At 62.7% G+C, this 54,924-nt stretch carries 60 protein-coding genes and 1 tRNA gene (1 of these 61 only partly in view); 37 read left to right on the top strand and 24 right to left on the bottom strand.

The window, feature by feature from the left end; translation table 11 throughout:
- The 4 genes in view from aroQ to aat are tightly spaced (at most 26 nt apart) and all read left to right on the top strand, a layout consistent with a single transcriptional unit that may run on beyond the window.
- Positions 1 to 405: the 3' portion of a type II 3-dehydroquinate dehydratase gene (aroQ, locus tag NKH50_RS26960; protein ID WP_031211260.1), read on the top strand. Its footprint begins 30 nt before the window's first position; only the last 405 of its 435 coding nucleotides appear in the window; its start codon lies beyond the left edge, outside the window; its stop codon occupies positions 403 to 405.
- 26 nt (positions 406 to 431) lie between these two features.
- Complete coding sequence (gene accB / locus NKH50_RS26955) at positions 432 to 890, top strand: acetyl-CoA carboxylase biotin carboxyl carrier protein (RefSeq protein ID WP_254817095.1); 459 nt, start codon at positions 432 to 434, stop codon at positions 888 to 890.
- Between the two features lie 19 nt (positions 891 to 909).
- A complete protein-coding gene (gene accC / locus NKH50_RS26950; protein ID WP_352882129.1) occupies positions 910 to 2,253 on the top strand; it encodes an acetyl-CoA carboxylase biotin carboxylase subunit in 1,344 nt (447 codons plus the stop codon).
- 15 nt (positions 2,254 to 2,268) lie between these two features.
- On the top strand, positions 2,269 to 2,886 hold the full coding sequence (gene aat, locus NKH50_RS26945) for a leucyl/phenylalanyl-tRNA--protein transferase (protein ID WP_352882126.1): 618 nt from the start codon (positions 2,269 to 2,271) through the stop codon (positions 2,884 to 2,886).
- Between the two features lie 84 nt (positions 2,887 to 2,970).
- Here aat and NKH50_RS26940 read toward each other — a convergent pair whose 3' ends face one another.
- The 3 genes from NKH50_RS26940 to NKH50_RS26930 all read right to left on the bottom strand — a co-directional run bounded on the left by NKH50_RS26940 (position 2,971) and on the right by NKH50_RS26930 (position 4,465).
- On the bottom strand, positions 2,971 to 3,339 hold the full coding sequence (locus tag NKH50_RS26940) for a hypothetical protein (RefSeq protein ID WP_352477513.1): 369 nt from the start codon (positions 3,337 to 3,339) through the stop codon (positions 2,971 to 2,973).
- 89 nt (positions 3,340 to 3,428) lie between these two features.
- Positions 3,429 to 3,911, bottom strand: coding sequence for a DUF2155 domain-containing protein (locus NKH50_RS26935; RefSeq protein ID WP_254817093.1), 483 nt, complete (start codon positions 3,909 to 3,911; stop codon positions 3,429 to 3,431).
- 155 nt (positions 3,912 to 4,066) lie between these two features.
- Positions 4,067 to 4,465 carry an NADH:ubiquinone oxidoreductase subunit NDUFA12 gene (locus NKH50_RS26930; RefSeq protein WP_254817092.1) on the bottom strand — a complete coding sequence of 133 codons (399 nt, stop codon included), beginning with the start codon at positions 4,463 to 4,465 and terminating at the stop codon, positions 4,067 to 4,069.
- Positions 4,466 to 4,718: 253 nt separating this feature from the next.
- Here NKH50_RS26930 and NKH50_RS26925 point away from each other — a divergent pair, with 253 nt between their 5' ends.
- The 5 genes from NKH50_RS26925 to NKH50_RS26905 all read left to right on the top strand — a co-directional run bounded on the left by NKH50_RS26925 (position 4,719) and on the right by NKH50_RS26905 (position 9,721).
- On the top strand, positions 4,719 to 5,879 hold the full coding sequence (locus NKH50_RS26925; RefSeq protein ID WP_352882124.1) for a helix-turn-helix transcriptional regulator: 1,161 nt from the start codon (positions 4,719 to 4,721) through the stop codon (positions 5,877 to 5,879).
- Between the two features lie 205 nt (positions 5,880 to 6,084).
- Entirely contained in the window at positions 6,085 to 7,485 is a 1,401-nt protein-coding gene (locus NKH50_RS26920) for an ArnT family glycosyltransferase (RefSeq protein ID WP_352882122.1), read from the top strand.
- Positions 7,486 to 7,579: 94 nt separating this feature from the next.
- Positions 7,580 to 7,879 (top strand): hypothetical protein, encoded by a 300-nt coding sequence (locus NKH50_RS26915; protein WP_352646745.1) that lies wholly within the window; start codon positions 7,580 to 7,582, stop codon positions 7,877 to 7,879.
- Between the two features lie 146 nt (positions 7,880 to 8,025).
- Entirely contained in the window at positions 8,026 to 9,237 is a 1,212-nt protein-coding gene (locus NKH50_RS26910) for a hypothetical protein (RefSeq protein ID WP_352649225.1), read from the top strand.
- A 142-nt stretch (positions 9,238 to 9,379) separates the two neighbouring features.
- The gene (locus NKH50_RS26905; RefSeq protein ID WP_352649224.1) at positions 9,380 to 9,721 is read left to right on the top strand and encodes a hypothetical protein; all 342 of its coding nucleotides are present in this window, start codon (positions 9,380 to 9,382) and stop codon (positions 9,719 to 9,721) included.
- Between the two features lie 16 nt (positions 9,722 to 9,737).
- Here NKH50_RS26905 and NKH50_RS26900 read toward each other — a convergent pair whose 3' ends face one another.
- The 4 genes from NKH50_RS26900 to NKH50_RS26885 form a co-directional block, all read right to left on the bottom strand.
- Entirely contained in the window at positions 9,738 to 10,226 is a 489-nt protein-coding gene (locus tag NKH50_RS26900; protein WP_352649223.1) for a GNAT family N-acetyltransferase, read from the bottom strand.
- A gap of 1 nt (position 10,227) precedes the next feature.
- Positions 10,228 to 11,727, bottom strand: a complete 1,500-nt coding sequence (gatB, locus tag NKH50_RS26895; RefSeq protein WP_352649222.1) for an Asp-tRNA(Asn)/Glu-tRNA(Gln) amidotransferase subunit GatB — start codon at positions 11,725 to 11,727, stop codon at positions 10,228 to 10,230.
- A 190-nt stretch (positions 11,728 to 11,917) separates the two neighbouring features.
- Positions 11,918 to 12,349 (bottom strand): CBS domain-containing protein, encoded by a 432-nt coding sequence (locus tag NKH50_RS26890; RefSeq protein WP_023717464.1) that lies wholly within the window; start codon positions 12,347 to 12,349, stop codon positions 11,918 to 11,920.
- Positions 12,350 to 12,449: 100 nt separating this feature from the next.
- Positions 12,450 to 13,220: a rhomboid family intramembrane serine protease gene (locus NKH50_RS26885; RefSeq protein ID WP_352508576.1), complete on the bottom strand. Its 771-nt coding sequence runs from the start codon at positions 13,218 to 13,220 to the stop codon at positions 12,450 to 12,452.
- Between the two features lie 392 nt (positions 13,221 to 13,612).
- Between NKH50_RS26885 and NKH50_RS26880 the strand changes: the two genes are divergently transcribed.
- From NKH50_RS26880 to NKH50_RS26865, 4 genes are all read left to right on the top strand, one after another.
- Entirely contained in the window at positions 13,613 to 14,251 is a 639-nt protein-coding gene (locus NKH50_RS26880; protein ID WP_352649221.1) for a PAS domain-containing protein, read from the top strand.
- 117 nt (positions 14,252 to 14,368) lie between these two features.
- Positions 14,369 to 14,986, top strand: a complete 618-nt coding sequence (locus tag NKH50_RS26875) for a PilZ domain-containing protein (protein ID WP_254817716.1) — start codon at positions 14,369 to 14,371, stop codon at positions 14,984 to 14,986.
- Positions 14,987 to 15,245: 259 nt separating this feature from the next.
- Positions 15,246 to 15,845: a transglutaminase-like cysteine peptidase gene (locus NKH50_RS26870; RefSeq protein ID WP_352649241.1), complete on the top strand. Its 600-nt coding sequence runs from the start codon at positions 15,246 to 15,248 to the stop codon at positions 15,843 to 15,845.
- Positions 15,846 to 16,058: 213 nt separating this feature from the next.
- Entirely contained in the window at positions 16,059 to 16,979 is a 921-nt protein-coding gene (locus tag NKH50_RS26865) for an HNH endonuclease (RefSeq protein WP_352882118.1), read from the top strand.
- Between the two features lie 89 nt (positions 16,980 to 17,068).
- On the opposite strand, the gene NKH50_RS26860 is transcribed toward NKH50_RS26865, so the two are convergent.
- A complete protein-coding gene (locus NKH50_RS26860) occupies positions 17,069 to 17,965 on the bottom strand; it encodes a LysR family transcriptional regulator (RefSeq protein WP_352882116.1) in 897 nt (298 codons plus the stop codon).
- 96 nt (positions 17,966 to 18,061) lie between these two features.
- On the opposite strand from NKH50_RS26860, the gene NKH50_RS26855 reads away from it, so the two are divergent.
- Complete coding sequence (locus NKH50_RS26855) at positions 18,062 to 19,270, top strand: MFS transporter (protein ID WP_352649219.1); 1,209 nt, start codon at positions 18,062 to 18,064, stop codon at positions 19,268 to 19,270.
- Positions 19,271 to 19,279: 9 nt separating this feature from the next.
- Positions 19,280 to 20,026, top strand: coding sequence for an SDR family oxidoreductase (locus NKH50_RS26850; RefSeq protein ID WP_352882114.1), 747 nt, complete (start codon positions 19,280 to 19,282; stop codon positions 20,024 to 20,026).
- A gap of 57 nt (positions 20,027 to 20,083) precedes the next feature.
- Here the strand turns inward: NKH50_RS26850 and NKH50_RS26845 are convergent, their stop codons facing one another.
- Together NKH50_RS26845 and NKH50_RS26840 are read right to left on the bottom strand one after the other, a co-directional pair.
- Positions 20,084 to 20,611 carry a gamma carbonic anhydrase family protein gene (locus tag NKH50_RS26845; protein WP_352649217.1) on the bottom strand — a complete coding sequence of 176 codons (528 nt, stop codon included), beginning with the start codon at positions 20,609 to 20,611 and terminating at the stop codon, positions 20,084 to 20,086.
- An 18-nt stretch (positions 20,612 to 20,629) separates the two neighbouring features.
- Positions 20,630 to 20,974 (bottom strand): DUF6949 family protein, encoded by a 345-nt coding sequence (locus NKH50_RS26840; protein ID WP_352882112.1) that lies wholly within the window; start codon positions 20,972 to 20,974, stop codon positions 20,630 to 20,632.
- 120 nt (positions 20,975 to 21,094) lie between these two features.
- On the opposite strand from NKH50_RS26840, the gene NKH50_RS26835 reads away from it, so the two are divergent.
- Positions 21,095 to 21,826, top strand: a complete 732-nt coding sequence (locus NKH50_RS26835) for a hypothetical protein (RefSeq protein ID WP_352882110.1) — start codon at positions 21,095 to 21,097, stop codon at positions 21,824 to 21,826.
- A 276-nt stretch (positions 21,827 to 22,102) separates the two neighbouring features.
- Here NKH50_RS26835 and NKH50_RS26830 read toward each other — a convergent pair whose 3' ends face one another.
- The gene (locus NKH50_RS26830) at positions 22,103 to 22,306 is read right to left on the bottom strand and encodes a DUF3126 family protein (RefSeq protein ID WP_023674799.1); all 204 of its coding nucleotides are present in this window, start codon (positions 22,304 to 22,306) and stop codon (positions 22,103 to 22,105) included.
- A gap of 212 nt (positions 22,307 to 22,518) precedes the next feature.
- On the bottom strand, positions 22,519 to 23,367 hold the full coding sequence (gene cysE / locus NKH50_RS26825) for a serine O-acetyltransferase (protein WP_254817710.1): 849 nt from the start codon (positions 23,365 to 23,367) through the stop codon (positions 22,519 to 22,521).
- A gap of 159 nt (positions 23,368 to 23,526) precedes the next feature.
- Between cysE and NKH50_RS26820 the strand changes: the two genes are divergently transcribed.
- A complete protein-coding gene (locus NKH50_RS26820) occupies positions 23,527 to 24,126 on the top strand; it encodes an HD domain-containing protein (protein ID WP_352882107.1) in 600 nt (199 codons plus the stop codon).
- Positions 24,127 to 24,165: 39 nt separating this feature from the next.
- On the opposite strand, the gene NKH50_RS26815 is transcribed toward NKH50_RS26820, so the two are convergent.
- From NKH50_RS26815 to NKH50_RS26800, 4 genes are all read right to left on the bottom strand, one after another.
- On the bottom strand, positions 24,166 to 24,537 hold the full coding sequence (locus NKH50_RS26815) for a hypothetical protein (protein ID WP_352882105.1): 372 nt from the start codon (positions 24,535 to 24,537) through the stop codon (positions 24,166 to 24,168).
- A 134-nt stretch (positions 24,538 to 24,671) separates the two neighbouring features.
- Positions 24,672 to 25,439 (bottom strand): alpha/beta fold hydrolase, encoded by a 768-nt coding sequence (locus NKH50_RS26810; RefSeq protein WP_352882102.1) that lies wholly within the window; start codon positions 25,437 to 25,439, stop codon positions 24,672 to 24,674.
- Positions 25,440 to 25,463: 24 nt separating this feature from the next.
- Positions 25,464 to 26,027: a DUF192 domain-containing protein gene (locus tag NKH50_RS26805; protein ID WP_352501628.1), complete on the bottom strand. Its 564-nt coding sequence runs from the start codon at positions 26,025 to 26,027 to the stop codon at positions 25,464 to 25,466.
- A 19-nt stretch (positions 26,028 to 26,046) separates the two neighbouring features.
- Positions 26,047 to 26,643 carry a cold-shock protein gene (locus tag NKH50_RS26800; RefSeq protein ID WP_254817705.1) on the bottom strand — a complete coding sequence of 199 codons (597 nt, stop codon included), beginning with the start codon at positions 26,641 to 26,643 and terminating at the stop codon, positions 26,047 to 26,049.
- A gap of 215 nt (positions 26,644 to 26,858) precedes the next feature.
- Here NKH50_RS26800 and gloA point away from each other — a divergent pair, with 215 nt between their 5' ends.
- Positions 26,859 to 27,299 carry a lactoylglutathione lyase gene (gloA, locus tag NKH50_RS26795; RefSeq protein WP_352882099.1) on the top strand — a complete coding sequence of 147 codons (441 nt, stop codon included), beginning with the start codon at positions 26,859 to 26,861 and terminating at the stop codon, positions 27,297 to 27,299.
- A 79-nt stretch (positions 27,300 to 27,378) separates the two neighbouring features.
- On the top strand, positions 27,379 to 27,672 hold the full coding sequence (locus NKH50_RS26790; RefSeq protein ID WP_254817703.1) for a DUF2218 domain-containing protein: 294 nt from the start codon (positions 27,379 to 27,381) through the stop codon (positions 27,670 to 27,672).
- 8 nt (positions 27,673 to 27,680) lie between these two features.
- On the opposite strand, the gene NKH50_RS26785 is transcribed toward NKH50_RS26790, so the two are convergent.
- Entirely contained in the window at positions 27,681 to 28,253 is a 573-nt protein-coding gene (locus tag NKH50_RS26785; RefSeq protein ID WP_352882095.1) for a DUF1697 domain-containing protein, read from the bottom strand.
- Positions 28,250 to 29,506, bottom strand: a complete 1,257-nt coding sequence (gene ilvA / locus NKH50_RS26780; protein ID WP_352705092.1) for a threonine ammonia-lyase IlvA — start codon at positions 29,504 to 29,506, stop codon at positions 28,250 to 28,252. Before ilvA ends, NKH50_RS26785 begins: the two co-directional genes overlap by 4 nt.
- Before the next feature lie 127 nt (positions 29,507 to 29,633).
- Between ilvA and NKH50_RS26775 the strand changes: the two genes are divergently transcribed.
- From NKH50_RS26775 to NKH50_RS26765, 3 genes are all read left to right on the top strand, one after another.
- Positions 29,634 to 31,037, top strand: coding sequence for an aminopeptidase P family N-terminal domain-containing protein (locus tag NKH50_RS26775; protein ID WP_352882093.1), 1,404 nt, complete (start codon positions 29,634 to 29,636; stop codon positions 31,035 to 31,037).
- A 103-nt stretch (positions 31,038 to 31,140) separates the two neighbouring features.
- A complete protein-coding gene (locus tag NKH50_RS26770) occupies positions 31,141 to 32,214 on the top strand; it encodes an alpha/beta hydrolase (RefSeq protein ID WP_254817699.1) in 1,074 nt (357 codons plus the stop codon).
- A 133-nt stretch (positions 32,215 to 32,347) separates the two neighbouring features.
- Positions 32,348 to 33,511 carry an alpha/beta hydrolase gene (locus tag NKH50_RS26765; protein WP_023674782.1) on the top strand — a complete coding sequence of 388 codons (1,164 nt, stop codon included), beginning with the start codon at positions 32,348 to 32,350 and terminating at the stop codon, positions 33,509 to 33,511.
- Positions 33,512 to 33,530: 19 nt separating this feature from the next.
- Here the strand turns inward: NKH50_RS26765 and ade are convergent, their stop codons facing one another.
- Positions 33,531 to 35,342 (bottom strand): adenine deaminase, encoded by a 1,812-nt coding sequence (gene ade / locus NKH50_RS26760; protein WP_352882090.1) that lies wholly within the window; start codon positions 35,340 to 35,342, stop codon positions 33,531 to 33,533.
- A gap of 503 nt (positions 35,343 to 35,845) precedes the next feature.
- Positions 35,846 to 36,298, bottom strand: coding sequence for a cupin domain-containing protein (locus NKH50_RS26755; RefSeq protein ID WP_254817696.1), 453 nt, complete (start codon positions 36,296 to 36,298; stop codon positions 35,846 to 35,848).
- A gap of 280 nt (positions 36,299 to 36,578) precedes the next feature.
- On the opposite strand from NKH50_RS26755, the gene NKH50_RS26750 reads away from it, so the two are divergent.
- Positions 36,579 to 36,664, top strand: a tRNA-Leu gene (locus tag NKH50_RS26750).
- A 33-nt stretch (positions 36,665 to 36,697) separates the two neighbouring features.
- Here the strand turns inward: NKH50_RS26750 and NKH50_RS26745 are convergent.
- Positions 36,698 to 37,087: a hypothetical protein gene (locus tag NKH50_RS26745; protein ID WP_352882087.1), complete on the bottom strand. Its 390-nt coding sequence runs from the start codon at positions 37,085 to 37,087 to the stop codon at positions 36,698 to 36,700.
- A gap of 55 nt (positions 37,088 to 37,142) precedes the next feature.
- Positions 37,143 to 37,721, bottom strand: a complete 579-nt coding sequence (locus NKH50_RS26740; protein ID WP_352882085.1) for an NUDIX domain-containing protein — start codon at positions 37,719 to 37,721, stop codon at positions 37,143 to 37,145.
- Between the two features lie 152 nt (positions 37,722 to 37,873).
- On the opposite strand from NKH50_RS26740, the gene NKH50_RS26735 reads away from it, so the two are divergent.
- The 8 genes from NKH50_RS26735 (at position 37,874) to NKH50_RS26700 (ending at position 44,567) form a co-directional block, all read left to right on the top strand.
- On the top strand, positions 37,874 to 38,977 hold the full coding sequence (locus tag NKH50_RS26735; RefSeq protein ID WP_352777964.1) for an NADH:flavin oxidoreductase/NADH oxidase: 1,104 nt from the start codon (positions 37,874 to 37,876) through the stop codon (positions 38,975 to 38,977).
- A 108-nt stretch (positions 38,978 to 39,085) separates the two neighbouring features.
- Positions 39,086 to 39,403 carry an SH3 domain-containing protein gene (locus tag NKH50_RS26730; RefSeq protein ID WP_352509431.1) on the top strand — a complete coding sequence of 106 codons (318 nt, stop codon included), beginning with the start codon at positions 39,086 to 39,088 and terminating at the stop codon, positions 39,401 to 39,403.
- A gap of 62 nt (positions 39,404 to 39,465) precedes the next feature.
- Entirely contained in the window at positions 39,466 to 39,759 is a 294-nt protein-coding gene (locus NKH50_RS26725; RefSeq protein ID WP_352467305.1) for a DUF982 domain-containing protein, read from the top strand.
- A 28-nt stretch (positions 39,760 to 39,787) separates the two neighbouring features.
- Positions 39,788 to 40,027, top strand: a complete 240-nt coding sequence (locus NKH50_RS26720) for a DUF2188 domain-containing protein (protein ID WP_254817690.1) — start codon at positions 39,788 to 39,790, stop codon at positions 40,025 to 40,027.
- Between the two features lie 163 nt (positions 40,028 to 40,190).
- Entirely contained in the window at positions 40,191 to 41,276 is a 1,086-nt protein-coding gene (locus tag NKH50_RS26715) for an ABC transporter ATP-binding protein (RefSeq protein WP_352804823.1), read from the top strand.
- A 33-nt stretch (positions 41,277 to 41,309) separates the two neighbouring features.
- Positions 41,310 to 42,635, top strand: coding sequence for an ABC transporter substrate-binding protein (locus NKH50_RS26710; protein ID WP_352882081.1), 1,326 nt, complete (start codon positions 41,310 to 41,312; stop codon positions 42,633 to 42,635).
- Positions 42,636 to 42,721: 86 nt separating this feature from the next.
- Entirely contained in the window at positions 42,722 to 43,672 is a 951-nt protein-coding gene (locus NKH50_RS26705; protein WP_352882079.1) for a carbohydrate ABC transporter permease, read from the top strand.
- A 1-nt stretch (position 43,673) separates the two neighbouring features.
- The gene (locus tag NKH50_RS26700) at positions 43,674 to 44,567 is read left to right on the top strand and encodes a carbohydrate ABC transporter permease (protein ID WP_023717433.1); all 894 of its coding nucleotides are present in this window, start codon (positions 43,674 to 43,676) and stop codon (positions 44,565 to 44,567) included.
- Between the two features lie 84 nt (positions 44,568 to 44,651).
- On the opposite strand, the gene NKH50_RS26695 is transcribed toward NKH50_RS26700, so the two are convergent.
- Positions 44,652 to 45,638, bottom strand: a complete 987-nt coding sequence (locus NKH50_RS26695) for an alpha/beta fold hydrolase (protein ID WP_352882077.1) — start codon at positions 45,636 to 45,638, stop codon at positions 44,652 to 44,654.
- 148 nt (positions 45,639 to 45,786) lie between these two features.
- Between NKH50_RS26695 and NKH50_RS26690 the strand changes: the two genes are divergently transcribed.
- The 5 genes from NKH50_RS26690 (at position 45,787) to NKH50_RS26670 (ending at position 53,176) form a co-directional block, all read left to right on the top strand.
- Positions 45,787 to 46,536, top strand: coding sequence for a competence/damage-inducible protein A (locus tag NKH50_RS26690; protein ID WP_352882075.1), 750 nt, complete (start codon positions 45,787 to 45,789; stop codon positions 46,534 to 46,536).
- Between the two features lie 74 nt (positions 46,537 to 46,610).
- Complete coding sequence (locus tag NKH50_RS26685; RefSeq protein ID WP_352477397.1) at positions 46,611 to 47,444, top strand: universal stress protein; 834 nt, start codon at positions 46,611 to 46,613, stop codon at positions 47,442 to 47,444.
- Positions 47,445 to 47,555: 111 nt separating this feature from the next.
- On the top strand, positions 47,556 to 48,056 hold the full coding sequence (gene gpt, locus NKH50_RS26680) for a xanthine phosphoribosyltransferase (protein WP_023674762.1): 501 nt from the start codon (positions 47,556 to 47,558) through the stop codon (positions 48,054 to 48,056).
- Between the two features lie 221 nt (positions 48,057 to 48,277).
- The gene (locus tag NKH50_RS26675) at positions 48,278 to 48,766 is read left to right on the top strand and encodes an NUDIX hydrolase (RefSeq protein WP_254817682.1); all 489 of its coding nucleotides are present in this window, start codon (positions 48,278 to 48,280) and stop codon (positions 48,764 to 48,766) included.
- 645 nt (positions 48,767 to 49,411) lie between these two features.
- Complete coding sequence (locus NKH50_RS26670; RefSeq protein WP_352882072.1) at positions 49,412 to 53,176, top strand: vitamin B12-dependent ribonucleotide reductase; 3,765 nt, start codon at positions 49,412 to 49,414, stop codon at positions 53,174 to 53,176.
- Positions 53,177 to 53,302: 126 nt separating this feature from the next.
- Here NKH50_RS26670 and NKH50_RS26665 read toward each other — a convergent pair whose 3' ends face one another.
- Complete coding sequence (locus NKH50_RS26665; protein WP_254817680.1) at positions 53,303 to 54,313, bottom strand: MBL fold metallo-hydrolase; 1,011 nt, start codon at positions 54,311 to 54,313, stop codon at positions 53,303 to 53,305.
- Between the two features lie 346 nt (positions 54,314 to 54,659).
- Here NKH50_RS26665 and NKH50_RS26660 point away from each other — a divergent pair.
- Positions 54,660 to 54,924 (top strand): hypothetical protein (locus NKH50_RS26660; RefSeq protein WP_352753463.1); only part of this gene is annotated, 265 nt, incomplete at its 3' end.

Below are 54,924 nucleotides of genomic sequence, written 5' to 3'. Positions count from 1 at the left end.
AATCTCAACGCGCTCGGCAAGCGCGAGCCGGGTATCTATGGCGGCAAGACGCTTGCCGCGATCGCCGACGACTGCAAGCAGGCAGGTGCCGCACTTGGGCTGGAGATCGATTTCCGCCAGTCGAACCATGAGGGCGACCTCGTCGACTGGATCCAGGAGGCCGCCGACAAGGCCGCCGCAATCGTCATCAATCCGGGCGCCTACGGCCATACCTCGATCGCCATTCACGATGCCATCCGCGCCGTCGCGCCGCTGCCGGTGGCTGAGGTGCATCTTTCCAACATCCACGCGCGGGAACCATTCCGCCACGTCTCCATGGTCGCGCCGGTCGCCGTCGGCATGATCTGCGGGTTCGGGCCACTCGGCTACACGCTGGCGCTGCAGGCGCTGGCTGCACGCCTATGACCGGCCAACAAACAGAAGGCTCGAAAATGTCGATAAAGAAGAACGGTGTTGACCAGCAGCTGATCCGCGATCTGGCGGGCATACTGAACGACACCAACCTGACCGAGATCGAGGTCGAGCTGGGCGATCTGAAGGTGCGCGTCTCGCGGCAGGCGCCGGCCGTCCATGCTGTCGCCGCAGCGCAGCCGGCCCACGCGCCGGCAGCCGCGCAGCCGGTGGCAGCCGCCGCGCCGGCGGCGCCCGACGTGTCGAAGAACGCCGTCGCCTCGCCGATGGTCGGCACAGCCTATCTGGCGCCGTCGCCCGACGCCAAGGCGTTCATCGAGGTCGGACAGAAGGTCAAGGAAGGCCAGACGCTGCTGATCATCGAGGCGATGAAGACGATGAACCAGATCCCCTCGCCGCGCGCCGGCACGGTGACGGCGATCCTGTTCGAAGACGCGCAGCCGGTCGAATATGGCATGCCGCTCGTCGTGATCGAATAGGGCCGGGAACAGGCGAAAGATGTTCCAGAAAATCCTCATCGCCAATCGCGGCGAAATCGCCCTCAGGGTGCTGCGCGCCTGCAAGGAGCTCGGCATCCAGACGGTGGTGGTGCATTCGACCGCCGACGCCGACGCCATGCATGTGCGTCTCGCCGACGAGAGCGTCTGCATCGGCCCGCCTCCGTCGCGCGACAGCTATCTCAATATCCACCAGATCGTCGCCGCCTGCGAGATCACCGGCGCCGACGCAGTGCATCCCGGCTACGGTTTTCTGTCGGAGAACGCCAAGTTCGCCGACATCCTCGCCGCGCACAACATCACCTTCATCGGCCCGACCGGCGACCATATCCGCATTATGGGTGACAAGATCGAGGCCAAGCGCACGGCAAAGCGCCTCGGCATCCCCGTGGTGCCCGGCTCCGAGGGCGCGGTCACCGAGGACAGGGAAGCCAAGCGCATTGCCGCCGCGATCGGCTACCCCGTGATCATCAAGGCGTCGGCCGGCGGCGGCGGGCGCGGCATGAAAGTGGCGCATAGCGAAGCCGACCTGGAGGTGGCGCTGCAGACGGCACGCTCGGAGGCGGGTGCGGCCTTCGGCGACGACGCCGTCTACATCGAGAAATATCTGCAGAAGCCGCGCCATATCGAGGTGCAGGTGTTCGGCGATGGCGCCGGGCGCGGCGTGCATTTCGGCGAGCGCGACTGCTCGCTGCAGCGCCGCCACCAGAAGGTCTGGGAAGAAGCGCCCTCGCCTGCGCTCAATGCCGAGGAGCGCGCGCATATTGGCGGCGTCTGCGCCAGGGCGATCGCCGATCTCGGCTATTCCGGCGCCGGCACCATCGAATTCCTCTATGAGGACGGCGAGTTCTATTTCATCGAGATGAACACGCGCCTGCAGGTCGAACATCCGGTGACCGAGGCGATCACCGGCATCGATCTCGTGCACGAGCAGATCCGCGTCGCCTCGGGCGGCGGGCTTTCGGTGCGCCAGGAGGATATCCGCTTCCACGGCCATGCCATCGAATGCCGCATCAACGCCGAGGATCCGCGCACCTTCACCCCCTCGCCAGGCACCATCACCCACTTTCACACGCCGGGCGGCCTCGGTATCCGCGTCGATTCCGGCGTCTATTCGGGCTACAAGATCCCACCCTACTACGACAGCCTGATCGGCAAGCTGATCGTGCACGGCCGCAACCGCGTCGAGTGCATGATGCGGCTGCGGCGCGCGCTCGACGAATTCGTCGTCGACGGTATCAAAACGACGCTGCCGCTGTTTCGCGACCTCGTTGGCAACGCCGACATCGCCAATGGCGACTACGATATCCACTGGCTGGAAAAATACCTGGCCGAAGGCGAGTGATACAGGGGCGAAGCGATGACCCGTCCCTACGCACCCGGTTATCGCATCCCGACCGACCTTTTGCTCAAAGCCTATGCCTCCGGCGTCTTCCCGATGGCCGAAAGCGCCAATGACCCCGAAGTATTCTGGGTGCGGCCGGAGACGCGCGGCATCATTCCGCTCGAGGGGTTCCACATACCGAAAAGCCTGAGAAAGACGATCCGCAAGAACCTGTTCGAGTTCCGCATCGATTTCGACTTCGAGGCGACGATCGAGGCCTGCGCCGAAAGGCGCGAGGAACGTCGGTCGACCTGGATCAACGCGCCGATCCGCGAAGCCTATATCGAGCTGCATCGGATGGGCCATTGCCATTCGGTCGAGGCCTGGCACAACGACCGGTTGGTCGGCGGGCTCTACGGCGTATCGCTCGGCCGCGTGTTTTTCGGCGAGAGCATGTTCGCCAGGGAGACCGACGCGTCAAAGGCCTGCCTGGTTCACCTCGTCGAACGCCTGAAGGCGCGCGGCTTTGCACTGCTCGACACCCAGTTCACCACCGAGCATCTCAAACGCTTCGGCGCAATCGACGTGCCGCGCGGCAAATACGAGAAGATGCTGGCCGAGGCGCTGAAGGGCGAGGCTTCGTTTTTTCCATAACCTGGAATGGTTCATCATTTCAAAGAAACGCAATTCCGGACGGAAAGCCGTTCACACTCTTCCTGGAATTGCTCTATCGGCCGCTCAGCCTTTTGCTGGCGTCGGCAGCGGCGTCTGTGCGTGAAACATCATTTTCCAGCCATTGACGCGGTGGACATAGCCAGTACTGACCAGCGCCGCATAGGCTTCGCCATTTTGCCGGGTCGCACGCGCCTCGTAGGTCAGCATGACGATGTCGCTGCCCGGCTCGATGATGCCCTTGAGGTCGATGTCGAGATCGCGCCAGCGCTTCGGGTCCGTGGCGGTTTCGGCCAGATCGGTATTGCTCATCACCCGCGCCATCTGGGGGAAGGCCACCAGGCATTCGGTATCGGCATTGGCCTTGAAGTAGTCGGCGTCGCCGCTCCAGAATCCCCTTTCGATGTCGAGAAGTTCGTTCTTGTTGGCCATCATCATGGCAACCTCCTCCGTAGAGAGGCACCAACGCTCGGGCAACGCGGCGGTTCCGCAAGGCGCGGGTATCCACCGCGCGCTGACAGATTCTAGTTGGTTTTGGGGGCGGCGGGTGCCGGCACGTCGGACTTCTGCTTGCAGCCCTTCAGCCAGATATCATAGACGGCATGCTCGACGGCGTTGATCCCGGGGCTTTCGGCAAACATCCAGCCGGTGAAGATACGGCGTATCTTCCGGTCGAGCGTGATCTCGTCGACCTCCACGAACGAATCCGTCTTCGGCTCTTCGTTTTCGGGCCGCGAATAGCAGATGCGCGGCGTCACCTGCAAAGCGCCGAACTGCACCGTCTCGTCGATATAGACATCGAAGGTGATGATACGGCCGGTGATCTTGTCGATGCCAGCGAATTCAGCGACGGGATTGGTGAGGCGTTCGGATACTGCCGGTGCTGCAGGCGCCACCGACGCGTCAGGCGCGGGCGGCGCCAATTCCTGCGCAGCAGCAAGCGTCACCATAGAAGCGAGAACGACCGCGGTTAATCCGCCCGTCAAAATTCGGCTGAACATGCTCATGCAAGGTCCGGTGGTTTGCGCCCGGGTGATTCTCTTAACGCCAAGGCTAGTTGCTGCTGTCGGATCAGCAAACAGCTAAACAGTAATTGTGGCGACAAAGGACCGCCCCGTGGGGACCGCGCCCTTGGGGACCGCGCGCCTGTCGCGGCGATCGATCACGAACCGGGCGTCCAGGCGTCGTAGTCGCCCGTCACCTGCGGACGATGCCGGTTGGTCAGCACCGAGCCCTTCGGCCGATAGGCTGCGGGGCTGCCGGTGAGGTTCGGCACATGCGGCTTTTGCCAGTCGCGTGGCTTGTAGTCTTCGCTTGGCGGCGGAACGTCTACACGGTGATGGATCCAGCCATGCCAGCCGGGCGGAATCGCCGAGGCTTCCGAATAGTCGCGGTAGATGACCCAGCGGCGGGTGCGGCCTTCCGAATCGACGCCGCCTTCATAATAAACGTTGCCGACCTCGTCCTGCCCGACCTTCTTGCCATGCCGCCAGGTGTGAAAGCGCGTTCCCAATGTCTGGCTGTTCCACCAGGTGAAAAACTGCAGAAGGAAAGTCTTCATCCAAATCCTCGTGGCAAGTCCTTGTGGCAAGTCCTCGCGGCGGCTGCGGCGCCTGTTCCTGCTTATGGCGTCACGGCATTGCGAAGGCAAGGGTCTTGCCGCAACCGGCGAGCAAATGGCTGACGGAAAAGCGATACGTTCATGCTATTTTCGCGGCCGTCCGAAGCAGATGAAATAAGTTGTTGGCAATCTTACGCAGCGTTATTCTAACAGTTGATGCTTCGTTGCCTAGGACGGCAAATGAGAGGGGTTTATGTCATCGCTGGCGCGCACGGCCGGTCGCGCATTGCCGCAGGTCGTTGAGGCGATCTACGATTCGATTGCCGACGTCGACCGCTGGCAGGCGACACTCGAGGCCATCTGCAATCTGGCGGAAGGCCGGCTTGCCATGCTCGCCGTCATCGACACGATCAGCAGCTCTGCGCGGTTTTCGGTGTCCTGCGGCGATCCCGCAGTTCTTGAGCCGTTGAAGCATGACTACGGCTCGCAAGTACCGTTCTATGCGGCGGTTCCCAAGATGGAGATCGACGTGCCCTTCACCGTCGATTCGATCTACGCCCTGCAAGGCCCGGATACACGACAGAGATGGCTCGAAAGCCGCATCGTGCGCGAATGGGTACAACCCAACCGGCTGGACGATTTCTTCTGGGTGGCGTTGATGAAGCGGCCGACCCGGATCGGTACGCTAATGGTGGTGACCGACAAGGACAGACGCCAGATTTCCCGCGAGGATCTCGAGCTTGTCTGCCTGCTGGCGCCGCATGTGCGGCGCGCGGTGACCATCGGCGACCTGTTCGAGGCCGAGCGGCGCAAGGCCGAAATCTTCCGCTCCATCATCGAAAGCCTCGACCATCCGGTGCTGATCGTCGCCGAAGACATGACCATCATCTTCGCCAACCCGTCAGCCGAAGCGCTGCTCGCCGAAAACATTTCGGTCGCTTGCGTGCGTGGCCAGCTGTCCTTCACCTATGCCAATGCCAACGCCGCGATCGGCCGTGCCGTCCAGCTCGGCACGCGCGACGAATTCGCACTCGGACCTTGCGGCATCAACATTCCCCTGGCCAAGACGGCCGTTCCTGCGGTGGCCCATGTTATGCCGCTGGCGCGGCGTGAAATCTCGGCGCGCATCTCGCAGCGCGCCGCCGCAGCGATCTTCATCGCCGCGGCCGGTTCGACACCGACCCAGGCGCTGGACGCCATTGCGGCGCTGTTCGGACTGACCGCGGCAGAAAGGCGAGTCGCCGGTCACGTTGCCGCCGGCCTGACGCGAAAGGAAATCGCCGCGGCCGGGGGCGTCTCGGACGGCACCGTCAAGTCGCAGCTGGCGACGATCTTCGACAAGACCGGTACCGGCGATCAGCGCGAGCTCGAACTCTTGATGCGTGAATTGTCACCGCCGTTGCGCTCCAGTTGATTTGCGCAGATTCTCGAACCGGCGGTGGTCCAAAGGACTCGGTCGGTAAGTTTTTCAACCTTTGACACCATCGTCCGCAAAATCTGGGAAACGAAACCGGCATCGTTGCAATTCGACCAAAATCGTGGTGCGGTCGTTCGCGGTCCAGAAACGCAGCACTCTGCTCGGCTGGAAAGAAAATGGTTTCTGGCGCGGATCTCAATCTTTGACACCGACATCTACCGAGCGGCTGCTCCCCTACCTCTTTTTGCTTGGGCTGATCGTAATCGCAGTCGCTTTCCGGCCACTGCTGCCCGTCGACGAAACGCGATATCTCAGCGTCACCTGGGAAATGTATCTGAGCGGACAGATCTTCGTCCCGACGATGAATTTCGCGCCCTATCTGCAGAAGCCGCCTCTGCTGTTTTGGCTTATCGACCTTGTCTGGAAGATTTTCGGCGCCAGCCGGCCGGCCGCGATGCTGGTCATCTTCGCCGCCTCCTCGCTCGTCATCTGGCTGACGACGGCTTTGGCAAAGACCCTGTTTCCGGGCCGCGACGACATCGCACGGCGCATCCCCTGGCTGGTTGCTGGAAGCAGCGTGTTCGTCATCTATTCGACGCTGATCCTATTCGACCTGTTGCTGACGGTGTTTGTGCTCGCCGCGCTGTTGTCGTTGATTGCCTTTGCCCGGAGCGGCAATCGCTGGCAGGCCGTTCTGGCCGGGCTGTTCATCGGCATGGGCGTGCTGACGAAAGGCCCGGTGGTGCTGATCCATATCGGCGCGCCCATCCTGTTCTACCCGTTCTGGCGCGACCGACGGGCGGGACTGACGACACCGAACTTCCTCGCTGGAGTGGGCCTGGCGGTGCTTGCCGCGCTGATTCCGGTGGCGATCTGGCTGGTGCCGGCGACGATCCTGACAAAGGGCAGTTTCGTCTATGATCTGGTCTGGAACCAATCGGCGGGGCGCGTCACCGGCAATTTGCGCAATTCGCACGGCCGGCCGTTCTATTTCTATCTGCTGCTGCTGCCGGTCATGTTCATACCGTGGATCTTCATACCCGAGGTCTGGCGGTTGAAGCTGCGCACGCGGATACGCAGCCTGATCGAGACGAAGTCGCCGGATCTGCGCGCCTTGCGCCTGCTGTCGTTCTCGTTCGTTGCCGTGTTGCTGGCGTTCAGCGCGATATCCGGCAAGCAGCCTCACTATGTCGTGCCGATGTTGCCGTTCGTGACCATCCTGTTCGGGTATTTCATGGCGGAGATCCCGCTCGCCAGGCTGAAAAGCTCGGCCGTCGTCATGCTTGTCATTTTCGGCATCGGCCACGCGGTGGCATCGGCAACCGCGTTCAAACGCTATGACCTGACGCCGCTCGCCAACTTCATAGACGAGCGAAAGGATGCGGACTGGGCCGTGGCTTTCGACTATCAAGGCGAAGTCGGCTTCCTGGCCCGGTTGCAAAGGCCATTCGAAAGCACCGACAAACCGGAAGAATGGCTTGGCTCGCATCCCAGCGGCTATGTCATCGACAAGGTTTCCAAGGATCCCGGCACTGCAGGGCAAATCGCCTTCCGGCTTCGCGTCGAACGCGGTTATCTCGTCGTGCTGAAGGGACAGCATTGACGATCGTCACCGGTATGCGAGTTCGTCCCCCGCGCGGGAGATGAAAGCGTTGCTGCTTCGTGGTTCCATCGCTCGATAGAACCGGGAGGTATTCATGCGCAAGCTCATCTCGACGACGCTTTTTGCCTTATCGCTCGCTGTGGCCGGCCTTGCCGCCGATCCGGCATGGAGCTTCAAATGTCAGTCCGGAACGATCGGGCAAGGCAGTTGCTCCTGCTCCGGGACCGCCGACTGCACCGATATGCGGCACTCCAAAATGTGCAAGGGCGACCTGAACTGCGGTTCGGGCAAGTGCTCCTGCACGGCTGCATTGGTAGTCGACCCCGGCCCGAAAACCCCCAAGCCCAAGGTCGTCGCGCCGAAGGCGACAACCAAAGGCGTCGTGAAGCAGTAGATGTCCGATCCGAAAGGACGGCGGCTCGACGTCGCTGGGCCGGCCCGACGTTTCGCGGTTCATCCCCCGTGCGGGCGATGAACCGCCATCGAAGAAGTGCTGCTGTCTAGCCGGAGGGTGGTTTCCAACGACAGAGCGAGGATACCATGTTGAAAACCTGCATGATGCTGTTCTTCTGCCTGATGGCGGCCACCGCGGCCGCCCAGCCGCCGCCTTCGGGGCCGCCGGTTCCCAGTGCGGCACTTGCCCCATGCAACGCCACACAATCGAACAAGCCGTGCAAAGCCGAACTCGGCGTGTTCCTGATCACCAACACCGTCCGCAACCTGGCGCAAGCCAAGGTCGACGCCACCAACGCACAGCTGGCCGCCCAGGGACGATCGTCACGCGCATCGATCGAATCGCTGAAGCAATGGCGGCCGTCGCGCTTTGCGACGCAGATGCTGAACCAGCCGAACAGCTGGTTTGTCAAAGTTCCTTACATCCTGACCATCAAAGTCTCGATCCCGGTGACCTCCGACCGCCACATCGGCATTCCCATAGACGTCAACGTCTTCTGCAGCGGCTGGCAGACCGATTCCAGCCAGGTCATCATCCGCTCGCAACCCGGCCCGGCGAGCTTCGAGGGCGGCAACATCCTCGAGGACGTTTTCAACGTCGGCAATTACATCGACGCGCAGGTACGCAACTCGTTTTCGGCACCCCTACCGGTGACGACGCCGGTTCCAAATTCGAAATGCTCGGCAATAGACGGCTCCGATGCCGGCACGCAGGCTACCGGCGATGATCTCATCTTCTGGACGGTGCCGCGGCGCAACCTGGTGGTGACGGACGCCATAGCCAAGCCGACGGTTGAAGTCACCTTCGACAGCCTCACACGCCTGTCAGCCCGCGACTTCCACAGCAATGTCGTCTATGCGGAATCCGAGGCTATAAACCTCAACGTCTACGCCAATGAGGACGGCCTTCAGAAGGCGCTGACGATGCGCGAAGGCGACGTGGCTGCGCTGAACCTTCCCGCAGTACGGCTCGACGCGCGAAAATACGATTCGCTGGTGGTCATCGGCAATGTCGACCAGCCGCCGAACGATCCCAGAGACAGCGCCTTCGCAGTAGCGGCCAAGACTGCGGGATTCGGTGCCGGTTCCAAGATCATGCAGATCCCGAAGTGGTATTCGAGGCCTCCGGACCAGTTCAATCCCAAGCCTACATGGATCAGAGTTCCCGCCTATGAGCTGCACTATACGGTACGCTATCTCAATAGCGGCGAGCTGGCCGTCGATGGTGGAACCAGTACGGTCCGGCCTCCAAAAGTCGCCGTTCCGATAAAGACGCTTATCAAGCCGAAAACGCGCTGACGCGGCCGCTCGCGGATCACGGCGGCAGTTCCCGCCATCCCCCGCGCGGCCGATGCGGCAGCGCCGGCGTCATGGCCTGATCTTGCGGAAACAAACGCGCCGCTGCGCCGCGAGCGAGCGGCGCCATCGATGGAGACGCACGATGCTGCACTCGCCCCACACCATGCCCGCCGTCCGGATCATTGCGGCAATCTCGCTGCTTGCCTTCCCGAACTTCCTGCCGCCGGTCACGATCCCGGCGAACGCGCTGCCGGTCAGCCAATCCTGCCGGATCACCACCTATTACAAGACGGCGGCAAAGGCGACGGAGGTTGGCGTGCGCTCGACGTGCCAGGGCGTTAAAAAATGGGGCGTCACCTCGAAATATTACGAGGTCGAAAAGATCGAAGCCGCTACGCCCCCGCACACGTCGGGCGGCGGCGGCAGCCTGCCGTGCGAGTTTCTCGCCGCCGGCTGCTTCAACCTGCCCGTGAAACGCAACTGAGCGCCAGGCGAACGAGCTAGCCGATCGCCTTCTCCAAAACCAGCGCCGGCAATCCTGAGGCGCCGCCGCAATCGGCCGTGTTGCCGGCGGGCGTGAACCCTCTCGAGCGGTAAAAGGCAACGGCCGGAGCATTTGCTTCCTCGACCTCGACGCGCAGCGTTCGGGCCTCCGGAAAGCTGGCCTCGATCTCGTCCAGCAGGGCCTGGCCGATGCCTTGCCTCTGCCAGGCCGGATGCACGTAAAGCTGGTTCAGCATGACGACCCCGGCATCCGTCGTGGCGGCCGCGAAAGCCATGCCACCGATGCTTTTGCCGTCGTCCGCGACCAGGAATTCCGAGTTCGGTCGTGTCAACCGCGCTTTGAGCGCGGCGATCGAATGCCATTCGTCGGTGATTTCGGTGACCCGCGCCGCGCCGTAGATGGCGTCATAGGTGGCGTGCCATGTCTCCACCAGCAATGCGCGCACCGCCGCAAGATCGCGCTCGCTGGCGGTGCGGACGAACATCCTATTCGATCCCGAGCTTGGCCTTGACCAGCTCGTTGACCACCTGCGGGTTGGCCTTGCCGCCGGTCGCCTTCATCACCTGGCCGACGAACCAGCCGGCCATGGTCGGCTTGGCGCGCGCCTGTTCGACCTTGTCCGGGTTGGCGGCGATCACCTCGTCCACCGCCGTTTCGATAGCCCCGGTATCGGTGACCTGCTTCATGCCGCGGCTTTCGACCAGCTGACGCGGATCGCCGCCCTCGTTCCAGACGATCTCGAACAGATCCTTGGCGATCTTGCCGGAGATGGTGCCCTCCTTGATCAGATCGATGACCGCGCCGAGCTGATCGGGCGAAACCGGAGCATTTTCAATACTCTTGCCGGCTCTGTTCAACGCACCCAGCAAATCGTTGATGACCCAGTTGGCGGCAAGCTTGCCATCGCGACCAGCGGCCACCTTCTCGAAATAGTCGGCGACCGCCTTTTCCGATACCAGGATCGAGGCGTCGTAGGTCGACAGGCCGAGCGAGGAGATCAGCCGTGCCTTCTTGGCGTCCGGAAGTTCAGGCAGGTCCTTTGCCAGCGCATCGACATAGGCCTGGTCGAATTCCAGCGGCAGAAGGTCGGGATCCGGGAAATAGCGATAGTCGTGCGCTTCTTCCTTGGAACGCATCGAGCGCGTTTCGCCCTTATTGGGATCGAACAGCCGCGTTTCCTGGTCGATCTTGCCGCCGTCCTCCAGGATGGCGATCTGGCGGCGCGCCTCGGAGTCGATGGCCTGGCCGATGAAACGGATCGAGTTGACGTTCTTGATCTCGCAGCGCGTGCCGAATTCACCGCCAGGCCGGCGTACCGAGACGTTGACGTCGGCGCGCAGCGAGCCTTCGTCCATGTTGCCGTCGCACGTGCCGAGGTAGCGCACGATGGTGCGCAGCTTGGTGACATAGGCCTTGGCTTCATCGGCGGAGCGCATATCCGGCTTCGAAACGATCTCCATCAGCGCCACGCCGGAGCGGTTGAGATCGACATAGGACATCGTCGCATGCTGGTCGTGCATCGACTTGCCGGCATCCTGCTCCAGATGCAGGCGCTCGATGCCGACCTCGATATCCTCGAACTCGCCCTGCCGGTCGGGGCCGACGGAGACGATCACCTTGCCCTCGCCGACGATCGGTTGCTTGAACTGCGAGATCTGGTAGCCCTGCGGCAGGTCGGGGTAGAAATAGTTTTTCCTGTCGAAGACCGATTTGTGGTTGATCTGGGCCTTCAGGCCCAGACCGGTACGGATCGCCTGCTTGACGCATTCCTCGTTGATCACCGGCAGCATGCCAGGCATCGCCGCATCGACCAGGCTGACATTGGCATTGGGCGCGGCGCCGAAAGTGGTCGAGGCGCCGGAAAACAGCTTTGCCTGCGAGGTCACCTGCGCGTGGACTTCGAGGCCGATGATGATCTCCCAGTCGCCGGTGGCGCCGGGAACCAGGCGCTTGGCGTCGGGCGTGCGGGTATCGATGATGCTCATAAGGGCCTGCATATTGGAATTGCGGATATGCGGAACGCATATTTTGGTGTGCAACTTCGCTAGTGCAAACCGCTTCGCGAGACAAGCGCCAAGCCGCAGGTGCCGACGCGGCACAGGCCCGCAGCTGCCGCGATGGACTGCTATAGCAGCTTGAAAAATTCAAATGGCCGGCAACCCGGCCGCCGCCGCCTCATGCCGTGGCGATATAGGCCCTGATCTCCTCGGCCTCGCGCTCGACATCCTCGATGCGCCGCTTGACCACATCGCCGATCGACACGATGCCGTCGAGCAGCCCGTTCTTTTCAACCGGCAGATGGCGGAAGCGACCCTTGGTCATGATCTCCATCACCTCGTTGACGGTGTGGTTCTCATTGCAGATCTTCACCTTGGGCGTCATCGCCGAGCGGATGGCAAGGTCGAGCGCCGCGGCTCCCTCCTTGGCGAGAACCCGCACCACATCGCGCTCGGAAAGAATGCCGACGATCTTGTGATCGCCGTTGGTGATGACCAGCGCGCCGATCCTGTGTTCGGAAAGCATGCGGATGGCTTCGCTGAGCTTTTCGTTCGGCCCGAGCGTCACCACGTCGTGGCCTTTCGCCTCGAGAATTGCCTTAACAGTCATGGCGTCCTCCTCTGCATTTCCTGCCGGCTCCTGCCCTGGCCGGCTTTCCCTGGGATGAACATGGTGCGCCGCGATCGGTTGCTTTTCAAGTGCGGAGGTCTCAGCTCTCCGGCTCCTCCGTCTGCCGGGGCACCTGCTCTCGCCGATCAAAAAACCGCAGGCCGAAGAAGCCGGCAACAAAGCCGCCAATATGGGCTTCCCAGGCGATCTGGCCGTCAATGCCGGGCGCCAGGCCGAAGAGGCCGGTCGCCAGGTTGATCACCATCCACATGGCGAGAAAGGTGACGACGCCGCGCGAGCGGAGGACCGCCGCCATCGGTAAGGGCCGGCCAGCGAAGGCGGCCCTGCCCGACGAGCGGTCGATGCGGAAGCCGTAGCGCGCCGCCGCGCCCATCATGCCGGAAATCGCGCCGGAGGCGCCGACCAGCGGTGCGTCGCCAAGCGGGTGCATGGCCCAGAACAGCGCCACCGCCGCCAGTCCGGTGGCGGCGAAGAACAGGCTGAAGCGCAGCGCGCCGAAGCGGTTGGCCAACGGTGAGCCGAAGGCCGCAAGCCACACCATATTGATGGCAAGATGGGCAAAGCCGCCATGCAGGAAGGCATAGGTAAAAGGGCTTGAAAACGCGAAGAAATCCAGGTCGAAGCGGCCGGAATAGCGAATCGGCACGAAGGCAGCCCGGACAAGCAGTTCGAAGTCCTGGTCGTCGGTCAGCCAATAGACCCGGATCAGATGGACCGCGACGCAGATGCCGATCACCGCCAGCACCACGGGCGGCAGGTTGAACACCGGCTCGCGGCGCTGCTCCGGTTCGCGGGCGACAGGCCCACCCTGGCCCTGCTCGATCTCCGGTGGGCTTTCTGGGTCACTCATATGGCTTGCACTCAGTCGCTGGATTGGACTTCGCGAGCATGTAGATCACGGCCAACCGAATCACAAACGGCGAATCAGCAGGCCCGAATCGAAAAAGAAGCCGTCCAAGGTTTCCCTTGAACGGCTGGTCGAGCCCCCTTGCTCCCCCTGAACTCTTGACTGAAGTGCTGCCGATCGTCGCAAAACGACCGCTTCTGGAGTGGTTTTTGTGTGCCACAGGGCTGGCAGGCGCGCAACGTAAACTAGTTGTTAACCTTAACCGCCCCGACCCGTGAACAAGTATTAACGATGCTGGCACGCATCCTGCTCCGCAACGCATGTAGGTCTTCGGAGGGCGCCCTTCTGTTCACCGATGGGACATCTGAAGACAGAATGCGCGGAGCAGCATTAGCATGAACCAGACCGGATCGATCACGCTGTTCCATTATTGGAACCGGTTGCGTGACGGACGCCCTGCCCCGAAGCGCTCGGAAGTCGAACCGGCCGACATCAAGTCGCTGCTGGCCGACACGTTCATCCTGGAAAAGGACACGCGCGGCGAAGCGGTGTTCCGGCTCGCCGGCACCAGGCTTTGCGCAGTCTATGGCCGCGAATTAAAGGGATTTTCATTCCCTTCGCTGTGGCGCGAAAAGGACCAGCGGCTGATCTCGAAGCTCACCGACGGCGTCTTCGACCTGAAATCGGCGGCCCTCATTACCTATGAGGGTTTCAGCCGCAATGGCCGCTCCAACAGGTTTGAGCTGCTCGCGCTGCCGCTCGACGGCGGGGTCGAGAGCCCGCGCTGCCTCGGCGTGATAAGCGCCGTCGAAAAGCCCTTCTGGCTGGGCGCGGACCCGGTTTTCGACGCGTTGATCGATTCGATCCGTGTCGTCGATCCCGACAAGGAGCCGATGTTCCTGAAGAACCGGCCGGCGATGGAGGTTCCCTCGCTCGCCCCGTCGGAATACGACCCGCCCGAGACGATTTCGGCGCTCGGCCAGGCCCGCCGCATCCGTCACCTGGTCGTCTTCGACGGCGGACGCGAGGAATGATGCCCAAAGCTTAAAGCAACAGCGCCGGATTTTCCCCTTTGTTAACCTGCTTTGTTGTAGTTTTCCGCTGAAATTCCCCGCATCCATGCGCGGAATGCCGAACGGGGTATGGCAGTGATGAGGTCAGCGGCGGTCGACCATGCACCGTCCCAAGCTGAAAGGCGTAACTTTCAGCGCGTCCGCGTGAAGATTTACGGACGCTTCATGCTGGAAGACCGCACCGAACATCCCTGCCAGGTAGTCGACATGTCGCCCGGCAACGTTTCGCTGCGCACCGAGCGCGCCGGCCTGGCTGGCGAAAAGGTCATTGCCTATATCGATCATATCGGACGCATCGAGGGCGTCATTACCCGCACTTTGCAGGATGGCTTTGCGATGACCGTCATCGCGTCGGAGCGCAAGAGGGACAAGCTCGCCGCGCAACTGACCTGGCTTGCCAACAAGCACGAGCTCGACTTGCCGGAAGACCGCCGCCATGAACGCGTCGCGCCGCGCAACCCGACGAGCGTGCTGCAGCTTGCCGACGGACGCCAGTACCAGTGCCGCATCATCGACCTGTCGCTGTCGGGCGCGGCGATCGAGATCGACGTCAAGCCGGCCATCGGCGTCCAGGTGACGCTGGGCACCATGCGCGGCCAGGTGGTGCGCCATTTCGAAGATGGCATCGCCATCGAGTTCGCCGTCATCCAGCGCCCCGAAACGCTTGATACCGAATTCAGCTCACCGCGCGGCTGACGCGGAAGCGTTAGCGCCATCGGGAAGCGAGGCTGGCGACCTTCGCGCCCCCTCGTCCCGCCATCTTAGCTGTTCGAACGGGGCGACGAAGCATGGGAACGCACCCGGCTAGAATCCAAAAACAATTCTATACTCAATTGCATCAAATTTTATGTTTATTCTATTGCTGTTTTACTTAATGTCTACTTCGCGCTTTTGCGTCAAATAAATCCAGCCGTGTCATTGTCTCCTCAAACGGGGAGACGGAATAATGAACAGGATGAGGGGCAAGCTGTTGCTGGCGGCAATAGCGATGCAGCTTTTCGGCTGGGGGACTGCAAACGCGGCGGAGCCGGCCTTCATGCACACCGGCGGCCGCACCACACAGCCGGTCGGTCACTACGAATTGTGCCAGCAGTTTCCGCGGGAATGCAATCAGAGGACGCCTGGCGGGGCACCGGTCGAGCTCACCCGCAAGCTGTGGGCGACAATCGTCAAGGTCAACAATTCGGTCAACAGCAAGGTCACGCCGCGCACCGACATGGAAATGTGGGGCAAGGAGGAAGTCTGGTCCTTTCCCAATAACGGCTTCGGCGACTGCGAGGACTATGCGCTGGAAAAGCGCCGCGAGCTGATGAGCATCGGCGTGCCGGCCGGCGATCTGCTGATGACGGTCGTGCGCCAGCGCAACGGCGACGGCCATGCTGTGCTGACCGTGCGCACCAGTCTTGGCGAGTTCATCCTCGACAATCTCCAGCCCAAGGTGCTGTCCTGGACCAATACCGGCTACACCTACCTGAAGCGCCAGTCCGAGCGGAATTCCGGCGCCTGGGTGACGATCAACGACGGCCGCTCCGACGCGGTCGCCAGCGTCCGCTGAGGACGCGACGCAAAACCCGGTCGAGTCCCCACCCTCCCCGTCCCCAACGACCGGGTTTAAGGAGCCGGCCCCGTCCCCGGGCCGGCTCCACCATTCCCAAGCAAGCGGTTGGCGCTAATTGCAAAACGGCGCAACATCGCCGTGAGGCCTCTGAAACGTGTATGGTGTTGAGATCACCATGTGCAACGCTGCATGATAGTGATGGGGGTCTCAATGGCGGTCACGATCGCGGTAGCTGTAACGGATGGCGACTGGTTCAATCAGCTGCGCCGTCAACCGGAGCTTACTGAAGTCAATTTCTGGTCGCCTTCGCCAAAATCATTCCGAGCTTTGGAACCGGGCGAGTTGTTCCTGTTCAAACTGCATTATCCTATCAACATGATCGTTGGTGGTGGCATCTTCGCTTCATCGACGATCATGCCGCTATCACTCGCCTGGGACGCCTTCGGGGTAGCGAATGGCGCGACCGGCCTTGCCGAAATGCGAACTCGCATTCTTCGCTACCGAAAAATGGACCCGGCTACAGCAGGGCCGGTGGAGATCGGTTGCCGAATACTGACACAGCCCTTTTTTCTGCCCGAGAGCCGGTGGTTTCCTCCCCCTTTGTCTTGGGCAAGAAACCTTGTGTCATTTCGAGGATACGGTACGGACGAAGCAGAAGGCAGGGCCCTTTGGGAAAGCGTTCAAGATGCGATGGCACCAGCTATTGAATCCGCGGGCTTCTCTGAACCCGTACGCTACGGGGAGCCGACGTTGATCCGACCACGGCTTGGTCAGGGAGCATTTCGCCTCGTTGTGACAGACTTGTACGGAAGACGTTGCGCCATAACCAAGGAGCGCACGTTACCAGCTCTGGAAGCAGCACATATTCGCCCTTACGCGGATGGCGGCGAACACTCTGCAAGCAATGGAATCCTCATGCGAAGGGACATCCACAGCCTCTTTGATCAGGGTTATGTCACGGTGTCGCAAGACCACCGATTTGAGGTTAGCGGTCGGATCCGAGAGGAATTTGAGAACGGTCGGCACTATTACGAACTGCACGGATCAGAGATCTCACTCCCGGCCAACAAGAGCCAGCAACCGGATGCGGCGGCGCTGCGCTGGCACAATGAGAGCCGATACCTCGGCTAATGAGCATCATACTGACGGGCTCGATCATTAGGCGCGCTGTCTCACGATCGTTTGTGGGATACGAGCTGCCGTTTGCCGTCGAAACGCTGTTACTTGCCCCTGATACGGAACGCGTCGACAAAGGCGGAAAACGCCGGAGAGGCATGGCGTCGGCTTGGATAGTACAGGTGGTAACCCTGGAACGTCGGGCACCATTTGGTCAGGACTTCCTGAAGAAGGCCACTCTCAATATGTGGCAGGACGAGTTCGCGCGGTAGATAGGCCAAGCCCACTCCGTCAAGCGCGGCCTGGATCGCCGGCCCCATGTTGTTAAGCGTCAGTTGCCCCTCGACCCGAGCACTGAACTCGCGCGCTCCTTCCCGCAATTCCCATGCATAGACCGATCCTGACGTCGGCAGCCGGTAGTTGATGCAGTTATGGTCGGTCAGCTCCTGCGGCGTCTGCGGCGGTGTCCGGTGGGCGAAGTAACGGCGTGAGCCGACGACAGTGTAGGTCACGTCGGCTCCGATGCGCACGGCTACCATGTCCCGGGCAATGGACTCGCCCAGCCGAACACCGGCGTCGAACTGGCGCTCGACGATGTTGGTGAAGGCGTTATCGACCACCAGCTCGACATTGATATCGGGGAAGTCGCTCAGGAACTTTGGCAGCCGGGCGCGGAAGACAATGTCGACCGAATCGTCGGTGCACACCAGGCGAATGTTGCCGGACGGCCTGTCGCGCAGGACGCCGAGAGCGCTGACCTCAGCCGCGATGCCTTCGAAATGCGGTTCGATGCCTTCCTTGAGGCGTTGACCGGCCGCCGTCGGGGCCACGTCGCGCGTGGTGCGAGACAGAAGACGGACGCCAAGCCGCGACTCCAGCGACTTGATGGTGTGGCTAAGAGCCGAAGGAGTGACGCCGAGCTTGGCGGCTGCTCGGGTGAAGCTCCGCGTCCGGGTGATCTCCAGAAACGCGCGCATTTCGGCGAACTCGTCGCGTGGCATTGATGAGCCTCATTCACAACCACATCAAAATTATACCCGCTAGTCGCATTTGGCCAGCCCGACTACTTAATTCGGGAACGGACAGGAGACTGCCTTATGACCATTGAACTCGCGCTGGGCGAGGCCGCCGCTGCTGACAGCACGACGACCCCATGGTCTGCGGTGGTCTGCCTGTCGCTGCTGACCTTCCTTCTAGTCGGACTGGAGTTCCTGCCGGTGAGCCTGCTCACCCCGATCGCTCAGGATCTGGCCGTCTCCGAGGGTCAGGCCGGCCAGGCAATCGCGGTATCCGGATTCTTCGCCGTGGTTACCAGCCTCTTCGGCAACTCGCTGTTGCGAAACGTCGATCGACGGACGGTGGTTCTGCTCCATACGGCAGTGCTGGCCGCATCGAGCCTGGCGGTGGCGGTTGCTCCCAACTTCCTGGTCTTCCTGGCCGGGCGGGCGCTGGTCGGCATCGCGATCGGCGGTTTCTGGTCACTGTCGACGGCCATTCTGGCCCGCTTGGCCCCGGGACCCGACCTGCCCAAGGCCATTGCCTTGCTCCAGGGTGGCACTGCGTTCGCATTGGTGATCGCCGCGCCCGTCGGCAGCTTCCTCGGATCGCTGATCGGATGGCGGGGAACCTTTTTCGTCACTGTCCCCATCGGCCTTGGGGCGCTCGTGTGGCAGTTGGCCGTTCTCCCGAAGATGCCACCGATGGAGGCCGCCTCGGTGTCGAGCATGTTCGGCCTGCTGCGGAATCGCAGATTCGCCATCGGCATGGGCGCAACCGGGCTCGCGTTCATCGGGCAGAACGCGCTCTCGATCTACCTGCGGCCGTTTCTGGAAAACGTGACGGGCCTCGAGGTCAACACCCTCTCAATGGCTCTGTTGGGCGTCGGCCTCGGCGGCCTGGCGGGACTGTCGATCATCGGCCTCATACTCCGGCGGCACCTCACAGCCGTGCTGATCGGGCTGCCGAGTGCACTCGCGGTCTTCGCTCTACTGCTGATTGCCTTTGGACCGTTTGCACGCGCCACGGCCGGCCTGCTGGTTCTTTGGGGACTGTTCGCGACCCCGATCCCGGTGGCGTGGAACACCTGGATGACCACGCTCATCCCTGAAGACCTGGAGGCCGGGGGCGGACTCCAGGTCGCCCTGATCCAGTTCGCGATCGCGGGCGGCGCTATCGCGGGAGGCCTGCTGTTCGACGCGGCCGGCTGGTGGAGCGCCTTCCTTCTCGCCGCCGTCCTGCTCACGGGTTCGGCCTTGCTCGCCGCCTCGGCCGGCCCCCGCACCCGAACTCTTTCAATTCTTGTCTAGGAGAATCTCATGTCCGAAGGAATCGAGAACAAGGTCGTCGTCATCACCGGTGCCAGCAGCGGCCTCGGTGAAGCGACGGCACGCCATCTTGCCGCGCGAGGCGCTTCCGTGGTCCTAGGTGCACGCCGGTCACACCGCATCGACGCCCTTGTCCAGGAACTGACCGCCGCTGGGCTCAAAGCCAAGGCCGTCACTACGGACGTCACCGACGCCGGCCAGGTCCAGAACCTGGTGAACACGGCGGTCCGGGAATTCGGCCGCATCGACGTGATGCCGAACAATGCGGGCCTCATGCCGTTGGCCCCGCTCGAACGGCTCAAGATTGACGAATGGGACCGGATGATCGACGTCAACATCAAGGGCGTCCTTTACGGCATCGCGGCCGCACTTCCGTACATGAAGGAACAGCGATCGGGGCACATTATCAATGTCTCGTCCGTATACGGCCATGTGGTCGACCCGGGTGCGGCGGTCTATTGCGCCACCAAGTTCGCCGTGCGTGCGCTGTCCGAGGGTCTGCGGAAAGAGGTGAAACCCTACAACATCCGCACCACGGTGATCTCGCCGGGCGCTGTCAGCACAGAGTTGCTCGAGCACATCAGCGAGAAGGATATCCAGCAGGACACTAGGGACTTCGTGAGCAAGATCGCCGTGGGGCCGGATACGTTTGCCCGCACGGTCGCCTTCGCGATCAACGAGCCCGACGACGTCGATATCAGCGAGATCTTGTTCCGGCCGACCGCCCAGCCGGTTTGACTTGGAAGGGGCTATGCTTTCGGTATCCCAAGGCCGGCTCCACCATTTCTGGATCGGCTAGACCTTCTTCAGCCCAGCCCTGAATCGCCTGCCGTTGGCCACATAATGCGCGGCCGAGGCGCGCAGCCTGGCGATTGCGGCTTCGTCGAGCGTCCTGACGACGCGCGCGGGCGAGCCGACGATCAGCGAATTGTCGGGGAATTGCTTACCTTCGGTGACCAGCGCGCCGGCCCCGACCAGCGAGTTGTTACCGATCTTCGCGCCGTTCAGCACGATGGCGCCCATGCCGATCAGGCTGTTGTCGCCGATCGTGCAGCCATGCAGCAAGGCACGGTGGCCGATCGTGCAGCCTTGGCCGACGGTCAGCGGAAAGCCGGCGTCGGTGTGCATGATTGTATGCTCCTGCACGTTGGTGTCGGCGCCGACGACGATCGGTTCGTCGTCGCCGCGGACGACGACGCCGAACCAGAAGCCGGCATTGCGGCCGATCCTGATATTGCCGATCAGCGTGGCGTCGGGCGCGATCCAGTTGCTGTCGGCGTCCTCGAAGGCGGGCGCTTTTCCGTCAATCGCGTAGATCGGCATTGCTGTCTCCAGATCGTCTCACACCGACAAGCTGCCAGACCCTAGAAGCGAAGCCGCCCAGGACGCAATGGCGATCACCACCATGCCCAGCGCCAGCGCCCAAATGGTCGCCGTACAGCCGCAGGAGATCAGCGCCAGCACCGAAATGCGACGCTCGCGCCAGGCGTCCAGCGCCTCATTGGCGAACATCCGCGGTCCGGCGCAAGCCGTCGCGGCGAGCGAGCGCAACATGTGCTTCGACGACACATAGGGCTGGACGAAGGCAAGCTTGCGGCCGGCGATCAGCTCCATCGCCGATCCGGCCAGGCCGCAAGCCGTCAGCCCAGCCATAAAACTGAATATGATTTGTTCGACCGGCCCCATCTTTACTCTCCGTTTACCATGAAATCGCACAGTCGTCCGCAAAAGCTGCGAAGCAAGAGCCGTGCCGCGCCGAGATGTGCCGCTCAGGTACACCCGATGAGACGGCAAATGAGGGTCGCGATGAAGCAGGCAACCGCCACAGAGGGCCCGCAACTCAGCGTCGTCGATTCGACGCTGATGAAGCGGGTGTTTTATGCGTTCGCGACGCTGGCGCTGCTTTCCGTGGCGATCAGCCTCGGCGGCAAATGGTTCGGCCGCTCGATCGCCATGGCCGGGTACACCGACGACACCACGGTCCACAAGGTCGCCATCGGCAACAACGTCATCGCCGTGCCGGCCAATGTCATCCGCTTTGCCCAGGCCCGGCGCGACGGCATCGCCTCGCGGCTCGACCTCTATCTGCGCTATCCCGAGATGGACGGCTACAGCGAGGCTGCCCGCGACGACTTCAACCACACCGGACCCAGCAAGGACATCGTCTTCCTGTCGTTCGAGCCGCAGATGATGTCGCGCGACATGAGCGGCCGCTTTGCGCCGATCTACAGTGCGCTGATTGCCAAGCCGGGTACGCCCGGCCCTGGCGGCACGACGCTTTACGCCTTCAGCGAAAAGTCAGGCTATCTCAACGAAGTGCTGGCGGTCGCCGACCGCCCCGGCAAGGATCCGTTTGTCGCACGCTGCCTGAGCGGCCCGAGCGCGGACGAATCGCTAGCGCCCTGCGAGCGCGACATCCTGATCGGCGAGAATCTCAGCCTCACCTACCGCTTCCCGCGGGAATTCCTGGGCGACTGGCAGGCGCTCGACGCGGCGATTTCGGGCGAGGCAGCGCGTGTGCTGAAGACCGGGCGGTAAGCAACGAAACGAGCCGTTCCGTAGCGATCCTTCGCGCCCCTCTCTGTCCTGCCGGACATCTCCCCCACGAGGGGGGAGATCGGCCGTCATCTTGGCTTTCGCCAATCACCAATGTTGCAGGAAGAGCGCAGCGCCGAGGCTGCCAATCTCCCCCCAAGTGGGCCCAAGTGGGGGAGATGGCCGGCAGGCCAGAGGGAAGCGCTGTCCCGCCGGCGTCTTGCAAGGTTCCGTACCCGCCGCTGCGCTTGAGGCGTAGCGGCCAGCTAAATCTCCGGCTCAGGCCAGATCGATGTCGAGGATCGCCATCGAGAAATTATAGTCCCCGTCGTCCTCGTCCTTGAAGACGATGCCGAGGAACTCGTCGCCGACATAGACCTCGGCCGAATCTTCCTTGCGCGGCCGCGCCTTCACTTCGAGTTTTGGGTTCTGGAAGGTGCGCTTGAAATAGGCGTCCAGCTTTCTGATTTCGTCCGGCTTCAACAGTCTTCTCCGATCGTCGCTTGCTAAAGTGCGTCGCGTCTGAAGAGATCGATGCGACGCGCTTTGAATCCTTCTTCATGCATGTCGCTATCCCAAAACCGCTGGGCACTTTTGGGCGACATGCATTGGTGAGCGCGCTTCTGGCACGTCGACAATGGCCATGTAAAGGCAAGCCAGCATAAGGGGCAGGAATTCAGCCCCTGCCCGAGCACTCAGATGTCGAAGCTGACGACGTGGTCCATCGTCTGTGATGGCAACAGCTGGTCCATCTGCCGCGAAGGCTGATCGCAGCCGGTCTCGCCGACGACGCGGGCCGGCACGCCGGCAACCGTCTTGTTGTGCGGCACCGGTGACAGCACCACCGAGCCGGCCGCGATCTTCGAACAATGGCCGATCTCGATGTTACCGAGGATCTTGGCGCCGGCGCCGATCAGCACGCCGTAGCGGATCTTGGGATGGCGGTCGCCGCCGGCCTTGCCGGTGCCGCCCAGCGTCACGCCGTGCAGGATCGACACGTCGTCCTCGATCACCGCCGTCTGGCCGACGACGAGGCCGGTGGCGTGGTCGAGAAAGATGCCCTTGCCGATGCGGGCGGCCGGATTGATGTCGGTCTGGAACACCGAGGACGACCGGCTCTGCAAATACAGCGCAAAATCCTGGCGGCCCTGGTTCCACAGCCAATGCGCCAGCCGGTGCGTCTGGATGGCATGAAAACCCTTGAAGTAGAGCACCGGCATGATGAAGCGGTCGCAGGCCGGATCGCGGTCGTAATAGGCCTGGATGTCGACGCGCACCGTCGTCGACCAATCCTTGTCGTCGGCCGCCATTGCCTTGAATGTCTGGCGAATGAGGTCGGAGCCGATGTCCTGGTGGGCGAGGCGCTCGGCCAGCCGGTGAATGACCGCTTCTTCCAGGTTTTCCTGGTTGAGGATGGTCGAATAGAGGAACGCCGCCAGCAGCGGATCGCGGTTGACCGCTTCCATCGCTTCGTCGCGGATCGAACGCCAGATCGGATCTACCGGCTGCACCATGGTGGGACGAGAAATCGTAACGCTGTTCATCTGATGTCTCCGGCCATCCAATGTCTCGGCCATCCACTGTCTCGGTTGGCGGCTTGCCTATTCTCCGGCCGCACCTATAAGCCAGATCATAGCACGGGTGAACTCAATTTTCCTTAGTGCTTCGTCAAATGGATTTGGTTGGCGGAATTTCAAGCAGCCATGGAAAACGCAACCTTGATGGACGAGACCCTGAAGCGCGAGCTTTCCGCGCTCTATGCGGCCGAAGATCGCCACTACCACGACCTTGGCCATATCGAGGCGATGCTGGCGCTAGCCAACAATTACAAGGCATTGCTGCATGATCCTGAAGCAGTCGAAGCGGCGATCTGGTTCCACGACGCGATCTACGACAGCCGCGCCAAGGACAATGAGGCGAGGAGTGCCGCACTTGCCGAGGAGAAGCTCGCCGGCCGCGCCGACGCACGACGCCTCGGCCACATCGCGGCGATGATCACTGCCACTGCCAGCCACGAATTGCCGCCCCTTGGTGACCAGCATTCGGTTCGTGACGCGGCGCTGTTCCTCGACATGGACCTGGCGATCCTGGGTGCTGCGCCTGACATGTTTGACGCCTACGAACAGGCGGTTCGCAGCGAATACCAGTGGGTCGACGAGCCGATGTGGCGGGCCGGCCGTGCCGCCGTCCTAAACGGCTTCCTCACCCGCCCGCATATCTTTCACAGCGAGGAGTTCCGCCGGCGCTTCGAAACGCGGGCCAAGCAAAACATTGCACGCTCGCTCAGGGCGCTTGGATCGTAGTTCGCGTCACTCGCGTGCGTCCGGGATATTTGCCCGAAATCAGGTGAATGCGCCAAAAGTCGATGCCATTCCCCACAACATGAACACCCCAGCCGCCAGCGACGCACCATTGACCACGATGCCAGCCAGGCCGAGCACACGATTGTCGTTTGGGCGACCAACGGCCATCAACCCGAAGACCACTCCCGTAAGATGTGCCAAAGGCCCGGCCAGAAAAAATACCGCAGCGAAGAAGCCCGTCGCACTGTTCTGGAGCAGCGGAGACGCGTCGCTCGGCATTGCTATCAACGCGGTGATCGCTATCGCCCCTGCCGCTAAAGCAGCCAGCGCTAGAACAACGGACCATTCGCCGAACGTGCTTTTTGCAATGACGCCCGGCAAAGCGGCGTCGGTCCTTCCCCATTGTGCCATGATACCCCCTGCCCTCCGTTCAGCGCATGGCGGGTTTGAATCGATCCACACGTCGCGCTTATTTACTCCTGTATCGTTGCAAAACCGCTATGGACCCCAGCTTCAGGCGCAATGGTCGCTTTGGGAGCCGTCCATCAAAGCGGATGCTCGGCATAAAACTCCAGCACGCGCTGCTTGAAGGCCTTGTCGCCGACCGCCAGCATATGGTCGCGGCCTTCGATGTGAAAAGCCCTGGCGTTGGGCATCAGAGCGGCGAGTTCATCCGGCGAGCCGCCGATGTCGTCCTTGGTGCCGACGGCGATCAGCGTCGGCTGGGCAATGCGGGCAATGTCGGCCTCGTTCAGCAATTCGCGCGAGGTGGCGATGCAGGCGGCGAGCGCGCGGCGATCGCTGCGGGTCTGATCGGCGAAGGCGCGGAACGAGCGGCCGCGCGGGTCGCTGGTGCCTGCCGGGTCCTCGGCCAGGAGGGCGTCGGCTATAGGATCCCAGTCGCCAACGCCGTCGACCATGCCGATGCCGAGACCGCCGAAGACCAGCGTCGCCACCTTGTCCGGGTTGGAGAGCGCCAGGAACGCCGATATGCGCGCGCCCATCGAATAACCCATGACATGGGCGCGTTCGATGCCGAGATGGTTCAAAAGCGCTGCCGCGTCGGACGCCATTTTTGCCGGCGTGTAGTCGGCTTCGTCATAGCTCTTCGACGACGAGCCATGGCCGCGATTGTCGAAGGCGATCGCACGGTAGCCGGCATCGTTCAGCGTCTTGAACCAGCCGGGCGACACCCAGTTGACGTAATGGCTCGAGGCAAAGCCGTGGATCATCAGCACCGGATCGCCCTGCCCCGATGCCGGTTGGCGATCAAGGAAAGCAAGGTCGAAACCATCATGGGAGAAGAACTGCATCGGCCGAAGATCCTGCCCGTTCGTTCAGTCGGAATCGACACTCGGCGCGTCGCCCTTGTCGGGCGGCGGCATGGCCGGCCCCGGCGCCGTGCCGATGGCCGGATGGCGCAGCAGGTCGCCGTCCTTAATGCCCTTTTTGGCGGCGGTGCCTGCCTTGAGCTCGAGCACGAAGCGCACCGGTTCGCCCGGCGAGATGATCGCCTCCGACTGCGGCTCGCCTTGCTCGATCGCCCGGATCCGGCCGTCCTGGCCGACGAAGATCAGGTCGAGCGGCATCGGCGTGTTCTTCATCCAGAAGCTCACATCCTGCGGCGCACCGAACACGAACAGCATGCCGTGATTGTCGGCCATGTGCCGGCGGAACATCAGGCCGGCCTCGCGCTCGGCGGGCGTGTCGGCAATTTCGACGGAGAAAGAACGCTCGCCGGCCTTCGTCACCGCGACAAGCGGCGCCGGGTCGACGGGAAGGATCATCGCCTTACCGTCGGCCGAACTCGGTTGCTGAAAATAGAAGAAGGCGCTTGCGGCGACGATGAGGAAAATTCCGGCGCAGAGCGCGCCCGCCGTCAGCCGGTTCCTGTGAGCCATATGAAATCCTCGACCGGAACTAATGCGAGACCGGCAAGGTACCCATATCGGGGTGAATTTCGGCAGCCATAAGGCCTTTGTCGCCGCGTCCGAAGCGGACCAGCACCACCTGGCCCGGGCGGAGTTCGGTGATGCCGTAGCGGCGCAGCGTCTCCATGTGGACGAAAATATCCTCGGTGCCCTCGCCCCGGGTCAGAAAGCCGAACCCTTTGGTGCGGTTGAACCATTTCACCAGCGCCCGTTCGAGGCCGCTTTCCGGCGTCACCGCGACATGGGTGCGCTGCTCCTGCATCTCCGCCGGATGGATCGCCGTGGTGACATCCATCGAGAGCACGCGGAAGGCCTGCAGCCCACGCTCGCCCTGCTTGACCAGGCAGACGACGCGGGCGCCTTCAAGCGCGGTCTGAAAACCGTCCTTTCGAAGGCATGTCACGTGGAGGAGGATGTCGCCCGAAGTACCATCATCGGGAAGGATGAAACCGTAGCCCTTGGCCACGTCGAACCATTTGATGGCGCCGGCGATTTCGACGAGATCGGCCGTATCGGCGCTCTCATCCCGCTTCAACGCATCGTTACCGGCCCCGTCCCGCCCCATGAAAGAGGCCTTTTCCCCCATAAGAACGCCCCCTTTTTTCAAGAAACACTGCAACTGATTCTTGGTATCAGATTAACACCGCGGCTTCCGGTGTGTGCAAGACCTGACGTGCCTTTTTTCACGGTTCCGTACAGGAATAGCGGATTTGCCGTTTGCCGGCGCTGGCAAGCGTGGCCGATTGCCCTTTGGCCGGGCCGCCCCTATGGTGCGCCGCAACGCAACATAAGGAGGAAATCATGCGCTATCTGCACACCATGGTCCGCATCGCCGACATCGATGCTTCGCTCGATTTCTACTGCAACAAGTTTGGCCTCAAGGAAGTGCGCCGCCATGAAAACGAGCAGGGCCGCTACACGCTGATCTTCCTCGCCGCGCCCGAAGACGAGCAGAGCGGCATCTCCGAAAAGGCGCCGCTGATCGAGCTGACCTACAATTGGGACCCGGAAGACTACAAGGGCGGCCGCAATTTCGGCCATCTTGCCTATGAGGTCGACGACATCTATGCCACCTGCCAGCGGCTGATGGACAATGGCGTTACCATCAATCGGCCGCCGCGCGACGGCAACATGGCGTTCGTCAAATCGCCGGACGGCATCTCGATCGAGCTGTTGCAGAAAGGTCCGGCCAAGCCGAAGGCCGAGCCGTGGGCGTCGATGCCGAACACCGGCAGCTGGTAACCGATCACGCTATCTTGAGCGGACGCAGGCGGCGCCCTGGTTCGGTTTTCGCGTCCGCATTCCCAAGGAGAATTCATTCATGCCGGCCAGCCATGTCGACGTCGCCACCGAACATGCCAGCCGCTATCTGCAGCAGCTGTGCAAACATTGGGCGCACAAGTTTCCCGTCGAATTCGACCCGAACCACGGCACCATCGATCTGACGCTCGGCCGCACGGTTCTCGATGCGGACCCGGCTGCGCTGCACATTGCGGTGACGACCGATGAAGCTGGCTCGCTCGAGCGCCTGGAAACGGTCGTCGCCGAGCACATCAAGCGCTTCGCCTTCCGTGAAGAGCTGGCATTCGACTGGAAACGCGCTCCGGCCGCGTAGACGACCTGTCAACCGCCGGCCTTGGCCATCTCGAGCAGCATCAGCACGGTGCGCCAGTTGCGCGCCGTGCAGGGCACCTTCAGAACGCGCGGGATGAGATTGGCAAAGACCGATTTGCCGAGGCCGTCGGGCGAATGCAGGTAGAGCACGTCGCCCTTGATCTCGAAGCGTTCGGGCCCGGTGCATTTTTCCGCCAGCCGGGCGATTTCCTCGGCGGTCGGCCGGCGCTCCAGTGCATAAGCATGCAGCTTGGTCGGCTCGCCGGCCGCTTCCGGATAGGGATTGTCCGCCGCCAGCCGCTCGAGCCAGCCGAAATCGCGCACCATGATGCGTGAATGGAAGCCCCATTTCTTCTCGAATTCCGCTTCCAGCCGCTTGGTCAGCGTCGCCGCATCGCCATCTGGCGACCGGAACACGGCGTTGCCGCTCTGCACATAGGTGGCGACATCGGAGAAGCCGAGCTGCTCGAAAAATGGCCTGAGTTCCGCCATCTTGACGATGCGATTGCCGCCGACATTGATGCCGGAAAACAGCGCGATAAAAACGTTCGCCGGGGCGTTCGGAAGATCGTTGCTGCTCATATGATGAACCCGGCGAGCGTCTCGTTGTCGGTGATGTCCTGGTAGTGGACGCTCTCGGCGTCGAAATTCGCCTTGAGCAGGTCGAAATTGCGGCGGTCCTTGGTTTCGATGCCGATCAGCACCGAGCCGAAATTGCGCGCCGATTTCTTCAGATATTCGAAGCGGGCGATGTCGTCATCGGGGCCTAGCAATTCGAGGAAATCGCGCAACGCGCCGGGCCGCTGCGGAAAGCGGATGATGAAGTATTTTTTCAGCCCCTCGAAGCGCAGCGCCCGTTCCTTCACATCCGGCAGCCGCTCGAAATCGAAATTGCCGCCGGACACCACGGCGACGATGGTCTTGCCCCTGATTTCCTTTTTGGAAAAGTCCTTGAGCGCATCGATCGCCAGCGCACCGGCCGGCTCGAGCACGACGCCTTCGACATTGAGCATTTCGATCATGGTCGCGCAGAGCCGGTTTTCCGGGATCAGCCGCACCGCATCGGCAGCAAACTCCTTGAGGTGGCGCAACGGCTCGCGGCCGATCTCGGCCACCGCCGCGCCGTCGACGAAATTGTCGACCTTGGCGAGCTTGACCCGCTTTCCGGCGGCAAGGCTCTCGCTCAGGCTCGGGGCGCCGGCCGGCTCGCAAAAGACGAAACGTGTTTCACGCAGCTGGTCGGCGAAATAATGGGTGACGCCGGCGGCCAGGCCGCCGCCGCCGACCGGCAGCATGACGATATCAGCCATGTGCGCGCCGGGCATCTGGCCTGATATCTCGTAGGCGACCGTCGCCTGCCCCTCGATGATGTCCTTGTGGTCGAAAGGCGGCACCATGTGCGCGCCGGCAGTTTCGGTGAATTCGAGTGCCGCGCGGTAGCAGTCGTCGAAAAAATCGCCGACCAGCCTGATCTCGACGAACTCGCCGCCGAACAGCCGCGTCTTGTCGATCTTCTGCTGCGGCGTGGTCACCGGCATGAAGACGACGCCCTTCTTGCCGAAATGGCGGCAGACGAAGGCAAAGCCTTGCGCGTGATTGCCGGCCGAGGCGCAGACGAACAGCTCGGCAGCGTTGCCGGCGGCAAGCGTCTTGCGGAAGAAGTTGAAGGCGCCGCGGATCTTGTAGGAGCGCACCGGCGTCAGGTCCTCGCGCTTCAGCAGCACCCGCGCGCCGCTCTTCTTCGACAGATAGTCGTTTTCCTGCAGCGGCGTTTCCGGAAAGATCTCGCGGATCGCGGCAGCGGCGGCAGCGACGCGAGAGGAGAAACTGGTCATGGCAAGAGCACCCCACAGGCTAGCCGAATTCGGTCCCGCTATTGCATATCCGGCTTCACGAAGCCATTGTCCGGCCACCCTGAAAGGGTGTTCCCAAAACCTCGTTGGCCGTTAGGAGCGTCTGTTCATGCCTGTCGCATCGGTGGCCCAGAAAACCGTGTCGCTGCCGGAGTTCGGCGAGCCGACGGTGATGCCGCTGGTCCCGCGCGCCACCTATGAGGCCCGCATCACGGCACTGGTTGCACGCGGCGGCGAAGCGGGGTTCGACGCGTTCGTCGTCTATGGCGACCGCGAACATGCCGCCAATGTCGCCTATCTCTGCGGCTACGATCCGCGCTTCGAGGAGACGCTGCTGGTCATCGTTCCCGGCAAGCCGCCCAAACTGCTGGTCGGCAATGAGGGCTGGGGCTATGCCGAGATCTGCGACGGGCCGTACGAGCGCGTGCTCTACCAGACCTTTTCGCTGCCGGCGCAGCCGCGCGACCGCTCGCCAGCGCTGGCCGACATCCTTGCCGATTGCGGCCTGAAAGCCGGCCAGCGCATCGGCGCCATCGGCTGGAAACCGTTCGGCCCCGGCGATGCCGGTTTTGGTGAAACGACGCTCGACCTGCCGTCCTTCATCGCCGACACGCTGCGCACGCTTGCCGGCGACAGGGGTGTGATCGTCAACGCGGCAAACCTTTTGATGAACCCTGCCGACGGCCTGCGCGCCATCAACGAGGCCGACCAGCTGGCCGCATTCGAATTCGCCGCGACCTATTCCTCGCAAGGCCTGCGCAATGTCCTACAGGTCATCGAACCCGGCATGACCGAATTGCAGGCGGCGCGGCTGATGGGCATCAACGGGCTGCCGCAATGCTGTCACCCGATGCTGTCGGCCGGCAGGCGCGCAGCCTATGGCTTGCCTAGCCCCCGTCTCGACGTCATCAAACGCGGCGACCCGATCACCATGGCCTATGGCATCCAGGGCTCGCTCAACGCCCGCGCCGGTTTTCTGGTCGAGGACGCGGCCGAGCTTCCGAGGGGCATCCAGGACTATGTCGAGAAACTGGTCGCGCCCTATTTCTGCGCCGTCGTCGACTGGTATGAGACGGTCGGCATCGGCGTTCCCGGCGGCGCGCTGTGGCAGGCGGTGCACGAGCGGATCGGCGATCCGTTCTTCGGCGTGTCGCTCAATCCCGGCCATCTCATCCATATCGACGAATGGATGCATTCGCCGTCATTCTCCGGCTCCGACATCAGATTGAAGTCTGGCATGGCCTTGCAGGTCGACATCATCCCGGCGACCGGCACCGATTATTTCACCACCAACATCGAGGACGGCATCGCGTTGGCAGACGACGCGCTGCGCGAAGAGATCGCCGCGCGCTATCCCGAAGCCTGGCGCCGCATCGAGGCGCGCCGCGCCTTCATGACCGACGTGCTTGGCATAAGGCTGAAGCCGGAAGTGCTGCCGTTTTCCAACATCCCGGCGTTCCTGCCGCCGTTCTGGCTTTCGCGCAACAGTGCGATGGCCGTTGCGAGGCACTGAACGCATTTCGGCATCCGCGACTTACTTCTGCCGCACTTCGCCTGTCCGGGAGGGGCGGCGGAGGTGGATGGGCCTTTGGTCAGGCCGGAGTGGAATTGCTTAAGTGCCCTTGAAGACGATTTGCATCATTGTCCTTGCCGCGCTGCTCGCCGGCTGCGGCGGCCGCCAAACCGAGGAACTGCTCGGCAGCGCCATGATGGCGGTGCCGGTGACGGAAATCGCCGGCAACCACTCGATCTTCATCGCAACCACCCGCAAGCGCTCCGACGATCCCAACAAGGTCTTCGACGGCGAGCGGTCGGCGACGCTGAACTATGCCCGCGTCAACGTCACCGTCCCCGGCATCCACAAGACAGGCCAGATCGAGCGGCGCTCGCGCGGCAAGTCGGACGATCCGGCCAAATACTTCATGGCTTCCGAGGTCGTCGGCTACGACACCCAGCCGAAATTCTCCAGTGCGCTCAGCGCCGACATCGCGGCGCGCGGCGGCCGCGTCATGGTCTTCGTCCACGGCTACAACACCGGCTTCGACGATGCGGTCTACCGCGTCACCCAGATCACCCATGATTCCGGCTATCCGGGCACGCCGGTGCTGTTTTCCTGGGCGTCGGGCGCCAAGACCACCGACTATGTCTACGACAAGGAAAGCGCCAGCGTTGCCCGCGACCAGCTGGAAGTAACGCTGAGAATGCTGGCGCAGACCGGCGCGCGGCGCATCGACATCGTCGCCCATTCGCTGGGAACCTGGGTCACCATGGAGGCGCTGCGCCAGCTCGCCATTACCGGCGACCGCGATCTCGGCGGCAAGCTCGGCGACGTCGTGCTGGCCTCGCCCGACATCGACGTCGACGTGTTCAAGAGCCAGATGCGCCGCTACGGCAAGCCGGACAAGCCGTTCATCCTGCTGCTCTCCGACGACGACCGGGCGCTGCGGCTCTCCGGCTTGATAGCCGGCGCGCGGCCGCGCGTCGGCGACTACAAGGACGCCGCCGACCTCGCCAGCTATGGCGTGTCGGTCGTCGATCTCTCCAGCGTCAAGGGAGCCGACCGCTTCAACCACACCAAATTCGCCGACAATCCGGAATTGGTACAGTTGATCGGCCAGAAGCTGCGCGAGGATGACGGGTTTGCCAGCGACCGCGAAGTGACGGACCGCATCGCCTCGGTCGGACAATAGCTGCGTTGCGCGGCAGTAACTGTTGACCATCGCCGCACCCATCGGAACAGTTTGAACTGGACCGTGCCTACCTCTGCCTCTATCGAATAGGCCAAGACGTCTCCGGCTCGACGTCGCCTTTGCGGGAGCCCGCGTGACCGTGCCTTCGAAGATCTTTCTCGTCGTTGCGTTCGCGCTCGCGCTGGCAAGCTGCGCCGGCCAGAACACGCACGACTTGCTCAACAAGACGACGATCACCGTGCCTGCTTCCGACATTGCGGCGACGCACAAGATCTTCGTCGCCACAACCCGGCAAAAGGCAATGAAAGCGCCCCGGCAGGTGTTCGACGGCGACCGTTCGCCGACCACCAGCTTTGCCAGCGTCGAGGTGACGGTGCCCAAAATCCACCAGCTCGGCGCCATCGAGCGGGTCAAGGGCTCGGCCAACAGCAATCCGGCGAAGGATTTCACGGCGACCGGCGTCACCTTCTACGAAGGCGCGCCGCAATTCGCCAAGGCGGTCGGCGCCGATATCGCGATGCGCGGCGACCGCGCGCTGGTTTTCGTGCACGGCTTCAACAACGGCTTCGACGACGGTATCTACCGGCTGACGCAGATCGCGCATGACACGAAATACCCAGGCACGCCGGTGCTGTTTTCGTGGGCGTCGAGCGGCAAGACGACCGGCTACATCTACGACAAGGAAAGCGCCAATGCGGCGCGCGACGATCTCGAAGCGACGCTGCGCATGCTCGCCAAGAGCCGCGCCAAGAGCATCGACATCATTGCCCATTCGATGGGGACCTGGGTGACGATGGAAGCGTTGCGCCAGCTTGCCATCACCGGCGACCGCGACCTCGGCGGCAAGCTCGGCTATGTCATCCTGGCCTCACCCGACATCGACGTCGACGTGTTCAAGAAGCAGATGATCCGCTACGGCAAGCCCGACAAACCGTTCGCCGTGCTGCTTTCGGGCGACGACCGGGCGCTCAGGCTGTCGACCCTGATCTCTGGCGACAAGCCGCGCGTCGGCGACTATGGCGACGCGGCCGACCTCGCCAGCTATGGCGTCTCGGTGGTCGACTTGACCAAGACCAAGGGCGGCGACCGGCTGAACCACGCCAAATTCGCCGACAACCCGTTCCTGGTGCAGCTGCTCGGCGACCGCCTGCGCGCCCCGGCCGGCCTCGCCTCCGAAGAGACCGCGCCGGCCCAGCTCGACAATCTCGGCCAGGGCCTCGGCAAGGCCGTCGGTTCGGTCGCCGAAATCGTCATCACCACGCCGTTCAAGGTGCTGACCATCGCCACCGGCGGCTGAAGAAGCGCCCCGGCGGCGTTCAAACGAACAAATCAACCTTCTGGAAGGTCGTCACGTCGATCAGGCCGACGTCGGAAATCCTGAGCTCGGGGATCACGACCAGCGCCAGCAGCGAGTGCTGCATGTAGGCGTTGTTCAGCGAGCAGCCCATCTGGCGCATGGCGTCGCTGAGTTTGTCCGCCTTGGCGGCGACGATTTCCGCCCGCTCGTCCGACATCAGCCCGGCGATCGGCATTTCGACCAGCGCCAGTTCCTTGCCCTTGGAGAACAGCACGACGCCGCCGCCGACCTCACCCAGCCGGTTCACCGCCAATGCCATGTCCTGCTTGTTGGTGCCAACGACGATGATGTGGTGGGCATCATGCGCCACGCTGGAGGCCATGGCGCAGTCGCCGATATAGCCGAAGCCGGAGACGAAGGCGTTGGTGACGCCGCCGGTGCCCTTGTGGCGTTCGACCAGCGCGATCTGGCAGACATCGTTGCGGCGATCCATGGCAACCAGCCCGTCCTCGACGGCAAGATCGGCCTCCAGCGCCCGCGTCGGCGCCTGGTTTTCGATGACGCCGATGACCCGCACCCGCACTTCGTTGGCGCCCATGGGTGCCGCGATGTCGAAATCGCCTGCCTTGAGCTTCCTGCCGAGCTTGACGGTGTTCTTCGCCGTCCGCGGATAATTGTAGGCTGGAATGTCGATTTCGAGCTTGCCGCCCTTGGCCAGCCTGACGCCGCGGCCATAGACCTCGTCGATGGTCATTTCGGCGAGGTCGGAGACGATCAGCAGATCGGCGAGCCGTCCCGGCGCGATCGAGCCGATCTCGCGCTCCAGCCGGAAATGCTGGGCGGTGTTGAGCGTCGCCATCTGGATCGCCGTCACCGGCTTCAAGCCCTGGCTGATGGCATGGCGCACGACCCGGTCCATATGGCCTTCGTGCACCAGCGTACCGGAGTGGCTGTCGTCGGTGCACAGGATGAAGCTGCGCGGGTCGAGCCCGCTCTCCGTCACCGCCTTGATCTGCGAGGCCACGTCATACCAGGCCGAGCCCAGCCGCAGCATCGCCTTCATGCCCTGGCGGACGCGGGCGATGGCATCCTCGGCGCGCGTGCCTTCGTGGTCGTCCTCGGGGCCGCCGGCGACATAGCCGTGGAACGGCAGGCCGAGATCGCGCGAGGCATAATGCCCGCCGACAGTCTTGCCGGCCCTCACCGTCGCCGCGATCTCGCCCGACATCACCGGATCATTGGCGGCGACGCCCGGAAAATTCATCACCTCGCCGAGCCCGATAATGTTCTCCCAGGTCATCGCCTCGGCAACATCGGCGACGGTCAGCTCAGCGCCGGCATGCTCCAGCCCCGGTGCCGACGGCACACAGGACGGCATCTGCACGTGCACGTTGACCGGCATGGCGACCGCCTCGTCATGCATCAGCCGCACGCCCGGCAGGCCGAGCACGTTGGCGATCTCATGCGGATCGATGAACATCGATGTGGTGCCGTGCGGGATCACGGCGCGGCAGAATTCCGTCACCGTCACCATGCCGCTCTCGACATGCATATGCGCGTCGCAAAGCCCCGGCACCAGATAGCGGCCGCCGGCATCGACCACCTTGGTGCCCTGGCCGATGGCGTGACCAGCATTCGGCCCGCAATAGGCAAAGCGGCCGCCGGCGATGGCGATGTCGGTGCCGGCGATGATCTCGCCGGAATGAACGTTGACCCAGCGCCCGTTGCGGATGACGAGATCGGCGGGCTTGCGGCCCATGGCGACATCGACCAGTTGCGTCGCCATCTCGGCCCAGGGTTTTGGTTTTGTCGCATTGGCGGTCTTCGGCATCAACAGGCTCCTCTTTGCCCGACTGTGCCAAGCCGCGAGGGTTTTGACCAGCGAGGAAGTCAGCGCGGACGGCGAAGTTGCAGATCTCCCCCCTTGAGGGGGAGATGTCGCCGGAGGCGACAGAGGGGGTCGCCGATCCACGCGCGACGACCCCCTCTGGCCTACCGGCCATCTTCCCCTCAAGGAGGGAGATCGATGCGCCACGGCTTTCGCCAATCGCCAAGGGCATTTTGTGTCGGCCGCAGCAACTTTGTTCTTGCTTTGTGCCGGCAGCTATGCTACTAATTTGGCTATGGTGCCAAATGGCTCCAACGACCCGCCTGCTAAGGCGGGTTTTTTGTTTTAGCGCAGTTCATGGCAAAAATGGCCCAAGCGGAATACGATTCCGTTGCGGCCAATCAGCTTTCGCCCGTTAGCGGATCTCACCGAATCGACGGTCGCGGAGTGTGACGCACTCCATCGTTCTAGCCTTCGGTCGGTTCAATCAATTCGATCCCGAACTGTCACTTCTTGCTCGGGTCGTCTGCCGGGTTGACGTAGGTGATCTTGAATGGGCCCTCGCCATGAACCTCTACGATCGTATCGCTTGTCGTCCAGGCGAAGTGATTCATTCCGGCCGGTGCGACGCCGAAGCCGCCAGCAGTCAGTTCGACGCCTTTCGCCTCGTCGAGCTTATCGCCCATTCCAAAATGGAAGTTGCCGGAAAGCACCGTCATGTATTCCGTGGTGGGATGATTATGTGCGGCAATTTTGTAGCCGGCGGGTGCCTTCAACCGCAGCACAAAGGCGCCGTCCTTTGAGGGATCTCCAGCGACAACAGCCATTTCCGCCCCAGCCGGAATGACAGCAGGAGCAGGACCCCATTTGATGTCTTTGGCGTTCATCGGCATCTCGTCAGCAGACAGAGGCGCCGTCCCAACAAGCAGCAGTGCCAGGGCAGAGGCAAGCTTGAGCATGACAATCTCCCAGTGTCTGTAGACGACGGCGTCGAGTATCGGCGCGCCGATCCACTTGCCGATTGGAGTCTATCAGGCCAGAGCGCCCGAACGCATCCTGCGAACGGGGGACACGCATTCGCGGTAGCCTCGGAAGCTGTCGCTAAAAAACATCTCCAGGTGAAACGATTTTGTTTGTATCTCCGTGGGTGATTGGCCCTCGCTAGCTTCCAGTGCCAGATTTGTCGACGGCAGAAGACGGCTTGACGGCCTTTGGCTGGCGGCTGAAAAGGGCTGGCCTGCGGACGTGGCGGAATTGGTAGACGCAAGGGACTTAAAATCCCTCGATCTCTGATCGTACGGGTTCGATTCCCGTCGTCCGCACCAGATTTGGATTTGAAAGGACAGATCGAGAGCGGGTCATTTCGCGGGACTGCAATTGCCGACCGCTCGCTTATTGAGCTTGCCAGCCTTCAGGTCTGACAGTTGCGGAATGGATGCATCAAATCCAGCGTATTTTTCGTGGACGTTCCTGTCCAACGAGATTTGCCGTCCGGCGGCGGTAAAAGCGACCATCCCTGTACTACCGACATAAGCTTGCGCTGCTCGCATTCTGCAGAAATATTTTTTCTCGCCGTTGGAAACGAACCAGCCCAGTGAGCCTGACGCACCTCGCGACAGCTTGCCGGTCTTGTATCCTTTGCCCTGCAGGTTGGAGTAGGATTCAGCGTGTGAGGGGGCAATCGATGCCAAGAGAAGGACAGCCGTCGAAGTCGCGCCCAACCACTTCGGCAAGTTTTTGATAATCATGGATCTGTTCCCCTCAGTTGCATCTCAGCCCGTTGCGGCAAGGAATTAAAGCCGTTCACCTCCCGATCGGGTTCAGCTTCAAATACTGGATTAAAATAATCGTCTTGGCGTCGATGATCCGACCGTCGTGGATGGAGGCCAGCGCCTCGTCGAGCGGCATTTCCAAAACCTCGATGTCCTCGCCTTCGTCATGCGCGCCGCCGCCGTCGGAAATGCGGTCGGCGGGCGAATAGCGGGCGACGAAGAACCAGAGCCGCTCGGTCACGCTGCCGGGGCTCATATAGGGCGAAAACAGCCGCTGCACGTCCTTCAGGCGGTAGCCGAGTTCCTCCTCGGCCTCCTTGCGGATGCAGGTTTCGGGATCGTCTTCGTCGAGCAGGCCGGCGCAGGCCTCGATCAGCGGCTCCTTGTGGCCGGTGACGTAGGCCGGGTAGCGGAACTGCCGCACCAGAAGCACCGTCGAACGCTCGGGATCGAAAGGCAGGATCACCGCACCGTCGCCGCGATCGTAGGTCTGGCGGGTGTGCGTTTCCCATTTGCCGTCGCGCCGGCGATAATCGAAGACGGTCTTTTTCAAAACCGCCCATTCGTCGGAAAGGATTTCCTCAGAGCGGATGCGAATGCGATCTTCCATGGTGGACTCTCTGCTGCCGCGGCAAGGCGTAGCCGCGAACGGCCGTTCGTGCAATCGGTCCACCAATTGGTCCAGCGGCCGTTTCACCGTCTCGTGTCTGGCGCTGGCACAGTCGGCTGCCTAAATAGCGGCAACCCTTTCCGGAGTTTTTTATGACCTCATCGCTTTTCCAGCCGATCACCCTCGATGGCCTCACCTTCCCCAACCGCATCGCGGTCGCGCCGATGTGCCAGTATTCGGCCGAGGACGGCTCGGCCAGCGATTGGCATCTCTATCACTGGATGAACCTGGCGATGTCGGGCGCCGGCATGGTCACCGTCGAGATGACCGATGTCGAACGGCGCGGCCGCATCTCGCATGGCTGTCTCGGCCTCTATTCCGAGGACAACGAGGCGGCGGCGCGACGCACGCTGGATGCAGCCAAGCGCGTCGCCGCGCCGGGCACGAAATTCGGTACGCAACTTGCCCATGCCGGACGCAAGGCCTCCAACCGAAAACCCTGGGAGGGCGGCGGCCCGCTGCACGCCGATCAGGACCCGTGGCCGATCGTATCGGCCTCGGCTATCGCCTACGACACCGGCTGGCAGGTGCCGCGGGCGCTGGAGGACGACGAGATCCTGCAAATCATCGAACGCTTCGCCGACGCGGCGCGGCGGGCCGAGCGCGCCGGCTTCGACTTCATCGAGCTGCATGCCGCGCATGGCTATCTGATCTTCCAGTTTCTGTCGCCGCTTTCCAACCGGCGTACCGACCGCTGGGGCGGCTCGCTGGAAAACCGCATGCGTTTCGCCGTCGAGATCGCCAAGGCGGTAAAGAAGGCGGTGCCCAGGCTGATGCTGGGCGCGCGTCTGTCGATCAAGGAATGGGTCGATGGCGGCTTCGACGTCGAGGATGCGATCGAAGTGACAAAAGCGCTGAAGGAAGCCGGCGTCGCCTATCTCTGCTGCTCGAGTGGCGGCAATTCGCCGTTGCAGAAGCTGCCCTCTGGGCCCGGCTACCAGGTGCATCTGGCCGAAGCGGTGCGTAAGGCCGTCGGCATCCCGACGCGGGCCGTCGGCCTGATCGACGATCCGAAACAGGCCGAGGCGATCGTCGCTGACGGCCGCGCCGACATGGTGGCGCTGGCGCGCGCCTTTCTTGCCGATCCGCGCTGGGGCTGGCGCGCCGCGGCCACCTTCGGCGAAAAAATCCACCCGGCGCCGCAGCTTGCCCGCTCGGTGACGACGATGCAGCACTGGATGAAGGCGGCGAACTGACGGCGGGTTCGTCTCGCTGGGCGGGCCAGCACAGCTTCGCACTGATCCTCTGCCGGTGTAGAGTGGCCGGGGCCGCGGCTGGGCGCGGCGGGTTGGGGGAGCAGAGATATGTCGTTCAGGGGGATTTCCATTGCGGCTGCCGCCGCGGTCGTGGCCGGGCTGTCGTTCGCCGCATCGACGCCGGCCGGGGCGCAATATTGCGAAGGTACGGTTCACGGTCTTTCCAAGCACTACAATCTGGCAACCGGAAGTGGCTTTCTCGCCGTTCGGGCCCGACCGAACTCGTCGTCACGCATGATCGGGCAATTGTTCAACGGCGACCAAACCGAGATCTTCGACCGGCGCGGAAACTGGTACCAGGTCGATTTCGGCGGCCGCACCGGCTGGGCGAATGCGCGCTGGCTGCGCAATGGCTGCGGCTATTGAGCTATTTTCGCCTGAGCTAAAATAGCAGTTGCAACCAAATCGGCCGCTCCGCGTTGGCGGCGATGATGGACAGCAAGCCATTTGAAAAGCCGGTCGTGGTCGAACTCGGCCATGTCGGCAAGTATCGCCACATCCGCAGCGCCCAGGAGGCGGCGGAGTGCCTGATGACGGTCTGGCCACTCAATCGCGGGCCCCGTCATCGTGATGCCCTCGACACTTGCCTAAAAGTGCTGGAAGGTTATCGTTCGACGGCGGATGCGCGCCGGGCACTGATCGAAGCCGCCAGGGAATCGGACGTGCTGGTCGCAGACGACAGGCTGCCAGACGACAGGCTGGCCGACGACAGGCTGCATTGAGGCAACGGGCTTTCAACCGGAGGGTTTCATGGCGAAACTGACCTACAAGATCGTTGAGCATGACGGAGGCTGGGCCTACAAGGTCGGCTCGACATTCTCCGAAACGTTCCCCACCCATCAGGATGCCTTGCGCGCCGCCGAGATCGCTTCGGCCGAACAGCAGGTCGCCGGCAACACCGACGGCATCCAGTACGAGGACGCCGACGGCAACTGGCACGACGAGCTCGCCGACGGCCGCGACCGGCCGCAGACCGAGGTTTCGGATTAGGGCGTGTCGATATCCCAGTGATGCCGGCGTGCTTTACAGGTCGGTTTGGTAGCGCTACCGTCTTACATCGCGCGTGACCGGGGAGGAGCCTGGGCGTCGCCGCGGGCCAGGCAGAAAGCGGTTTCCTTCGAAGTCGTTGCAGGAATCAATCGGGAGGAGATCGATGGCGTCTGTCGCAATCGGCGATGTCTACAAATCATTTGGGACCGTCGAGGTCCTGCACGGGGTCAGCGTCGATATAAACGACGGCGAGTTCGTCACGCTGGTCGGACCTTCGGGTTGCGGAAAGTCGACCCTTCTCAGAATGATCGCCGGCCTGGAAAAGATCTCGCGCGGCCAGATCGCGATCGGCAAACGTGTGGTCAACAACGTTGCGCCAAAGGAGCGCGACGTCGCCATGGTCTTCCAGAACTATGCGCTCTACCCGCATATGACGGTTGCCGAGAACATGGCGTTCTCACTGATGCTCAAGGGCGTTCCCAAGACGGAGAGCGATGCCGGCGTGCGGCGTGCGGCCGAGATCCTGGGACTGGTGCCATTGCTCGACCGTTATCCCCGCCAGCTTTCCGGCGGCCAGCGCCAACGCGTCGCCATGGGCCGGGCGATCGTGCGCGACCCGCAGGTTTTCCTGTTCGACGAGCCGCTGTCCAATCTCGATGCCAAGCTCCGGGTGCAGATGCGCGCCGAGATCAAGGAACTGCACCAGCGCCTGAAGACGACGACGGTCTACGTCACCCACGACCAGATCGAGGCGATGACCATGGCCGACAAGATCGTCGTCATGCATGACGGCATCGTCGAGCAGATCGGGCCGCCACTCGAGCTCTATGACCGGCCGAACAACCTCTTTGTCGCCAGCTTCATCGGGTCGCCCGCCATGAACATGCTCAGGGGCGAGATCGTAAGCGACGGCTCGCCGTCGTTTCGCGGCGCCGGAGGGATTTCGGTCCCGTTGGCCTCAGCACTTTCCATCGGCAATGGTGAGCCGGTCGTGCTGGGGATACGGCCCGAGCATTTGCGGCTGTCCGACCATCAGGGCATTCCGGTCACCGTCGCGGTGGTCGAGCCGACAGGGTCCGAAGTGCAGCTCATCGGCCGAACCGCCGGCGGCGAGGAGATCGTCGCCAATTTCCGGGAACGGCATTCCTTCACGCCGGGCGAAACCATCCGGCTTACGGCCGAGCCTGGCCTCATCCATCTCTTTCACGGCAAAACCGGACAGCGGTTCGAAACACCCATCGAGCAGTAGGACGGCAAGGACAATAAGCAGGAGGAAGCGAACATGAAACTCACCAGACGTGACGTGATCCGCACCACCGCCGGCGCGGCGGCGGGAGCCTTGGGAAGCCGGTTCATCGGCTCTCCCGCCTTTGCTCAGGAGGGGTTGAAATACAAGCCCGAGGACGGCGCCAAGCTCAGGCTGCTGCGCTGGTCGCCTTTCGTGCAGGGCGACGAGGATCAATGGCTGGCCAATACCAAGCGCTTCACCGAAGCGACCGGCGTCGAGGTCCGCGTCGACAAGGAAAGCTGGGAGGACATTCGCCCCAAGGCGGCGGTCGCCGCCAATGTCGGCTCCGGCCCGGACCTGATGTTCGTCTGGTTCGACGACCCGCACCAATATCCCGACAAGCTGCACGATGTGACGGAACTAGGCGAATATCTCGGCTCGAAATATGGCGGCTGGCACGATGGACCGCACCAATATGCGACACGGCAAGGCAAGTTCCTCGGCCTGCCGCTGGCGACCATCGGCAATGCCATCGTCTATCGCGAAAGCTGGGTGAAGGAGGCCGGCTTCTCAGAATTTCCAAAGGACACGGCAGGCCTGCTCGAGCTTTGCAAGGCATTGCAGGCGAAGGGGCACCCGGCCGGCTTCACGCACGGCCACGGCGTCGGCGACGGCAACAACTACGCCCACTGGCTGCTGTGGAGCCATGGCGGCCAGATGGTCGACGAGAACAGCAAGGTGACGATCAACAGCCCGGAGACGCTGAAGGCGATCGAATACGCGCAGCAACTCTACAAGACCTTCATTCCCGGCACTGAAAGCTGGCTCGACGTCAACAACAACCGCGCCTTCCTGGCCGGCGAATTGAGCGTCATCGCCAACGGCATTTCCGCCTACAACACGGCCAAGATCAACAAGGACAAGGATCCGAAGCTGGCTGAAATAGCCAAGGACATCCGCACCACCAACCTGCCGATCGGCCCGGTCGGGAAATCCGTCGAGCTGTTCCAGGTGACCACGGCCGTGATCTTCGACTACACGCCCTACCCCAACGCGGCCAAGGCCTACCTGCAGTTCATGTTCGAGGATCCGCAAATGTCGCAGTGGATCACGTCGTCGGCAGGCTATTGCTGCCAGACGCTCAAAGCCTTTGACAACAACCCGGTTTGGACGGCCGATCCGAACAATGCCGCTTACGCCAAGGCCTCGGCGACGCTGCGGCCCAACGGCTATGCCGGCCCGCTCGGTTATGCCTCGGCGGCGACCATGGCCGACTATGTGCTGGTCGACATGTTCGCCAAGGCGGTGACCGGCCAGGCGACGCCGCAAGAGGCGATGGAGGAGGCCGAAAAGCGCGCCAACCGCTACTATCGCGTTTGAGCCGGCTCGGCCGGGCAGCCATGCTGCCCGGCTTCGAATCGCGCATGGCCGCCCGGCCGTTTACGAAACCTTAGAGGAGCCGACCCATGGCCGTGACCTCCGCCGCCGTTCAGCCGCGTCCCTCGATCTTGTCTCGCATCCTGGCGACCTTGGCCGATAGCCGAAACGCGCTTGGCTTCGGCTTCATGCTGCCGGCGGCGGCACTGCTGCTGGTCTTCCTGACCTATCCGCTCGGGCTCGGCGTCTGGCTCGGCTTCACCGATGCCCGCATCGGCCGCCCCGGCATCTTCATCGGCATCGAGAATTACGAATATCTGTGGGACGACGCCGTCTTCTGGCTCTCCGTTTTCAACACCTTGCTTTATACGATCAGCGCCTCGATCCTGAAGTTCGTGCTCGGCCTCTGGCTGGCGCTTATCCTCAACCAGAACCTGCCGTTCAAATCGTTCTTCCGCGCGATCGTCCTGCTCCCCTGGGTGGTGCCGACGGTGCTGTCGGCCATCGCCTTCTGGTGGATCTACGATTCGCAGTTCTCGATCCTGTCCTGGGCGCTTATGGAAATGGGCCTGATCGACCATCGCATCAATTTCCTCGGCGATCCCGAGAATGCGCGGGCTTCGGTCATCGCCGCCAACGTCTGGCGCGGCATTCCTTTCGTGGCGATCACGCTGCTTGCCGGCCTGCAGACGATTCCGCAGTCGCTCTACGAGGCCGCCACGCTCGACGGCGCCAGCCGCTGGCAATTGTTCCGCTATGTGATGCTGCCGCTGCTGACGCCGATCATCGCCATCACCATGACGTTTTCGGTGCTGTTCACATTCACCGACTTCCAGCTGATCTATGTGCTGACGCGCGGCGGGCCGGTGAATGCCACCCACCTGATGGCGACGCTGTCGTTCCAGCGCGGCATTTCCGGAGGCCAGCTTGGCGAAGGCGCCGCGATCGCAGTCGCCATGATCCCGTTCCTGCTGGCGGCGATCCTGTTCAGCTACTTTGGCCTGCAACGGCGCAAATGGCAGCAGGGCGGCGGAGATTGACATGACCGCGATCGAAACGAGCAAACGCCCGGAACTCGACGAAGGCGGCATGGGCTACCTGCAGAGCGTGCCGCGCCGCGTGGTGACGGTCTATCTGCCGTTGCTGATATTCGTCATCGTGCTGTTGTTTCCGTTCTACTGGATGACGATCACGGCGGTTAAGCCCAATCTCGAGATGACCGATTACGCCAATTTCAACCCGTTCTGGGTGGTGCATCCGACGCTCGAGCATATCCGCTACCTGCTCTTCGAGACGTCCTATCCGGGCTGGCTGCTCAACACGATCATCATCTCGACCGCCGCCACCTTCCTGTCGCTGCTGGCTGCGGTGTTCGCTGCCTATGCGATCGAGCGCTTGAGGTTCTCCGGGGCGCGTCAGGTCGGCCTCGCGGTGTTCCTCGCCTATCTCGTGCCGCCTTCGATCCTGTTCATTCCGCTGTCGGTGATGGTGTTCAACCTTGGGCTTTACGACACGCCCTTCGCTCTCATCCTCACCTATCCGACCTTCCTGATCCCGTTCTGCACATGGCTGTTGATGGGTTATTTCCGCTCGATCCCGTTCGAGCTGGAGGAATGCGCGCTGATCGACGGGGCGAGCCGCTGGCAGATCCTCACCAAGATCGTGCTGCCGCTGTCGGTGCCGGGCCTGATTTCCGCCGGCATCTTCGCATTCACGCTGTCATGGAACGAGTTCATCTACGCCTTGACCTTCATCCAGTCGTCCGAAAACAAGACTGTGCCGGTCGGCGTGCTCACAGAGCTGGTGCGCTCGGACGTCTATGAATGGGGGGCGCTGATGGCGGGAGCGCTGATCGGCTCGCTGCCGGTGGTGGTGCTCTATTCGTTCTTTGTCGAGCACTATGTTTCCTCGATGACCGGAGCCGTGAAGGAATAGCCGATATCCTGATTAGGTTCGGAGGTATTCCCGGCGGCCGGGATGCTCGGCACCCTGCCGGCCGATACCGCGTCCGGGAGGGTGTCAGCTGCCGGTGTCGGACTTCGGCGCAAATGCGCGGTCGGCAATGCGTTCGATGAAAGCGACGACCCGTTCCGGCTCGACGAATTGCGGCATGTGGCCAAGCCCCTCGACCGGCTCGAAATCGAGCCCGCTGATCTTTTCCATCACCGGCCAGCCGTGGATATCGATGCCCAGCACGCGGTCGGAAGCACCAAACAGAATGCCGGCCGGCATGGTGATCTCACCATAGCGTTTCTCGATGCGGCCAAGGTCATGCGCGATGGCCACGACATCGGTCGATGTCGCGTAGAAATGGCTTGGCCTCAGCCCGCACCAGCCGCCGCCCTCGACCATATAGTCGGCCGGCGCCGTCTGTGGCGCGAAGATGAAGGCCAGCGTGCGTTCTGCATATTTGAGAGCCGCCGGGATCGCCACCGTATGAGCCATGATCCGGCGCCGCAGCGGCGAGTTGATGTATAGCGGGCCGAACTTCTCGCGCGCGTCCGGCTCCCTATGGGTCAGCGGCGCCAGCAAGGCGACACCGGAAATCGCCTCGGGATGCTCGACAGCCAGCGTCAGTGCGATGGCGCCGCCCAGCGAATGGCCGACGATCAGCGGCTTTTCCAGTCCCAGCATTTCGATGAAGCGCCGCACGATTTCGGCCTGCTCGGGCAACCGCCCGCTGGCGCCCCTGGCCCGCACCGAATAACCGGAACCCGGACGGTCGAGCGCGATCAGCCGATAGTTCGGGCCGAAAATTCCGAACAGCGTGTGGCGGAAATGATGAAGCTGCGCGCCGAGGCCGTGCAGGAAGACGATCGGCCGCCCCTCGCCCGTCTCGACATAATGAATGCGGTCGCCGTCGATCTCGATGAATTTCCCGCTGGCCGGCACCAGCCTTTCGGCTTTCGCCGCGATCCGCCGTGTCGCCAGCAGAGGATAGGCTGCCACGACGAGCGCCAGCAGAACCAGCGCGCCGGGCAGCCATAGAAGAATCGGTACCGGCATGTCTTGCTCAAGGCTCCAACCGGCACGCAGCATCACCCGCCGAAGGGTCCACTACAAGGGAGGTGGCACAGGTGGATCCGTCGTTTGGCGGCATTGCCGCCGGCCGTCCACCGCGCTATCTCAGGCGACCCGTTTGCCGGAGCCTGCCATGACCGAAATCGTCACCGCCGCCATGCTCGTCATCGGCGACGAGATTCTGTCCGGCCGCACCAAGGACAAGAACATCGGCCACCTCGCCGATATCATGACGGCGATCGGCATCGATCTGAAGGAAGTGCGCATCGTTCCGGACGAGGAAGACGAGATCGTCGCTGCGGTGAATGCGCTGCGCACCCGCTACACCTATGTCTTCACGACCGGCGGCATCGGCCCGACGCATGACGACATCACCGCCGATTCGGTTGCCAAGGCCTTTGGTGTGCCATGCGAATACGACGCCAGGGCCTACGCCCTGCTGCAGGCAAGCTATGCCGCCCGCGGCATCGAATACACGGAAGCGCGCAAGCGCATGGCGCGGATGCCGCGCGGGGCAGACCACATCGACAACCCAGTGTCGGTTGCGCCGGGCTTTCGCATCGGCAACGTCCATGTCATGGCCGGCGTGCCGGCGATTTTCCAGGCGATGCTCGACAATGTCGTGCCGACGTTGCGGGCCGGCACCAAAATGCTGTCGGCCACCGTGGAATGTCCGTTCGGCGAAGGCCTGATCGGGGGGCCGCTGGGCGACATCCAGAAGGCGCATCCGGACACGATCATCGGCTCCTATCCGAAATATGGCGACGGCAAATTCTGGACGGAACTGGTGGTGCGCGCCCGCAGCCAGCAGGCGCTGGACTCCGCACGCGCCGACGTAGAGGCTATGGTGGCGGGTTTGATCAAGGCAAACAAGGCGGGCTGATCGGCGTGACGGAACCAAGCATCGCGCGGTGACGTTTGTCACGATGGGATCGCCGTAAGGAGTGAGGGACTGCCATGCGATTCAAGACCATCGTCGCCATACTGCAGAACGAACAGGACGCCGAGCGCGTGCTCGACTGCGCGATCCCGCTGGCCAGCCGGTTCCAGAGCCATCTGATCGGCATCCATGCCGAGGCGCTGCCCGTGCCCTACACCTCGGCCACCGGCTTTCCGGACACCGAGTTCCTGCAGGTTTCGGCCGACATGAACCGGGAGCGCGCCGAGAAGTTGCAGGCCGCCTTTCACAATCGCGTCGAGAATTCCGGCCTGTCGTTCGAATGGCGCAGCCTCGAGAGTTTTTCCGGCGACAGCGCGCTGACCGGCATCTCGACCGTTCGCACCGCAGATCTGATCATCGCCGCCCAACGCGAATCGGGCAGCGACCCGAGCGCCGACGTCGACACGCTGGTCTACGACGCCGGCCGGCCGGTGCTGGTGGTGCCGCATTCGGGTCCGCTGGTGACCAGCTTCAAGCATGTGCTGCTCGCCTGGAACGGCAGCAAGGAAGCCGCGCGCGCGGCCTTCGATGCCCTGCCCTTCATCATCGAGGCCGAGAAGACGGACATCGTCGTCATCGACCCGCCGGATACGCTCGACGAGGCGCCGGAAACGGCCGGCGCGGAAATCGCCGCCTCGCTGTCCAGGCACGGCGCGACCGTCAGCGTCTCGGTGCTGAGGTCCGGCGGCGCCTCGGTCGACGACATCATCCAGACCAGGGTCGCCGAAACGGGTGCGGATCTGCTCGTGCTCGGCGCCTACAGCCATTCCTGGCTGCGCCAGCTGCTGTTCGGCGGGGTGACGCGGACGGTGCTGCGCACCGCACCGGTGGCGGCTTTCCTGTCGCGGTAGCTTCACAGGCATAGCTTTCCACTCCCCTTGCCAAGGCCAAGCCTTTCCAGTTAATTCCGCGCGCATTCCATAGTGTCTGCGCGCGATGCGCGCTTTGCGGAGTGCGCGAAGATGTCCCTGCCCGAAAAAGCCTTCCCGGTCTCCTGGGACCAGTTCCACCGCGATGCGCGCGCGCTCGCCTGGCGGCTTGCCGGCGCCAACAAGGGGCAATGGAAGGCGATCGTCTGCATCACGCGCGGCGGCCTGGTTCCGGCCGCCATTATTTCGCGCGAGCTTGGCATCCGCATCATCGAGACGGTCTGTGTTGCCTCCTACCACGACTACACCAGCCAGGGGCAGTTGCAGGTGCTGAAGGAGGTCACGCCGGCGCTGCTCGCCGATGACGGGGCTGGCGTGCTGATCATCGACGACCTCACCGACACCGGCAAGACGGCCGGCATCGTGCGCGCGATGATGCCCAAGGCGCATTTCGCCACCGTCTACGCCAAGCCAAAAGGCAGGCCGATGGTCGACACTTTCGTTACCGAGGTCAGCCAGGACACCTGGATCTATTTTCCCTGGGACATGGGCTTTACCTACCAGAAGCCGATCGCCGACGACCACGCCGGCTGATTCGCGGCACCGCCGCTCATTGCAACCAGCCAGCCCAAGGCATCATCCGCAGCCGAGAAATGCCGACTTGATGCTCGCGCGGCCGCCCCATTTGGGCGAGACCGGCGCAAATCGGCAGAATCTCGCTGGTCCATGAAACATTTTTTACTTTTATTGCTTATAATTAGCCGTAAGATTCATGAGACGGCAAATGATTCTGGAAGCTGGGGCAAGCTTCTCCGATGTTGACGAGGCCAACGACGCACAACCATCTGGCCGAAAGGGTCCAGCGACTCTTCGGCGCGGTGCCGTCGCGCCTGCAGGTTGCAGCGTTGCCCTGGCGCGATAGCGGGGACGGCGTCGAAATCATGCTGATCACCAGCCGCGATACCGGCCGCTGGGTGCTTCCCAAAGGCTGGCCGGAAGCGAAGGAGCCGCTTTGCGAAGCGGCGGCGCGCGAAGCCGGCGAGGAGGCCGGGCTGCGCGGCACGATCTCGCATCACGAGGCCGGCCGCTATTTCTACGCCAAGGTGCTGGATTCCGGCGAGGAAGTGCCGTGCGAGGTTCTGGTGTTCCCGCTGCAGGTCGACAAGGTCGCCGACCGGTGGAAGGAAAAGCGGGCACGCACCCGCAAGTGGGTCAGCGCCGCCGAGGCTGTGGGCATGGTGCATGAACCGGACCTTCGCCAGATCATCGCCCATTTCTGCGCCGATCCACGCCGGTTCTCCTGAGCCCGGGCGGCGCATAGCCGCGGTCAGGTGCCGCGAACGCCATCGCCGAAGCACCTCCGCGCGGCGCCGAACCTTCCTCGCCGCGCTCCGCTTCTATCCCCGTTATCCACATGTGTGACACACAAGATGTTGGGGTCATAAAAGCTACGCAAACGAATCCTTGACGGCGCAAAACGAGTCGCCTTTTATAGGCCATGCGCTCCTGTTGAGAGCGCGACCGGAAAAGTTTCGAGGCCGGTCTTTTTCCCGGAATATGTGCGTTTTGATCCGCATTCTCGCCTGTTTACGAGGCCGGCGAAGGCGTGGGATTTTGAAGCCTTGGGGGGCGAAAGGGGAGGATTGTCGGGCTTGAATAAATTGTCTGTTAACACTATATTTAGTGTTTGCAGATAGGTTCGACGCTAGATAATGTGAATTTCCCTCGACCGAGGGTGTTACAAAAGTTTTCAGTTTTGAGGGACCCACAGGGTCCGTGAGCGCGTCGGACAGCGGCCTCGCAAGAGGTCCGACCGGCAGGGCGGCGGAGACTGTGACGATGAGAGCCGGGGTTTTCGAACGCCGGCAGACGGCGGCCATGCGTGTTTCGTCAAGAGGGCAGAAATCCTCTGGGAAAAGCGCTATATGTAGACAAAAGGGACCGGACCAATGCGCATCGAGCGTCGTTTCACCAAGCCAGGGCAATCAGCCTACGCGGAGATCGAATTCCGCAAGGCGCTTTCCGAGATCAAGAATCCGGATGGCTCGGTGGTGTTCCGCTTGGACAACATCGACGTGCCGGCGCAGTTCTCCCAGGTTGCCGCCGATATCCTGGCGCAGAAATATTTCCGCAAAGCCGGCGTGCCCGCACGGCTGAAGAAGGTCGAAGAGACGCAAGTTCCCTCCTTCCTGTGGCGCTCCGTCGCCGACGAGGCTGAACTGGCCAAGCTGCCGGAAGCCGAGCGCTACGGTTCCGAGACCGACGCCCGCCAGGTCTTCGACCGGCTTGCCGGCACCTGGACCTATTGGGGCTGGAAGGGCGGCTACTTCAAGTCGGAGGAAGACGCGCGCGCCTTCCGCGACGAGCTCGCCTATATGCTGGCCACCCAGCGCGTCGCGCCGAATTCGCCGCAATGGTTCAACACCGGCCTGCACTGGGCCTATGGCATCGACGGTCCGAGCCAGGGCCATTTCTATGTCGACCCATTCACCGGCAAGCTGACCAAGTCGAAGTCTTCCTACGAGCATCCGCAACCGCATGCCTGCTTCATTCAGGGCGTGCAGGACGACCTCGTCAACGAGGGCGGCATCATGGATTTGTGGGTGCGTGAGGCGCGCCTGTTCAAATATGGCTCCGGCACCGGCTCGAACTTCTCGTTCCTGCGCGGCGAAGGCGAAAAGCTGTCGGGCGGCGGCCGCTCGTCGGGGCTGATGAGCTTCCTCAAGATCGGCGACCGCGCGGCGGGTGCCATCAAATCGGGCGGCACGACGCGCCGCGCCGCGAAAATGGTCATCGTCGACGCCGACCACCCCGATATCGAGGAATTCATCGACTGGAAGGTCAATGAGGAGCAGAAGGTCGCCTCGCTGGTCACCGGCTCGAAGATCGTCAAGAAGCATCTCGAAGCGATCATGAAGGCCTGCATCAACTGCGAAGGCAATGGCGACGATTGCTTCGACCCGGCGGTCAACACCGCGCTGAAGCGCGAGATCAAGGCGGCCAAGAAGGACGCGGTGCCGGAGAACTACATCTACCGCGTCATCCAGTTCGCCAAGCAGGGCTACACCTCGATGTCGTTCAAGACCTACGACACCGACTGGGATTCGGACGCCTATCTCACCGTTTCGGGCCAGAACTCCAACAATTCGGTGTCGCTGAAGGACGATTTCCTGCGCGCCGTCGAGCAGGACGGCGACTGGCATCTCACCGCCCGCAAGGACGGCAAGGTGCTGAAGACGCTGAAGGCGCGCGATCTCTGGGAAAAGATCGGCTATGCCGCCTGGGCATCGGCCGATCCGGGCCTGCATTTCAACACGACGATGAACGACTGGCACACCTGCGCCTCGGCCGGTGCGATCCGGGCGTCCAACCCGTGCTCGGAATACATGTTCCTCGACGACACCGCCTGCAATCTGGCCTCGATCAACCTACTGCCCTATCGCAACGCCGACGGCACCATCGACATCGCTGCCTACGAGCACACGGTGCGGCTGTGGACCATGGTGCTTGAAATCTCCGTCATGATGGCGCAGTTCCCGTCGAAGGAGATCGCCAAGCTTTCCTACGAGTACCGTACGCTCGGCCTCGGCTACGCCAATATCGGCGGCCTGCTGATGACCTCGGGCATTCCTTACGATTCCGACGAGGGCCGCGCCATTTGCGCCGCCCTCACCGCGATCATGACCGGCACCGCCTATGCCACTTCGGCTGAAATGGCCGCCGAGCTCGGCGCCTTCCCCGACTACGACCGCAATGCGCAGAACATGCTGCGTGTCATGCGCAACCACCGCCGCGCGGCCTACGGCGAAAGGGACGGCTACGAGAAGCTTGCCGTCAACCCGGTGCCGCTGGTCGCCTCGGATCTCAGACAGCAGGAGCTTGCCGACCATGCCAAGGCTGCCTGGGACCGCGCCATCGAGCTTGGCGAGGAGCATGGCTACCGCAACGCACAGGCAACGGTGATCGCACCGACCGGCACGATCGGCCTGGTGATGGATTGCGACACCACCGGCATCGAGCCCGACTTCGCGCTGGTGAAATTCAAGAAGCTGGCCGGCGGCGGCTATTTCAAGATCATCAACCGCGCCGTGCCGGAAGCGTTGCGCACGCTTGGCTATTCCGAGAGCCAGATCGCCGAGATCGAGGCCTATGCCGTCGGCCACGGCAATCTCAACCAGGCGCCCGGCATCAACCCCGGCTCGCTCAAGGCAAAAGGCTTTACCGACGAAAAGATCGCCGCACTCAATGCCGCGCTGAAGTCGGCCTTCGACATCAAGTTCGTCTTCAACCAGTGGACGCTGGGCGCCGACTGGGTGAAGGAGACGTTCGGCTTCACCGACGAGCAGCTCAATGATTTCTCGTTCGAGATGCTGCCGGCGCTGGGTTTCTCGAAGAAGGACATCGAGGCCGCCAACATCCATGTCTGCGGAGCGATGACGCTGGAAGGCGCGCCGTTCCTGAAGGCCGAACACCTGCCGGTGTTCGACTGCGCCAGCCCGTGCGGCAAGATCGGCAAGCGCTCGCTGTCGATCAACAGCCACATCATGATGATGGCGGCGGCACAGCCCTTCATTTCCGGTGCCATTTCCAAGACCATCAACATGCCGAACGACGCGACGGTGGAGGACGCCAAGGGCGCCTACATGCTGTCATGGAAGCTGGCGCTGAAGGCCAACGCGCTCTATCGCGACGGCTCGAAGCTGTCGCAGCCGCTCAACGCCTCGCTGCTTGCCGACGTCGAGGACGACGAGGACGAAGCGGTCGAGCAGCTGATCGCGGCACCGGCCGCGCAGCGCGCCGTGCAGGTGACAGAGAAGATCGTCGAGCGCGTCGTCGAGCGTCTCTACCGCGACCGCGAGAAACTGCCGAACCGCCGCAAGGGCTATACCCAGAAGGCGGTCGTCGGCGGCCACAAGGTCTATCTCAGGACCGGCGAATTCGATGACGGCCGCCTCGGTGAGATCTTCATCGACATGCACAAGGAAGGTGCCGCCTTCCGGGCGATGATGAACAACTTCGCCATCGCGATCTCGCTCGGCTTGCAATATGGCGTGCCGCTCGAGGAATTCGTCGAAGCCTTCACCTTCACCAAATTCGAGCCGGCTGGCATGGTGCAGGGTAACGACGCCATCAAGAACGCCACGTCGATCCTCGACTATGTGTTCCGCGAACTTGCCGTCTCCTACCTCGGCCGCCACGACCTCGCCCATGTCGACCAGTCGGATTTCGACAAGACCGCACTCGGACGCGGCATCAACGAAGGCAAGGCGACGCCCTTCTCCAAGGGTCTCACCCGCGGTGCCTCGCCGGTCAAGCTGGTGTCGGGCATGAGTGCCGAGCCCAAGGGCTTTGCTGGTTCGGGCTCCGGAACTCCGGCCCGTACCGCCCCGACCGCCTTCTCCGGCTCCAACGTGCTGACGCTGAAGCCGGCCAGTGACGAGGCCATTGCCTACAAGCGCGACTACGAGGAGCGCGCCAGGGAACTGGTCGAGGACATCGTCTACGCGGAAGCCTCCGACCCGACGGAGCTGTTCACCGATGAGGCCGCGAAAGAAGCAGCCGAAGCCAAAGCGCTCGCCGCCAACCGGCGCCAGCAATCATTGATGCAGGGCTACACCGGCAACGAATGCTCGGAATGCCATAACTTCACGATGGTGCGGAACGGGACTTGCGAGAAGTGTGATACTTGCGGGGCTACGAGCGGATGTAGCTGAGATAGCTGATAGGCAAGTTCATCGCTTGGAGGTGGGTTGACGGCAACCCACCTTTAACGGCCAAGCTCGCGACGTTGCTCGTGCGGTCGTTCAAACGCTGTGCTCGGCCCTAACCCAATACGCGGGTCAGTAGTCCCAGACAGCCGGCACGCAACGAAAGACATCGCCGTCCACCGCCACATGGCAGATAGACGGGAACGGCAGGTGAGTGGCCACCAGCGGCTCGCGGGTCGCCGCCAGCTCCCGCAAAAGATTGATCCGGACGCGGGCCGCCTCCTCGGGGTCGTGTTCGAAGCCGTTGTGCCAGTCGGGTTGGTCGAACCCGACCTGGAACACGGCGTCGCCGGCGAAGGTCAGCCGATCGCCGCCGGACGCTAGGCGGACCACGCTGTGCCCGGGGGTGTGGCCGCCGGTGAGCGTGACGACCACCCCCGGCGCCACCTCATGCTCCGTCTCAAACGGCCGCAACTGGCTGTGGTAGTCGTTCACGAACCGCTTGGCCGCCCGCCGCAGCGCATCCGGGAACCCCGTTGGCATGGAGACGCGGGAGAAATCGGGCGACTCCCAGAACTTGAGCTCGGCGGCCGCCACGTGAATCCGCAGATCCGGACGCAGCCGGTCCTTCACCCCGTCGATGAGCAGCCCGCCAATGTGGTCCATGTGCATATGGGTCAGCACCACGTCGGTGACGGATGCGAGATCGATGCCGGCGGCCTCCAGTCGCGAGACCAACCGCCCGGCCCTCGGCAAGTGCAAGTCCGGGTCCATCCCCAGCCCGGCGTCCACGAGTATGGTCCGGTCGCCGCTGCGTACGACGACCACGTTCAGCGGCCACTCGAGCACGTCCGGCGGCAGGAACATGTCGTCCAGCCAGGCCGCCCGGAGGGCCGGGTCGACGTTGTATGCCATAACCGGCGCTGGTATCGGCAGCACTCCATCGCTGACCACCAGCACGTCGATGTCGCCGACCTGCAGCGCGTAGCGCGACGGAACCAATTCGGGCTCCGGTCTACCGTTGCTGTGCTTGGCGTTCAGGCTGTCGGCGCAGTGCTGGATCGAGGGGTGTGAAATGTTGTCCAAGCTCATGTTTGTCTCCTGCTGACCAGTCGTGCGGGTTTTTGTTTCTGCCTGCGACATGATGCGCTCCTGTTTTGCGTGATCGAGACGTGTGGGTCACAAGCCACGTCGGGGACCCTATGGGGAAGCGTGTCGGCTATCGAGCTACACCTGAGGATGGGTCAGACTGTGCTCTCAGTGGACCGCAGCGAGGATTTGGTGGTGAAGAGGCTGGCATGAGGGAGTAGACGCTCTCGCCCACCGAACCGCGCCCCGCGCTCAGCGTTGACTCGAAGCCGTCCTCAATATCCGTGACGATGTGCTCATTAGAGCAGGAAAGATCTCAGGAGGAGCTGCTGTTCAACTACGTCGGTGTAGATGATCGGCCGCTGGCCATAATGACATTTCCAACCGAAGAGGTCGCGCAATGCGTTACGTGGCAGTCATCGAAAAGCCGGAAACAATTTTTCCGCTTAGCTGCCGGACCTACCCGGCTGCATTGCGATCGGTGCTCGAGGTGGAAAAACCGAAATTCGCGACGCAATACGCTTTCACATCGAAGGCCTCGCGCGCCGATGGACTGGATGTGCCCAAAGGTGTCAGCCTGGCTCGTCTTTGTGAGCTCCGCCCCCTTGTTTGGGGTTTCGGCGGCGGTTTCGGCCCGGGCGGCCGGGCTGCGGGCGCACCTATCC

This window comes from Mesorhizobium sp. M1027, from assembly GCF_040318745.1.
In the GTDB taxonomy this organism is placed as follows: Bacteria; Pseudomonadota; Alphaproteobacteria; order Rhizobiales; family Rhizobiaceae; genus Mesorhizobium.
The sequence above is the reverse complement of the archived record's forward strand: the minus strand, read 5'-3'. Positions and strand labels throughout refer to the sequence as shown.

Coding starts and splice junctions, on each gene's coding strand:
- accB (WP_254817095.1), top strand. CDS start 432: ATGTCGATAAAGAAGAACGGTGTTGACCAGCAGCTGATCCGCGATCTG.
- accC (WP_352882129.1), top strand. CDS start 910: ATGTTCCAGAAAATCCTCATCGCCAATCGCGGCGAAATCGCCCTCAGG.
- aat (WP_352882126.1), top strand. CDS start 2,269: ATGACCCGTCCCTACGCACCCGGTTATCGCATCCCGACCGACCTTTTG.
- NKH50_RS26940 (WP_352477513.1), bottom strand. CDS start 3,339: ATGATGGCCAACAAGAACGAACTTCTCGACATCGAAAGGGGATTCTGG.
- NKH50_RS26935 (WP_254817093.1), bottom strand. CDS start 3,911: ATGAGCATGTTCAGCCGAATTTTGACGGGCGGATTAACCGCGGTCGTT.
- NKH50_RS26930 (WP_254817092.1), bottom strand. CDS start 4,465: ATGAAGACTTTCCTTCTGCAGTTTTTCACCTGGTGGAACAGCCAGACA.
- NKH50_RS26925 (WP_352882124.1), top strand. CDS start 4,719: ATGTCATCGCTGGCGCGCACGGCCGGTCGCGCATTGCCGCAGGTCGTT.
- NKH50_RS26915 (WP_352646745.1), top strand. CDS start 7,580: ATGCGCAAGCTCATCTCGACGACGCTTTTTGCCTTATCGCTCGCTGTG.
- NKH50_RS26910 (WP_352649225.1), top strand. CDS start 8,026: ATGTTGAAAACCTGCATGATGCTGTTCTTCTGCCTGATGGCGGCCACC.
- NKH50_RS26905 (WP_352649224.1), top strand. CDS start 9,380: ATGCTGCACTCGCCCCACACCATGCCCGCCGTCCGGATCATTGCGGCA.
- NKH50_RS26900 (WP_352649223.1), bottom strand. CDS start 10,226: ATGTTCGTCCGCACCGCCAGCGAGCGCGATCTTGCGGCGGTGCGCGCA.
- gatB (WP_352649222.1), bottom strand. CDS start 11,727: ATGAGCATCATCGATACCCGCACGCCCGACGCCAAGCGCCTGGTTCCC.
- NKH50_RS26890 (WP_023717464.1), bottom strand. CDS start 12,349: ATGACTGTTAAGGCAATTCTCGAGGCGAAAGGCCACGACGTGGTGACG.
- NKH50_RS26885 (WP_352508576.1), bottom strand. CDS start 13,220: ATGAGTGACCCAGAAAGCCCACCGGAGATCGAGCAGGGCCAGGGTGGG.
- NKH50_RS26880 (WP_352649221.1), top strand. CDS start 13,613: ATGAACCAGACCGGATCGATCACGCTGTTCCATTATTGGAACCGGTTG.
- NKH50_RS26875 (WP_254817716.1), top strand. CDS start 14,369: ATGAGGTCAGCGGCGGTCGACCATGCACCGTCCCAAGCTGAAAGGCGT.
- NKH50_RS26870 (WP_352649241.1), top strand. CDS start 15,246: ATGAGGGGCAAGCTGTTGCTGGCGGCAATAGCGATGCAGCTTTTCGGC.
- NKH50_RS26865 (WP_352882118.1), top strand. CDS start 16,059: ATGGCGGTCACGATCGCGGTAGCTGTAACGGATGGCGACTGGTTCAAT.
- NKH50_RS26860 (WP_352882116.1), bottom strand. CDS start 17,965: ATGCCACGCGACGAGTTCGCCGAAATGCGCGCGTTTCTGGAGATCACC.
- NKH50_RS26855 (WP_352649219.1), top strand. CDS start 18,062: ATGACCATTGAACTCGCGCTGGGCGAGGCCGCCGCTGCTGACAGCACG.
- NKH50_RS26850 (WP_352882114.1), top strand. CDS start 19,280: ATGTCCGAAGGAATCGAGAACAAGGTCGTCGTCATCACCGGTGCCAGC.
- NKH50_RS26845 (WP_352649217.1), bottom strand. CDS start 20,611: ATGCCGATCTACGCGATTGACGGAAAAGCGCCCGCCTTCGAGGACGCC.
- NKH50_RS26840 (WP_352882112.1), bottom strand. CDS start 20,974: ATGGGGCCGGTCGAACAAATCATATTCAGTTTTATGGCTGGGCTGACG.
- NKH50_RS26835 (WP_352882110.1), top strand. CDS start 21,095: ATGAAGCAGGCAACCGCCACAGAGGGCCCGCAACTCAGCGTCGTCGAT.
- cysE (WP_254817710.1), bottom strand. CDS start 23,367: ATGAACAGCGTTACGATTTCTCGTCCCACCATGGTGCAGCCGGTAGAT.
- NKH50_RS26820 (WP_352882107.1), top strand. CDS start 23,527: ATGGAAAACGCAACCTTGATGGACGAGACCCTGAAGCGCGAGCTTTCC.
- NKH50_RS26815 (WP_352882105.1), bottom strand. CDS start 24,537: ATGGCACAATGGGGAAGGACCGACGCCGCTTTGCCGGGCGTCATTGCA.
- NKH50_RS26810 (WP_352882102.1), bottom strand. CDS start 25,439: ATGCAGTTCTTCTCCCATGATGGTTTCGACCTTGCTTTCCTTGATCGC.
- NKH50_RS26805 (WP_352501628.1), bottom strand. CDS start 26,027: ATGGCTCACAGGAACCGGCTGACGGCGGGCGCGCTCTGCGCCGGAATT.
- NKH50_RS26800 (WP_254817705.1), bottom strand. CDS start 26,643: ATGGGGGAAAAGGCCTCTTTCATGGGGCGGGACGGGGCCGGTAACGAT.
- gloA (WP_352882099.1), top strand. CDS start 26,859: ATGCGCTATCTGCACACCATGGTCCGCATCGCCGACATCGATGCTTCG.
- NKH50_RS26790 (WP_254817703.1), top strand. CDS start 27,379: ATGCCGGCCAGCCATGTCGACGTCGCCACCGAACATGCCAGCCGCTAT.
- NKH50_RS26785 (WP_352882095.1), bottom strand. CDS start 28,253: ATGAGCAGCAACGATCTTCCGAACGCCCCGGCGAACGTTTTTATCGCG.
- ilvA (WP_352705092.1), bottom strand. CDS start 29,506: ATGACCAGTTTCTCCTCTCGCGTCGCTGCCGCCGCTGCCGCGATCCGC.
- NKH50_RS26775 (WP_352882093.1), top strand. CDS start 29,634: ATGCCTGTCGCATCGGTGGCCCAGAAAACCGTGTCGCTGCCGGAGTTC.
- ade (WP_352882090.1), bottom strand. CDS start 35,342: ATGCCGAAGACCGCCAATGCGACAAAACCAAAACCCTGGGCCGAGATG.
- NKH50_RS26755 (WP_254817696.1), bottom strand. CDS start 36,298: ATGCTCAAGCTTGCCTCTGCCCTGGCACTGCTGCTTGTTGGGACGGCG.
- NKH50_RS26745 (WP_352882087.1), bottom strand. CDS start 37,087: ATGATTATCAAAAACTTGCCGAAGTGGTTGGGCGCGACTTCGACGGCT.
- NKH50_RS26740 (WP_352882085.1), bottom strand. CDS start 37,721: ATGGAAGATCGCATTCGCATCCGCTCTGAGGAAATCCTTTCCGACGAA.
- NKH50_RS26735 (WP_352777964.1), top strand. CDS start 37,874: ATGACCTCATCGCTTTTCCAGCCGATCACCCTCGATGGCCTCACCTTC.
- NKH50_RS26730 (WP_352509431.1), top strand. CDS start 39,086: ATGTCGTTCAGGGGGATTTCCATTGCGGCTGCCGCCGCGGTCGTGGCC.
- NKH50_RS26725 (WP_352467305.1), top strand. CDS start 39,466: ATGATGGACAGCAAGCCATTTGAAAAGCCGGTCGTGGTCGAACTCGGC.
- NKH50_RS26720 (WP_254817690.1), top strand. CDS start 39,788: ATGGCGAAACTGACCTACAAGATCGTTGAGCATGACGGAGGCTGGGCC.
- NKH50_RS26715 (WP_352804823.1), top strand. CDS start 40,191: ATGGCGTCTGTCGCAATCGGCGATGTCTACAAATCATTTGGGACCGTC.
- NKH50_RS26710 (WP_352882081.1), top strand. CDS start 41,310: ATGAAACTCACCAGACGTGACGTGATCCGCACCACCGCCGGCGCGGCG.
- NKH50_RS26705 (WP_352882079.1), top strand. CDS start 42,722: ATGGCCGTGACCTCCGCCGCCGTTCAGCCGCGTCCCTCGATCTTGTCT.
- NKH50_RS26700 (WP_023717433.1), top strand. CDS start 43,674: ATGACCGCGATCGAAACGAGCAAACGCCCGGAACTCGACGAAGGCGGC.
- NKH50_RS26695 (WP_352882077.1), bottom strand. CDS start 45,638: ATGCCGGTACCGATTCTTCTATGGCTGCCCGGCGCGCTGGTTCTGCTG.
- NKH50_RS26690 (WP_352882075.1), top strand. CDS start 45,787: ATGACCGAAATCGTCACCGCCGCCATGCTCGTCATCGGCGACGAGATT.
- NKH50_RS26685 (WP_352477397.1), top strand. CDS start 46,611: ATGCGATTCAAGACCATCGTCGCCATACTGCAGAACGAACAGGACGCC.
- gpt (WP_023674762.1), top strand. CDS start 47,556: ATGTCCCTGCCCGAAAAAGCCTTCCCGGTCTCCTGGGACCAGTTCCAC.
- NKH50_RS26675 (WP_254817682.1), top strand. CDS start 48,278: ATGTTGACGAGGCCAACGACGCACAACCATCTGGCCGAAAGGGTCCAG.
- NKH50_RS26670 (WP_352882072.1), top strand. CDS start 49,412: ATGCGCATCGAGCGTCGTTTCACCAAGCCAGGGCAATCAGCCTACGCG.
- NKH50_RS26665 (WP_254817680.1), bottom strand. CDS start 54,313: ATGTCGCAGGCAGAAACAAAAACCCGCACGACTGGTCAGCAGGAGACA.